Raw genomic sequence first — 57,671 nt, forward strand, 5'->3', positions numbered from 1 at the left:
TGTTTAGTGTTTAGTGTTTAGTGTTTAGTGAAATAACAAAGTTTTAATTTTTAATGATTAGTTTTGAGTTAAAAATTAAATATTAAAGAAAGTATAGTTCAAAAAAAGAGTTTTCAGTTTTCGTTAAAAGTAATTTCTCTATACAAAAAACTACAAAAAGAAAAAGAGTTTATAATTTCAAAACAAGTGTTAAGAAGTGGAACTTCTATAGGAGCAAATATTGAAGAAGCTCTTGCAGGACAGAGCAAGCGCGATTTTATAGCAAAGATGTCCATTTCTTCAAAAGAAGCACGAGAAACAAAATATTGGTTACGATTACTAAAAGAAAGTGATTTAACAAAAATTAATGTTACGAACTTACTTAATGATATACATGAACTCATAAAGTTATTAACGGCAATTGTAAAAACGTCGCAACAAAATCTAACTAAGAACTAAGAACTAAGAACTAAGAACTAAGAACTAAGAACTAAGAACTAAGAACTAAGAACTAAGAACTTAAAAATGAACAATTTTACCCACATAAACGAACAAAACCAACCTAAAATGGTCAATGTTTCTGATAAAAAAATCACGAAACGAGTTGCTATTGCCAAAGCCACCATGTTTTTAGGCTCTGAAATTATAGGTCATTTTAACAACGATGAACTGATTACCAAAAAAGGTCCAGTTTTTCAAACGGCTATCATTGCTGGAATCCAAGCAGTAAAGAAAACCTCAGATATCATTCCAATGTGTCATCCATTACTAATCAACGGAGTTGACATTGATATAGATATTACCGACAATGAACATATTGAAGTGTTTTGCAAAGTAACTATTGAAGGAAAAACAGGAGTAGAAATGGAAGCCTTAACTGGAGCTTCTGCTACTTGCCTAACTATTTATGATATGTGTAAGGCCATTAGTCAAAAAATGGTAATCAAAGAAGTACAATTAATTGAAAAAACAGGAGGGAAATCCGATATAAAAAATGGATAAAAAGCATCAAAAACACACCAACTTAGCAAGAAAACACAACGATACCAATGCTCCCAACGAAGTAGTTCTTTTAGGAGCTAAATGTGGAATTATTGCCGATATTGTTACTCAGGTTTCGAACAAATTATCCAACTATAATTTGGCTTATTTTGATGCATCCCATGCAAAAGATGTGGAGCCAAATAGCTTGTCTGAATACACCTTCCATCACGAAGGAAACCTACAACTCACCACCTCCTCTTATATTAACAAATACGAGCAACGGTTACAATTTTACAACTATGATTATGTATTTGTAAATGGAAATCACTATCCAGGAGCCAAGCAAATTTTGATTTTAGATCCAGAAAAAGAAGCTTCTATTAAAAAGAGGATAGATCAAATTACCAGCATTCAATTTACCATTAAGCTAGATACAAACACACCGTATTTTGATTGCTTAAAAGAGAAATTTCCAAATATTGAAAATATCACGAGTTACTCGATTAACGAAATTGATAAAATCACCAATCATATTCATAATCTAATTAAAGAAACTATTGCTCCAGTAAAAGGTTTGGTATTAACAGGAGGGAAAAGTACTCGAATGGGAACTGATAAGGCCCAATTAAACTATTTTGGCAAACCTCAAAAAGAATATGTAAAGGAATTATTAGAAGAGAACTCGTTAAAAACCTTTTATTCAGTTGCTCAAAACAACAACAACTCAGAAGAAATTCATGATACTTTCTTAAATTTAGGTCCGTTTGGTGGAATTTGTTCTGCATTACAGCAAGACCCAAATTCAGCTTGGTTTGTATTAGCCACAGATGTACCTTTTGTTAACTCTGAATTAATTCAATTGGTATTACAAAAAAGGAATCCGAGTAAAGTAGCAACCACGGTTAAAGGGAAAGGTAAAGAGTTTCCAGAACCTTTGATTACCATTTACGAACCAAAAGCTTACGGAAAACTATTGCAATATTTAGCACAAGGATATTCTTGTCCGCGTAAAATGTTAATTAATTCTGATGTTGAAATTGTAGAAATTGATGATGAATTTATTAGAAACATTAATACTCCAGAAGAATTCGAAGCGGCTAAAAAAGAAATTAACTAACAATGAAACATATGCTAAAGGATTTATATAAACACCGGTTTGAGATCTTCTTGTTATCTCAAGTGCTCATTTTATTCGGTTCTCTTATATTTCCCTTTGAGTTTTATGAAGAAGTTGTACTTCCTATTTTTTTCTTGTTTAATATTATTACAGGAATGCTAATGATTTCAAAACATAAAAAGCATTTATGGTTTTTTATGGGACTTTTTATTATTTCTGCCTTTGTTTTTGGAGGGAAAATGATTCAAAAAGGAAATGAATCTGAAGAACTAGGACAACTTCGACTTACCATTTACTTTGTGTTTTACATCATGGTTACTTGGAGCATTATCAAACAAGTATGGCATGAAAAAACGGTAGATAAAAAAGTAATTTTAGGTTTAATGAGTGGTTATATTTCTTTAGGATTCTTAGCTTTTTTCCTGTTTATGTCTATAGAAATATGGAACCCTGGGTCATTTCAAGGAGTATTAATTACAGAAGGGAGTGATATCAATGCCCTTACCGACTCCATTATGTACTATGCTTATATTACCTTACTCACCATAGGTTATGGAGAAATTATACCAGCAACTCCTATTGCCCAAAAAGCAGCGATTTTAGTAGGACTAGTAGGTCAGTTTTATATTGCTATAGTAACCGCTATCGTGGTAGAAAAATACATCCGGTATAGTACCCGTAAAAAGTAATTTATATATTATAACATCTGTAAAAAACTATGAAAATAAAATTGCTAATAAATTTAATTGCATTTTGTTTCCTTTCAATATTAGAAATCAATGCTCAAGATTCAGAAAACGAAACCAATCAGATAAATAAATCTATCTTTAAATTTTCTTATCAACCTGAATCTCATTTCAATTCAAAGGGAGCAAAAAAAGATATTGCAAATGACAATATCAAGATACTATTTGCAGGAGGGTTAATGGGAATACCTGATTTTAATAATGAGAAAGATACTTTCTTTCAAAAAAAATACTCAGTTAAATTTTATAGTCAAGGGTGCCTTCGAAATGGCAAAAATGAAAATGAAGAAGCATATAATCAAACTATATTCCTTTACCTTGACAAAAGGTATGGAAAGGTTTGGAGAAATGAAATTCGTGAAAATGTTATTGGCTTAAAATAGCTTATATAAGACATAAAAATATTGAAAAATTGAGCTATTGAAAACAACAAAAATCTACACCATCATTCTCCATTCATTTATAATTATTGGAGTCGGTCATGGAATTGGAATCATGGCTATGTTCGACATCGCCAGCATTCCTAATTTAATAAGTGGGTATGGTTTTGCATTGAATGGGAGTTTTAGTGATAAAATTATGTCTATTGGACTCATTTCTTTAATAGGAAAACTATTACTCATTACAAGTTTTTTTATAAAATCTGAAAACTACAAAAGAGTATCGGAAATCATTGGAGTTATAATGCTATGGATCTCTGTATATTTCTTAACCAATGGAGATTGGATTTACGATTCTGCGCATGAAATTGCTTTTTACACAAGTATTCCTTTTTTAATCTCTTCAATAGTTTTCAGTGTCCTTCTAGTTATAGAAATATAGTTAAATGAATTGTAAAAAAAATGTAACAATTTAATTACAAGAGCGTTTTACTCATAGTTATGAACTAAACTACAGTTAAAATGATAAAACTGCTTAAGAAAATGTTTAAAAGGAGCTTTCAGTTCATTGGAGCGCTTTTAGTATTATTAATCTTAGCTGGCTTGCTCTTTCGTTTGTTTGGTCCTAAGCCCTATGAAGCAAAGGGAAGATTGGTTAGTGTAAACGACACAAAATTTCACATTAATTCTTCTGGAAAGAAAAATAATAAACCCACATTAATAATCGAAGCAGGAGGTGGTTTACCAACAGAATACTACCACTGGTTAAATGAAGGTTTAAAAGATAGCATACGAGTTGTACGTTACGATAGAGCTGGCGTTGGATATAGTGAGTTAAATGACACCCCTAGAGATGCAAAAACAATTGCAAGAGAACTACATGACTTGCTAAAGGAATCTGGTGAATCACCACCTTATATTTTAGCCGGACATTCATTAGGAGGCCCATATATTAGAGTTTTTACACAACTATATCCTGATGAAGTTGTTGGTTTAGTCTTTATAGACGCTACCCACCCTGAACAGGTAGAAAGATTCAATGCTGCACCAGAATCTTCATTTAGATTTAAAACCGCCGTTTGGGGAATAAACGTTGCTACATTCTTTGCAGACACTGGTGTTTTAGGGTTGATTGAAAGTTTTACAGGACCTACATTTGCCGCTAAAGGGCTTCCTGATGAAATAAACAGTCGTATGCGAGATATGTTATTAGACGGAAAAGGTCTTAGAGCTTATAAAGGTGAATTAGAAAATTACCATACTAATTTAAAACTAGCGCAAAAAGCTAATCAACTTGGCCCCATACCAGTTAGAGTGTTTACTGCTGTTGAAATGAATAGAGCTTCTTACATTGAAAGAGGTATCGATCCTGATAAATACCTAAAAGAGTTGATTGCTGCTCAAAAAGAGTTTATAAACGTTTCGTCTATTGGAAAGCAAATTTTGATTGATGGTAACCACCAAACTATTTTTACACATAAAAACAATGCTGCTATTATTAATAATGAAATTATTGAGTTGCTAAAAGAAATAGAAAAAACTAATTTTAACGCTGGTAACAAACATTAAAATTGTTAACTATAAATAAAACTCAAAATACTCATGACCTCTTTTAAATCGATTTGTGTCTTTCTTTTTTTGGCTACAATTTCGCAAAATATTTTTTGTCAATCATCAGCACTTACCTCAGTGTTAATTGATAAAAGAGATAGGCAACAATATCCAATTGTTAAAATAGGTGGTACTTGGTGGATGGCTAAAAACTTAAACTTTGCAAAACCAAATTCTTTTTGCTTAAATAATGAAGAAAAAAGCTGTTCTGTATATGGAAGGTTATATACTTGGAAAGCATCTTTAAATGCTTGTCCGAAAGGTTGGCGTTTGCCTAACCAAGAAGAATGGACAAAAATGCTAGACGTAGTTCAAAAAGAAAATGACTCTCTAAATACGAACTATTACGAAGTAATAAGAATTAGATATGCCAAATTAATTAAAGGAGGTGAAAGTAAATTTGACGCTTTAATTGGAGGAAATAGAAATCCCCATGGCTATTTCTACCGAATGAATGGGTTTTACTGGACAAGCTCAGAAAAAACCGGTACAAAAGAAGCTGAAAAAAGGTTAAACGAAACTTTTGCTGGGAATTACGGTTCTAAATTTTCTGATTACGGAATGTCTATTTGGTTTAGACCTGAAGACAAAAGGATATATTCTAACAATGCACCTTTTGTTAAAAAAAATGCTTTTTCGTGTAGGTGTATTAAAAACGAAAGTAATTAAACTTCAAAACTTGAAAATAAAAAAGCTATTACTCCAAACAATTGCAGTTATTCTATTTTATTCTTGTCAACCAAGAATTAAAAATAATACAGAAACATTAGAAAAAGTTTTTAACATGACTAGTTTTCAAATTGAAATTAAAAACTGGGGATGCTTCCACAATAGTGAAGAACATTTTATTGTTACCTTAAAAAGTGATGAATATCTTTTGAAATCAAAGAAAACTGGAGAAAGTCATATGGTTTCAAAAGTAAACATGGATTCTTTAAAAAATTATTTAAAAGCAAAAATTGGTAAAGAAGATTATGGTGGGTGTAGTTCAAGTGAATATATAAGAATTGGTTCTTTATTCAACTCTATAGATTATGAACATAGCCATTGTAGTGGAATTGAAGCTACCATTATTAATGATTTACTAAACTATTCTGAATTGACTATTCAAAATAGAATAGACGAATAACTCGGAAGTATAATAATGAATTGACATGAAGAAAAGTGACTTACTCCAATCCGTAAGAAATAAGAAAAATAAAAGAATAATTGTTATAGTTATAAGCCTGCTTCTTTATATGTTTTCTTTTAGTCAAAATTCAATAGTGGTAAATGGACAGGGTGGTTACAAATACTTCTCTTCTGTATCAACTTTTCTGAGTGGTGCATTTGGAGTTTTGGGAGGTGCATTTCATGAATGGTTAATCTGGTTAACGAATCCTATATATTTTATAACAATTTATTTATTTACTAAAGAAAACAAAAAATCAAAAATACTAAGCCTATTAATCGTAATGATAAGTCTTGTTTTTACACAATGGAAACAAATACTAATTAATGAAGGGGGAACTAAAGCCTCTATTGCTTATCTTGATGTTGGATATTGGTTATGGGTTTCAAGCTTCTTTATTCTTTCAACTGGGATCTTTATGTATTTTCTAAAACGAAGAGTTAATTAAACCTTCCAACAAGCTCATAGTCTTATACATAACTATCTTAATACGCAACCGATGAAAAACTCTATGTATTTAATTGTCATTTCATTGCTAGTTTTAGTAGCTTGTAACACAGAAGAGAACATTTCTACAAGTCCTGAAACTAACATACCTACAGTTACAACCAATGCTACTTTTGGAGTTCATACCCAAGAAAACGTTACTTATGCCAAAGGGTTAAGCCATCAAAGTTTAAATAGTATAGTAAGTACTGAATTAGAACTAAAACTAGACGTTTATACCCCTAACAATGCGAATACGAATAGACCTGTTTATATGTTTATTCATGGTGGTGGATTCATAGGTGGCTCAAGAAAATCTGGACATATCACACAAATAGCCAACTATTTTGCCTCAAGAGGTTGGGTATTTATTTCTATTGACTACAGAGTAAGAGATGATATTGGAACAATACCTCAAGAATGGATAGATTTTTCTACAAATCTTCCTACTCAATCAGTTTCTCAATTCTTAGCAATGTATCCTGCTCATAGAGATGCTAAAGCAGCTTTACGTTGGATAGTTGCTAATGCTAGCACCTACAATATCAATACAAACTATATTACTGTTGGGGGAGGTTCAGCAGGAGCAATTACTTCTATTACAGTAGGGGTGTCTAATCAAGAAGATTATAGAGATGAGCTCAATATAAGTGAAGATTCAACATTATCAACCACAAACCTTAATCAATCTTATACCATACAATCGATTATTGATTTTTGGGGCACAAAGGTTGGTGTAGATGCTGTAGAAAATATATATAAACAAGAACGTTTTGATAGCAATGATCCTTCTTTATTAATTATTCATGGTACTGCAGATGCCAATGTAAACACTCCATATAGCAGCGCTTTAGAATTAAAAAACAAATATGATGCTTCTGGTGCTTATGCTGAATTAATACCGCTTGAAGGGGCTGGACATTCAGCATGGAGTGCCACTGTAAATGGTAAAAATTTATCTGAATTGTCCTTTGATTTCATTGTTCAACAACAGCGTTTAAATGTTCAATAAATTCATTCTAGGTATCAATTTTATAAAAACGTATTATATTAGTTGATGTGAAGGAGCAAAATTCATCAAAACACAGAGAAGTTGAAAAACTCAAACAACATTTTGAGCTTTATCACATAGTTATTTCTGCCCATAAAGAATTTGTAAGAAATGATCTCTTTTTTGTGGAAGTAGTAATCAACAGCCACACCTTTAAAATTCTAGTTGAAGATGAGTATCGTGATTTTTCAACCGATTCCCCTTTAATGAATTGGTACCTTGTTCTTATCTCTCTAGAACTCTTTAATGAAACTGAAGATATTCTTGAATGGAGCAATGAATTGAATATTCCTCCTACAATGTTTCTAGAATACTATAAATCTTTGGCTACAATCTATCAAAAAATTGAAAAACTCATTGGAAAAGTAGATCCCTGCATTTCTTCCTTTGATTATTTTAATAAAACCAGTACTGTACGTGCTTTGTTAAAGTAAAGATAACCGACTATATTAGCTTAAAAATGACCCTAAGACCAGAACTAACACCCAACATACAAAGAGCAGAAAAATTATTTCCTAAAGTTTTAGAGCTTATCTCTCAATATGATAGTGCTTTTGATCAAGAAGATAAACATACCAAGCAATTGGTACTTAAAGAACTCAATTCTCTAACCAAGAAAAACTTAGAAAACCATGATTTATTCGAGTATTGGAGCTATATCAGTAAAGAAGATTTAGCCTTTAAGTTTTCATTACCTGCTCCCAAAAAAGTTGATACTATTACTGAAGAAGAAATTAAAGAAATTCAAAACCGTATTACATCTCTTGAAAATGCAGACAAGGCCCTACATGAAAAACTCTCTACATTTTTATTTAGTCATGGTGTAATCATTTCATATATATTAGTAGATGCATATTATCATCCTTTGCTAGAATTGAACGATCCATCATCCTCTTCCGATGTGATCTGTTTGTAACTAAAACAATGATAATAGTTCTTACTCATAGTTTAACTATGTTTAAAAATTTATAGGTTAACTTTACCATCAAAAAAATTGATTCTTTTATGGAAAACATCAAAAAACCATATGTAATCGTACTACTAAACTTGGTTGTTATTTTTGGTTGGAACTGGTATATTAAAACCAGAATTGCAAGTGCTAAGGCACTTATAGAATCAGTAAAGCTAAACGCTAATGATTTTACCGAAAAAGAAAAGTTGATTGTTTCAATGAATCATATTAATGAAATTGGTTTGGCATCTAATTCCATTTTTATAGTTTCTTTAGTGTTGTTTGTGCTCAACATTCTTTTTCTAAAATTTATGATGAAAGCCAACCTTTGGTTTTTAAAAGCACTCTTTTTCTTAATTGTAACTGCTTTTTCATCATTTATATTTTTCCTTCATATGATAAAAAATTCATAAAACTCAACAGGATCGTATCACACACGAATATTCATCTAAACTATACAATAAGAGTTGCGTCGATTATAAACAAAAAAACACTTAAGAATTAACCAATAATTCATCAAGTGTTTTTTGTACCAAAGGTGGGACTCGAACCCACACGCCCTTGCGAGCATCGGATTTTGAATCCGACGTGTCTACCAATTCCACCACTTTGGCTAAAGTAGGCAGCAAAGCTAAAAAAATATTTTATTTAAATCATTTAAAAAATAACTTTTAAACTCTCAAAATAGTTTTATTTTTGCCCCAACAACAACACTAACTCATAATAACATCTTGGTCAATGGCTACAAATCAATTAAGCCCCAAATTTTTTGCTTGTTCACAAAGTACTGAACTAGCAGAAGAAATTGCTAAAATATACGGTGCCGAATTAGGTAATGTAAAAACTACTCATTTTAGCGATGGTGAATTTCAACCAGCATTTGAAGAATCTGTAAGAGGTCGCAGAGTATTTTTAATCGGATCTACCTTTCCTTCAGCAGACAACTTAATGGAAATGCTATTAATGTGCGACGCTGCTAAACGTGCTTCTGCTCGTCATATTACTGCAGTAATGCCTTATTTTGGTTGGGCTCGTCAAGACAGAAAAGACAAGCCACGTGTAGCAATCGGTGCTAAATTGGTAGCAAAATTATTAGAAGCTGCAGGTGCTACAAGAATTATGACCATGGATTTACACGCAGATCAAATCCAAGGTTTCTTTGAAAAGCCAGTAGACCACTTATATGCATCTACTATTTTCTTACCATATGTAAAAAGCCTACAGTTAACTAACCTAACGGTAGCCTCTCCAGATATGGGAGGTTCTAAAAGAGCTTATGCATACTCTAAATATTTAGAAAGTGAAGTTGTTATTTGTTATAAGCAACGTTTAAAGGCCAATGTTATTTCTCATATGGAGTTAATTGGTAATGTAGAAGGTAAAAACGTAATCCTTGTTGATGATATGATTGACACTGGAGGAACTTTAACCAAAGCAGCCGATTTAATGATGGAACGTGGTGCTAAAAGTGTAAGAGCTATATGTACACATCCAATCTTATCAGGTAATGCATATGAAAGAATTCAAAATTCTAAGCTAACAGAGCTAATTGTTTCAGATACAATTCCTTTAAAAAGGCAAGTTTCTAAAATAAAAGTTGTATCTTGCGCCGCTTTATTCGCTGATGTGATGAAAAAAGTTCAAGACAATACATCTATTAGCGATCAGTTTTTAATGTAAATTTTATAAATAAATAATTAAGTAATGCAATCAATTACAATCAAAGGATCTCAAAGAGAAAGCGTAGGTAAAAAAGCAACAAAAGCCTTACGTAATGCTGGAAAGGTTCCTTGCGTATTATACGGAGGAGACAAGCCTGTTCACTTTTCAGCTGAAGCAAAAGCGTTCAAACCGTTAGTTTTTACTCCAAATGTATATACTGCAACGATTGAGCTTGACGGACAAACTTATGCCGCTGTTTTACAAGACATTCAGTTCCACCCAGTAACTGATGCTATTTTACACATTGATTTCTTCCAGTTATTCGAAGACAAGCCAGTAACTATGGAAATTCCTGTAAAATTAGTAGGATCTGCTAAAGGTGTTATGGTAGGGGGTGCTTTACGTCACAACTTACGTAAATTAAAAGTTAAAGCTTTACCAGCTAACTTACCAGATTTTATCGAAGCTGATATTACTGAGTTAGAAATTGGTAACAAATTATATGTAACTAAATTAGCAAACGAAAAGTATACTTTCTTACACCCAGATAACACTGTGGTTGCTCAAGTACGTATGTCTCGTAACGCTGCTAAAGCTGCTGCTGAAACAGAAGAAGCTTAAGAATTAGCTACTAAAAATAAATAAAAGCGTTACTTTGTGTAGCGCTTTTTTTAGTTTAAAACATGAATATTTTCAACTTTTTAAAGAAGTTATTTAAAACTTCTCATAAAACAGTATCAGAAATAGAAACAGATCCAATGAAAAAGTTTTTAATTGTAGGTTTAGGTAATATTGGTGAAAAATATGACGAAACTCGCCATAATATAGGTTTTAAAATTGTAGATGCCTTTGTAAAAGAACACGAAGGAAGCTTTGAAACTGATAAGTTAGGCGATATATCCAAACTAAAAATTAAAGGGAAGACCGTCTTTGTATTAAAACCTAGCACTTATATGAACCTTAGTGGAAAGGCTGTAATGTATTGGATGAAAAAAGAAAATATTCAAGTAGAAAACTTATTGGTAATTACAGACGATTTAAATATCGACTTCGGAAAAGTGCGTATCAAAGGAAAAGGAAGTTCTGGCGGACACAACGGACTTAAAGATATACAAGATAAATTTAACACTGGTGCTTACCCTCGTTTTCGCTTTGGTGTAGGCTCAGAATACAGAAAAGGACGTCAAGTTGATTTTGTATTAGGAAAATGGAGCGCTGAAGAAGAAAGTGCTATGATAGAACGCATTCCTTTCTCTGTAAATGCAGTAACTTCTTTTATTACCGCAGGTTTATCAAATACCATGAATGAATTTAACGGGAAATAAATAACGCTTGTTTCCTATTTTAATAAAAAAAATCCTGCTTTTGCAGGATTTTTTTATTTATTGTCACTAGCATACCATTCGGCAAAACTAGTATCTGTTTCTTGTAGTTTAATAGAATGTAACAACAAACTTTCTGGTAAACGACTTTTTATCTTATCAGCAAAATCGATCACCATCATCTCACTTGTTGGCTGATAGTCTACTAATATTACATGATGTCCTCTATCTTTTAACTCTTTTGCCAATTCAACATGTGGCGTGTTTTGATTAAATACTGTGGCATGATCAAAAACATCTACAATTTCTTCTTTTACGATCTTTTTAAGATCTCCAAAATCAATCACCATTCCATACTTTACATTCGAAGTATCTGAAATAGGTGTTCCAATAACCGTTACCGAGAGCTTATAGCTATGCCCGTGTACATTTTTACACTTACCATCGTATCCATATAAAGCATGCCCTGTTTCAAAGCTAAATTGCTTGGTAATTCTAATCTTACTCATAATACATCATCTCTTTTTGAAAGAAAAAAGCAACGTTTATTTTCTTCTAAACTTTTTGTTTGCTCTGTACTTATTAAAAAAATATACTACTGCTACTAAAGCAGCTAAAACGGCAAATAAATAATCTCCACCCATAATCTTTGTTTTTTATAATCGTCGAAAGTACGAATTTACTTTTTAAATTTTGCCAATGCGTTTTTAGTAAAGTCAGATAAGACTAACTTTCCCGAGGTTTCCGCTCTTTCTATTAACAATTCTTGCCAATGTTCAGTTCCTATCCAAAGTGCCTTTTTCATTTCGTCTAAAGCCTCTGGATTGTAAGAACCCAATTTTTCAGTAAAAATTTCGACTTCTTTATCTAACTCATCAATATTTTCAAACACTCTAGCATACAACCCTTTATCTTTTGCCCAATAGGCATTTTTCCAACTAGTAGCATCTAACGTAAGTTCTGCCAATCCACTTACACCTACTTTGCGTTCTACTGCCGGTGCAATTACAAAAGGACCTATTCCAATAGTAAACTCCGATAATTTAATAGAAGCCGCTTCTGTTGCTAATACATAATCACAAGCCGCTGCTAAACCAACACCTCCTCCAACAGTCTTTCCTTGCACTCTTCCTACAATTAATTTAGAACAACGACGCATGGCATTGATTACATTGGCAAAACCAGAAAAGAAATATTTACCATCCTTCAAATTATCAATAGCTACCAACTCATCAAAAGAAGCTCCTGCACAAAACGCTCTTTCTCCTTCCGATTTTAACACAATAATAGCTACCTCATCATTGGTAGATAATGTATCGAACTCATTGGCCAAACGCTCTAATAATTCGCTAGGAAATGAATTACTCGCTGGATGCCCGAATTCAACCGTAGCAATTTTATTTTCTATACGTGTATATAAACTTCCGTTGGATCTTGTTGTTGTCATTTTTTATAGTTTGTTCAAAAATAATCTTAATTTTAGTTTTTAAGAAATTATGAAAGATCAAATGCAATATTCGGTTATAGAAGGTATTCCTAAGCAAGCACAGTTAGAAGAGCTATTGCATTTATATGCTACTATTTTTGAAGATGCACAACTCAAATTCTTTATAGAACGTATTAAAACTAAAGCTCAAATACTTTGCTTAATTGCATATAATCAAAAAACACCTGTTGGATTTAAAATTGGTTATCGATACGACGAAACTACCTTTTACAGCTGGGTGGGTGGTGTTTTAGAAGACTATAGAAAAAAAGGAATTGCTAAAACCTTGGCATCATTACAAGAAAAATGGGTTCGAGAACATGGATTTTCTAAATTAAAAACCAAATCTATGAATCAATACAAACCTATGTTGATTTTAAATCTTAAGAATGGTTTTGATATTGTACAGATATACACCAATGATAGTGGTCAAACAAAGATTGTTTTTGAAAAAGAATTTTAGTTTTGTTTGCTCAATGGTAAAAACTTAGCTCTAAACTTGAAAATCAACGGAATTCCTCTGGCAATTATCCATCCGTAAAAAGCAATCCAGATGGCATATAATTTATAGTCTAAATGATCAAAAATTAAAAGTACTGGAATAAATACCAATCCCGTAGAAAGTAATAATACATTTCTTAAAAATTTCATTTCTCCAAGACCTTTAAACATTCCATCATAAATAAATGCTATAGAACATACAGGTTGCATGAGTAAGATAATCCAAAACGTATTGTAAAATTGCTCCAGCACCAATGCTTCTTTGGTAAAAATGCTTCCTATAAAATTGTAAAACACAAACCCAACTGCTGCCAATACTCCTCCAAAAACAAACCCATACACAATCAATTTGTTTCCTAAGCTTATCAAGGTGTCATAAGCCTTTGCTCCGAGTAGTTTTCCTGATAATATATTTCCTGCACTAGAATACCCATCAATCATAAACGCCCCCATTAACCACAAGTTAAGTCCGATGGTATATGCTGCAATGTATTCTTTTCCGTAGTCTGTAGCATAAGCAGTCGCAAAATACAAGGCTGTATTTAAAGCAATAGTACGTACAAACAAGTTTAAAATCATGACTACAAATCGCGGAATTTCCTCGTTAAATGGAAATTCTACTTTTAAAGAAATAGGCGTTTTAGTAAGTAGTAAATAGGCTGACAGTATTGCCATTACTATTTGCGCAATAACGCTAGCATAAGCCGCTCCTTGAATATTCATTGGTTCGATGTATCCTTCAATACCATATACTAATGCTAGATCTAAAACAATATTCACCACGGTTCCTACAATAGCAATTAACATAGGGTAATAGGTGTTTTGCAAACCTCTAAACGTACCAAAAACGGCAATTACAAAAAGTGTAAACGGGAACCCGAATACTCGAATTTTATAATATTCAACACAGAATTCTAAAATAGTTCCTGAAGCATTATAAAACTGAAATATTTCTTTAGCAAACGGGTAGCTTAACCCTAAGACAATTAAACTAGTACTCACTACAATTATAATGGCCTGAGCGGGTAAATTTTTTACTTCTTCTAGTTTGTTGGCTCCTACATATTGTGATATAATAGAGGAAATTCCACTTCGGGTTTGTCCAAACACCCAAATAAGCATTGAAAGAAAGGCTCCTACAATACCAATAGCAGCAATACTCTCTGTTGCGTTATACTTAATATTTCCTACAATGGCCAAATCGGTTGTAGAAAGTAAAGGTTCTGCTACGCCAGCAATTAATGCTGGAATGGCCAATTTGTTAATATGTTTAAAGCTTATATCGTAGGTCATAACGTACAACAAAGGAACAGATATTCTTTTACTCATAGAAATAAATTGAGTAAAAAAAGGAGTAAAAAATAACTACCTTTGTAGCTCAAAAAATTTGAAATGAAACATATACTAGTTCCAATAGGTTCAACAGAAAACTCAATTAACACATTACAATACGCTGTAAATTTTGCAGATGCCGTAGGTGCAAAAGTATTTGTAATGCGTGCTTATAAAATTTTATCGAAAGCTGGAGCGTTTGTAAATGCAGATGATACCATGCAACGTGAAACAAATTTGTATTTACGTACTATGGTGAATGCTATTGATAGAAAAAATGTAGAAATTAAGTTGATTACTGCTAAAGGTGATGTATTAGAAAGTATTACTTCTATTGATAGAGAGTTAGGAGTAGATTTAATTATCATGGGACCTAAAAGTAACTCCATTAAAGAAGAGGTGTTTTTAGGAAATACATCAGGAAGTGTTTTAAAACAAACCAACATTCCTATGTTAGTGATTCCAGAAGGATATCAGTTTACTCCTGTAAAAAAGGTATTAACTGCGTTTAAATCGGGAATTATCAACCAAGAAAATGTATTAAGTCCATTACAATTAATCTTAGATAAATTTGATGCTAGTACTAATTTATTATTGGTAAAAACACCGAATTATACCGATGCTGATTTAGTATTAAATAAAGAATTAGAAGCTGTAAAATCTGAGTTAACTGTTACTGAAAATGCTACTACTTTTCAAGGTGTATTAGAGCATTTCCAATCGAATAATCCAGATATGTTATGCGTTTTTAGACGTAAACGAGGATTCTTTCAAAAACTTTGGGAAAAGAATACTATTTTAAAACAAGAGTTTCATTGTAGCGTTCCTTTATTAGTTTTAAGAGGAAAGTTGTAAGCATTATTACTGCAACGTTAAATCTTTTTAGATTTCTACGAAACAATAGAAAATATTGTATATTGATTATCAATTAATTTGATTTTATCAAATTTTTGAATACCTCAAAAAATCAATATTGTCTATGAAATTTGCACTTAAAATTATTATTGCTTTTGTAGTTCATTGTTCGTTTGCTCAAAACACAATAACTGTAGAAGTTATAGATACAGAAACCAACGACCCCGTTGCATTTCCTACCGTTAAATTTGTAGGAACTTCAAGAGGGGTCGTTGCTGATTATAACGGACAGTTTAGACTTCCAATGGATAAGCTAAAAAGCATTACATCCATAGAGATTTCTTCAATGGGTTTTCAACCTTTAGTCATTGCGATTAGCTCTTTGAGCACAAAAAAAATGAACACCTTACGAATGTTACCAAGTGAAGAAACTCTTGACCAGGTGATTGTAAACGCTTCAAAAAAGAAATTATCTGCATTTAAAATAGTCCAAAAAGCTGTTTATTCCATTCAGTCAAACTTAGCTTTAACACCCCATTCTTATATTGGTTATTATAGAGATTATCAAATATGTAATGATGGAGAGTATTATAACTTAAACGAAGCCATTGTTGAAGAGTTTGATAACGGAATTTTATCTAATAAGTTAGTAGACAATAAAAACAAAAGTGCCTTATATAAATTCAATACTAATCTCAACTATAAAACAGATAGCTTATTGGCTGTATCATATGATGATACCAGTAAAAACATTAAAAACGCAAAAATTATAAGTTATGGAGGAAATGAATTAAGTATACTCAATGCACATAATCCAATTCGTCTTTTTAACCAAAAGTCCTTTTCTTATGTATATAAATTAAAAGATGAATTTTTATCTAATCACGATTTCAAAAAATCAAAAAAAATCAAAAGTAATGGTGAAACTTTAGTTAGCATTACATTTACCAACAAACAAGATAAAACATCTATCAGTCATCTAGTTAAAGGAGAAGTTAACATATCTTTATCTGACTTTGCTATTCACAGTTTCAAATACACTGTTTATGATGTTGATACATCTCATATTCTCTTAAATGTAGATATTGAATACAGAAGAAGTAAACATAAAATGCACCTCAACTACATTAGTGTTAATAATTTATTTCATGGTGTTTTGGACAATGAAGTTTTTAGAGAACAAGAAATAACTTATACCCCAGAAACAAAGCGTTTTTCTATTCAATTCAATAAAAAAATTAATTTGAGAACCTTAAAACTGAAAAACTTTTCAGTTTTGTATGATAACAAAGAAATTCCACTTACCAATCTTTCCATTATAGATGATCAAAACATCGTTTTAGAGGTTGCAAAAAACGCTGATATCATAAACCCAGAGGTAAAGCAATTATTTAAAAAAGAAGCAGCAAATAACACGTTTAATATCAAAAAAATAAAATCAGAAAAAATAAAAGTTTTTATTAAGAAAGTAAAAGATATTGATAATCGACGCATTTATGAAAGAAATGAAAAACCTGTATATCAATTCAGAGAGTTTTTCGTTCAAGAAGTTTTTGAAAACAAGCATCTTAGTCCAAATATAAACTACGTAGACAAATTAAAACACCTTTCAAAATCTAAACTTAATACTTTTGAAAATGTAGATGATTACATTATTAATTCACCATTAATGAATAGAAAACTACCAAGTAAATAAAAGTAATTCCTTTTACTTTTTTGTAAGCATACGTTTAATTTCATTGAGCTTCATTAAAGCTTCTATAGGCGTAAGTGTATCTATATTGGTTGTAAGAATTTCTTCTCTTAAATCTTCTAACAAAGGGTCATCTAACTGGAAAAAGCTCAATTGTAATTCTTCCTCTTGCGCTTCTTTTAACGAGTCCTTTACTTCACTATGAGAATGATTTTCTTCTAATTTTTGTAGAATTTTGTTAGCACGTTTAATAACCAAATTAGGCATTCCAGCTAATTTTGCCACATGAATACCAAAACTGTGGTTGCTTCCTCCTGCTACCAGTTTTCTTAAGAAAATAATGCTGTCTTCTAACTCTTTTACTGATACATTAAAGTTTTTAATACGTTCAAATGAGGTAGTCATTTCATTTAACTCATGGTAGTGCGTAGCAAATAGGGTTTTTGCTTTGGATGGGTGCTCGTGTAAGTACTCTGTAATTGCCCAAGCAATAGAAATACCATCATAGGTAGAAGTACCACGACCAATTTCATCTAACAATACCAAACTACGGTCGGAAACATTGTTCAAAATAGAAGCGGTTTCATTCATTTCTACCATAAAGGTACTTTCTCCCATAGAAATATTATCACTTGCTCCTACTCTGGTAAAAATCTTATCTACAATACCAATTCGAGCCGCTTCAGCAGGTACATAACTTCCTATTTGAGCCAATAATACAACTAATGCTGTTTGACGTAAAATAGCCGATTTACCAGACATATTAGGACCAGTAATCATAATAATTTGTTGATTCTCTCTATTCAACAATACGCTATTGGCTACATACTCTTCACCTATAGGCAATTGCTTTTCTATTACAGGATGTCGACCGTTTTTAATGTCTAAATCGGTGGTTGTATCCATGGTTGGACGAACATATTCATTCTCTTTTGCTAAAGTTGCAAACGACAACAAACAGTCTATTTGTGCCACCAATTGTGCATTGCTTTGTACTTGCGGTACAAATTGAATTATGTATTGAATTAACTCAGCAAACAACTCAACTTCTAATTGCTGAATTTTTTCTTCAGCTCCTAAAATTTTAGTTTCGTATTCTTTTAATTCTTCGGTAATATAACGCTCTGCATTAACCAAAGTTTGCTTACGAATCCATTCTTCAGGCACTTTATCTTTATGTGTGTTTCTTACTTCAATATAGTAACCAAATACATTATTAAAGGCTATTTTTAAACTCGGAATTCCTGTTCTCTCGGTTTCGCGAGCCAACATATTGTCTAAATACTCTTTCCCTGAGTTGGCAATAGCTCTTAACTCATCTAATTCACTAGAAACCCCTGTTGCAATCGCATTTCCTTTGTTAATATTTACTGGAGCTTCGTCAAATAAAGAAGTGGTTATTTTAGCAACTAGTTCTTCACAGTTGTGCAACAACTTCCCTATCATTTTTACGGCAGCATTCTTACTTGCTTCCGCAGCATTTTTAATAGGATGAATGGCCTTTAAAGAGTTCTTCAACAACACCACTTCTCTTGGCGATACTTTTCCAGTAGCTACTTTAGAAATTAAACGCTCTATATCTGAAACTTGCTGTAATTGATAGGTAACCGTATCAAAAAACGATTCGTCTTCTAATAGAAAAGAAACTAGTTCATGGCGACTTTTAATTTGGTCAATGTCTTTTAATGGTAACGCCAACCAACGTTTTAACAAACGTCCTCCCATTGGAGAAATGGTTTTGTCAATTACGTCTAACAACGTAACCGAGTTTACCGAGTTTCCTCCATATAACTCTAAGTTCTTTACCGTAAAACGATCCATCCAAACATAATTATCTTCTAAAATTCTTCCAATAGATTGGATGTGCGATAATTTGTTATGTTGTGTTTCTGATAAATAATATAAAATAGCACCTGCCGAAACAATTCCATGATCTAACTCTTCTACCCCAAACCCTTTTAAGTTTTGTACCTTAAAATGACTGGTAAGATTTTCATATCCATAATCTTTTTGAAAAACCCAGTCTTCTAAATAAAAGCTATGGAATCGATCTGTAAATAATTCTAGAAAACGTTGTTTATGTTGCTTTTGAACTAAAACTTCACTTGGCGAAAAGTTCTGCAATAACTTATCTATATATTCTTCGTTTCCTTGGGCAATTAGAAATTCTCCTGTAGATACATCTAAAAACGAAACTCCTAATAATTTCTTTCCAAAATGTACAGAAGCTAAAAAGTTGTTGGTTTTGGTTTGTAAAACTTCGTCGTTTAAAGCAACTCCTGGAGTTACCAATTCGGTAACACCGCGTTTTACAATTTTCTTGGTCATTTTAGGGTCTTCTAACTGATCGCAAATAGCTACACGTAACCCTGCTTTTACTAATTTAGGCAAATAAGTATTTAAGGAATGATGCGGAAAACCAGCCAATGCTGTTTCACTTTCACTACCTGCTCCTCTCTTTGTTAGAATAATTCCAAGAACCTCAGCAGCTTTCTTAGCATCTTCTCCAAATGTTTCATAAAAATCTCCAACTCTAAAAAGTAACATTGCATCAGGGTATTTAGCTTTAATACCATTGTATTGTTGCATTAACGGAGTTACCTTTTTTGCCTTTGTTTTTGCCAAGTGTTTCGGAATTTTGAATTAGTTTTGCGAAGATAGAAAAACTTTCAAGTTTCTTGTATTTCAAGTTATTCACAATCAAAAAATAAAACATGCGAAAACTTAAAAACAATGAGTTAGGTAGAATTAGTGTAGATGAGTTTAAACAAGCATCTAAAACACCAATAATTGTAGTGTTAGATAATATTAGAAGTTTAAACAATATCGGTTCTGTTTTTAGAACTTCGGATGCTTTTTTAATTGAAAAAATTTATTTGTGTGGAATTACCGCTACTCCACCAAATAAAGAAATTCATAAAACTGCTTTAGGAGCAACAGAATCGGTTGCTTGGGAGTATGTTGAAGACACCTTAACTTTGATAGAAAAACTAAAAGCTGAAAATGTACAAGTATTTTCTATTGAACAAGCAGAAAATGCAACTATGTTAGACACATTTGAAATCACCCATAATCAAACCTATGCAGTTGTTTTTGGAAATGAGGTTAAAGGGGTACAGCAAGAAGTGGTTTCTTCGTCACATGGTTGTATTGAAATTCCGCAATTAGGAACCAAACATTCATTAAACATTTCAGTAAGTTGTGGTGTGGTACTATGGGATTTGTTTACAAAAATGAGAAGCTAATTCACCATTACGAACATACTTCAAGACGTGTGAAGTAATCTACCAAAATCTAAAACTCTCAATAATAAGATTGCTTCGTACCTCGCAATTACCAAACAAAAATCAAATCGTCCTTCAAAAGAAGCACGGTGAAATAACCCATTAATTTCTAACATTTGTTCTTAATTACTATTTTGGATGAAACTAACTAAATTGAAAAGAAATTTCACCTATTTTCAATGACTGTGAATACAAAAAAAATCTCTCCTATTTTTTTAAACTAACCTGAACTACAATCTAGTACCCAGTTAGCATTGGTTGGTAATATATTAGCTGTCTTATTAAAAAACCTATAAACCTTGCATCTTTGTAGAGAATACCATATTTTAGTGGGATAATCCCCCATGTAAATGGTCGAATTTTTAACTTAAAACTTTAATTATGAAAAATGTATTACTTACTGAAATGAAATTAGCTAAGAACATTATCCTTGGAGGTGGAAATACCGACAAAACTGGAGGAGGAAGCACAGATACTGGTGGTGGTGGTGGTAATGATGGTGGTGATGACGGTAAATTTTAGTATTGAATAAAATAAAAACAAGCACCTTTAAATATTTAAAGGTGTTTCTTTTATGAAAAAAATAGTACTATACATATCCCTTTTTTTCTCTTTAAACTTTTACTCTCAAAAAAAGGTACTTGACTCAGTTAATTTTTATTCCTCATTGGCTATAAAAAAAACAGGGAAAGAGGAACTCTTATTGCTTAAAAAAGCTGTTTTTTTTGCAAATCAAACTAAAAATGATTCTATAATTTATAAAACGAATGTAAAATTAGGAGTAAGAAGTTTTTATAATGGTTCAATAGAACATCTCTTATATTCTAACGAAAACATCCATAATCTATATTTATCAAATAAGGATTCTCTCTTCTTAGCTAGAAAACTACACTTTAATGCTTTAGAACACAGAATTAAATTAAACATTGACAGCGCCTTTTATTTTTACCATAAATCAAAAAATATTTCCATTAAAATTAAAGATTCATTAGCTGTAGGAAGAAGACTCTTAAGTATTGCTAATATACAACGAGAAGTTAAAGACTTCTTGGGTAGCGAGATTAGTTCAATTGAAGCTTTAAAATATCTAGAACCCATTAAGTCATATAAATATTTGGTCAATGTTTATAACAATTTAGGTTTTGTTTCATCCGAACTTAACAATGTTAAAGACGCAGAAAAATATTACAACAAAGCCTTAGATATCAACAAACTAAACAGTGATCAAACAAGAAAAGAAAGAGCGAATTTATTTGTTTTAAATAATATTGGTTATTTATACCAAAATCAAGGTGAACATAAAAAGGCGATAAATTATTTCAAACAAGGTCTTGCTTTTAAAGATATAAAGAACAAATATCCTGTACACTATACCTTGTTATTAGAAAATTTGGCCGCCAGTAATTTTTTATTAGGTAATAAGGAAAATGTTTTAGAGCAGTATATTGAAGTTTTAAATATTAGAAAAAGCCAAAAGTATCTTAGTGATATCGGAATGACTCATATCAATATTTCTGATTATTATAGAGATAATAAGAATGTTTCTAAAGCCATATTTCATTTAAACCAATCATTGAAATATTCTAAACAAACTCAAAATAATAAAAAATGGTTAGAAGCTCTAAAAAAATTGTCTGAATTAACAACAGGAAAAAAATCCAAAAAATATTTAGAAGAGTATGTAGAACTTAATGATAGCCTATTTCAAAAAGAAAGGACTCAAAAAAATCAATTTGCAAAGATTACGTACGAAACTGAAAAAAAGGAAAAAGAAAATGTTCAGTTAAAAATTGATAACGAAAGACAGTTCACAGAAATCAAATATCATAAACAACAAAAAACAATAGGTTGGTTAGTCGCTGCGAGTGTTTTATTATTATTTGGCTTTAGTATTTCGTTCTTTACCTTTAGAAGAAAACGAATGCTATTTGAATCACAACTGCAAAAAGCCGCTGCTCGTGAGCAAGAGCGTAAACAAATTGCTAAATCTTTACACGATGAAGTTGCAGGTGATTTACGTATGCTTCATCAAAAATTAGAAAAGTCACAACTTTTTGATGAGGCTTCTAAACTAAATGATGTCAAGGAAAATGTACGCAACTTATCGCATCAATTAAGTAGTGTAAGTTTTAAAAAGGTTCCTTTTAGAGATCAAATTATCAATTTGGTCAGTGACTATTTTTCTCTAGACTTTAGAATTAAGGTAAATGGGCTACAAGAACACGATTGGACACAGGTAAATAGTGCTATTAAAAGGTTACTGTATTTAAGTGTTCGCGAAAGCATACAAAACTGTCAAAAATATGCGCAAGCAAACTTAATAACAATCGATTTTTCGGTACACAAAAAATATGTATTTTTGAATATTACTGATAATGGTATAGGCTTTGATACCAATATGAGTAAAAAAGGAATAGGTTTACGTAACATACAAGAACGTGTAGAAGAGTTAAGCGGAACGCTAACTATTGACAGCGAAGTAGGTAACGGAACCAAAATTCATATTCAAATACCATTAAATGCCTGAAAAAACTAGAATACTAATTGTAGACGATCATCAATTAATAATTGAAGGAATTTTATCTTATTTGAAAGAAATTGACGGTTTAGACATTGAAACCGCTTCTTCTTGTGACGAGGCTTTCTCTAAAATAAAAGCCAATCAAGCTATCAATCCCTTTCATATTTTATTTACCGATTTAAGTTTTGACAACACCACAGAAAACTCTGTTTTAGATGGAGGTGAAGCATTGATTAATGCAATTCAGCAAGCTGAAATTCCAGTTAAAACTGGTGTAATTACCGGACATTTTGAAACCAACAGAGTGTATAATGTAATTCACAACTTAAACCCTTCTGCTTATATATTAAAAGGAAACTGTAATACCAATGAATTGCGATTTGCCATTCAAAAAATGTTGGCAAATGAGGTGTATTACACCCACGAAATTCACCAAAAACTTTTAAAAAGAGCCCTCATAGAAATTCAAATGGATGAAGTGGCTATTCAAATTTTAAAAGAACTTCCTAAACATGCTAAAATTAGCAATATGGAAGGAGTAATTACCAAAGCAGATGGTACACCTATTAAAGGAAGATCTATAGAAAGTAAATTAGCTAAATTAAGAACCGATTTAAATGCTGTAAACAATACCGACCTGGTATTAAAAGCAAAAGAACTGGGTATTTTAGACTAAATTGCGGAAAACCACATTTTAAGATTCGGACATCCCTTTTCTTAACCATATAAAAGCCCATACATTTGTATCAGAATTATTTGTCACTTGGGAAAAGTTCTGAAAAAAAAAGGGAAAAAAAAGACTAAAAGCCTTTTGAGTTAAACTCAAAAGGCTTTTTTAATACCTAAAATTACTCCTTGCGGAAAACTGCAATTCATTCTTCGGACATCCCTTTTCTTAAAAAACAGATCCCTTATATATTTGTAACCATCCAGCCAATAGTAATGTTGGTTTAGGGTAATTTAAGGGGAAAAAACAAACTTCTAGGAGACTAGAAGTTTTGTTGTTTTATACACCTCCCTTTTTATAAATTTATTTCTTGCGGATTTTTACTTTTTAAGTTGCGGAAATCCCCTTTATAAAACTCAAAAACGCTCATACATTTGCAGTGTTCAATTGAACAAAAGGGGAAAACATACATTATAAAAATTAGTAAAAATGGGGAAAACTTTACTTACAAAAACAACAGGAGCTTTTAATACTTTATTATCAACTTTAGCAGAATTTGGTAAAGGTGCTAGTTACGCTTTAAGACACTAAAAAAACACCGAAGTTAGATTTACGGAAAACCACATTTTAATCTTCGGTTATCCCGTTTTTTAAACTTTAATACCCAACTATATTTGTAACGGAATTATTTGTTATTCGGGAAAGATTCTAACAAGAAGAAAAAAAGACTTTGAAGCCTTTTGAGTTAAACTCAAAAGGTTTTTTTTATGACTAAAATGTATTTTACGGAAAACCACATTTTAACCTTCGGACATCCCTTTTTCAAAAGAAAATAACTCTTATATATTTGCCACTCACAAACCAACCATAATTTTGGTTTAGGGGAATTTTTTAAGGGGAAAACAAACTTCTAGGAAACTAGAAGTTTTGTTGTTTTATACACCTAGTAATCAATTATTTAATTTGCGGATTTTTCCTATTTAATTTGCGGAAATCCCCTTGTACAAACCTTAAAAGCTGCCGTATCTTTGTAATGTTCAATCGAACGAAAGGGGAATTATTAATTTTAAATTTTATGTAAAAATGGGGAAAATTTTACTTAAAAAAACTGCAAGTGTATTAAACGATTTATTATCAACTTTAGCAGAATTTGGTAAAGGCGCTAGTTACGCTTTAAGACACTAGTAAGAACTATTAAAGGGGTAAAAACCGTCTTGATAAATTTATCAAGACGGTTTTTTTATTTCCAACAGTTTAAATCGTAAATTGCTGTTTTTATAATATAAATTAACTAGTATAATCAATGGCAAAATACATCGTTGCGTTAGATCAAGGTACTACCAGTTCTCGTTCTGTAATTATTAACGAATCGGGAGCAATTGTAGCAATGCATCAACAAGAATTTCAACAAATATTTCCGCAATCTGGCTGGGTAGAGCACAATGCTGAAGAAATTTTAGAAACGCAACTGAATACTTTAAAAAAAGCCATACAAAAAGCCAATATTCATCCTTCAGAAATTAAAGGAATTGGTATTACCAATCAACGAGAAACCACGGTGGTGTGGAACAAACATACAGGAAAGCCTGTATACAATGCCATTGTTTGGCAAGACAAACGTACTGCACCAATTTGCGAAAACCTTAAAGAAAAGGGGTTAGAAGCACATGTTCGAAAAACTACAGGATTGGTAATTGATAGTTATTTCTCTGCTACAAAAATTAATTGGATTCTTCAAAATGTAGCTGGAGCTAAAAAGGAAGCTAATGCTGGTAATTTATTATTTGGAACCATTGACACTTGGTTATTGTGGAATTTAACCAAAGGTACTATACATGCTACCGATTATAGCAATGCCTCTAGAACTATGCTATATGACATTAAAGAATTACAGTGGGATACCACACTTCTTTCAGAACTAGACATTCCTAAAAGTATGCTCCCTCAAGTACAACCTTCTTCTTTCCATTTTGGAGATTATGAGCTAGACGGGATACAAATTCCAATTGCTGGGATTGCTGGCGATCAGCAATCTGCGTTGTTTGGACAAGCTTGTTTTCAAAAAGGAGAAGCAAAAAACACTTATGGAACAGGATGTTTTATGCTAATGAATACAGGAGAACAATTAGAGTATTCTAAAAATGGTTTGTTAACTACTATTGCTTGGGGAATTGACAACAAAGTATATTATGCATTAGAAGGAAGTGTTTTTGTTGCTGGTTCGGCAATTCAATGGTTACGTGATGGACTACAAATAATAAAAGATGCAAAAGAAAGCGAAGCTTTTGCAAAAGAAGTAACAGGAGAAAACCCTGTATATGTAGTTCCTGCTTTTGCAGGTTTAGGTGCTCCCTATTGGGACATGTATGCTCGAGGAGCTGTTTTTGGATTAACAAGAGATACCGGGAAAAACCACCTTATAAAAGCTACATTAGATGCATTAGCATATCAAACCAAAGATATTTTAGATGTAATGCAAAAAGACAGTGAAGTAAAATTGACTTCTTTAAAAGTAGATGGTGGAGCTTGTGCTAACAACTATTTAATGCAATTTCAGGCAGATATTTTAAACACAGCAGTCGAACGTCCAGAAATTATTGAAACTACGGTTATGGGGGCTGCTTACCTTGCAGGAATTTGTGTAGGCTTATGGAAACAAGAAGATATCGTTACACGTAGAAAAATACATCAACGTTTTGCTCCTACATTCTCTTCAGAAAAAAGAGAACAGCTTTATAAAAAATGGCAAAAAGCAGTAGAACGTACCAAAGATTGGATTGATTAACTTAATAAATAAAACACTATGGCTAAATTCTATGAAAAGATTCCAGCTAGAATGCAATCATTTATCAAAAAACAAAAAGTGTTTTTTGTAGCAACAGCTCCTAAAGATGGACGTATTAATCTATCTCCTAAAGGAATGGATTCTTTTAGAATACTCAATGAAAATAGAATCGCTTGGTTAAGTGTTACCGGTAGTGGTAACGAAACCTCAGCGCATTTACTTGAAGATAATAGAATAACCATCATGTTTTGTGCTTTTGAAGGAGCTCCTAATATTTTACGCTTATACGGAAAAGCGCAAGAAATTCTTCCAACCGATTCTGAATGGAATGATTTGATTGATTTGTTTCCTCAATTAGAAGGAACTCGTCAAATATTTGATGTAACCATTGAAAGTGTACAAACTTCTTGCGGCATGTCTATTCCTTTTTATGAATATAAAGAAGAACGAAATCAATTGTTAGACTGGGCAAAAGACAAAGGTGAAGATGGGATTGAGCAATATTGGGAAGATCGAAACAAAGTAAGTATTGACGGATTAAAAACAAAGTTTAACGAGGAATAACCCCAAACAAACTCCACATAGAAAAAACCAACTGTAACAAGAATATGTCCTAATCGTTTTTCAAGTAATTACATTAGGATATTCTATGAGTTTAGATACAGCATTAAAATTAAAACCAAACACTTTTCTAGGTACAACTAATAAAAAATTTCATTTAGATTTTTGTGATGTTTCTATTGTGAATTATACGAAACCTGTATCAGAAGAATGGCATTCTCATGAAGACATTCATTTATCTTTAATCTTACAAGGAGGAAATTTAGAGTCTAGAAAAAAGGAAGATCGACAAGTAACTCCTGGAAAAATTATGGCCTATAATCGAGGTGAAATTCACAGAAACAGATTTACCGCTTTTCCTTCTAAAAATCTGAATTTAGAATTAAAAGAGGATTTTTTCACCAAAAATGAGCTAAGTTTTCATCATTTAAATACTTCAAGCACTTATCAAACAGAAGCATATCTTGAATTGATAAAAATTTATAATGAACTACTCATTACTGATATATATACCACAGATACCATTCAAGCTTCTTTAACATCACTATTTACACCAACTCCCATTTCATCTCACAAACCTGTTTGGGTTGACCAACTCAAAGAAATAATAGAAGATAGATATAGTGAATTTGTGTCGTTAGAAGAGTTATCTCAAATTTTAAATGTACACCCTGTTACCATTTCTAAATACTTCAAAAAATACTTCCAGGAGTCTTTAGGAGGGTACATGAGAAAGGTTAAAGTGCAAAGGGCGTTGCATTATTTATTCCATACACAAATGCCAATTACAGAAATTGCCTATGCTAGTGGGTTCTCAGATCATAGTCATATGACCCGAGTTTTTAGATTATATCTAGGGTCTAACCCTAAAAACATTAGAAAATTTTAAGTTTTTTTCGCTTGGCTAATTTCATTCTATTTTAAAACATTTATCCTCAATAACTTTCGCTCAAATTATTCGTTAAAAAAAATCTTATATGCGTAAAGTTATTTTCAATTCTATTAACAAGGTGCGTCCTATATGGCGTTTATTCCTTTTTATAGCCATCACTTTTTCAATTAACATTCCTCTACAAGTACTCTTGCAAAAAATAATGCCACAGGGGCTTTTAAGAGGGTATATCTCTGCATCTATTTACTTGTTATCTGTTCTTACCAGTTTATACATACAAGTTAAATATCTCGATAAATCATCTTTTAAAAAGTATGGGTTAAGAATAAATAAGATTTGGATGAAAGAGTTCTCTTTTGGTTTTTTAATTCCTATCATACAACTCTCACTTTTCTTTATGTTCTTATATCTTACAGGTAATCTTACCATTGTAAATTTCTTTACCACAAGTTCTCCTGATTATTCTTTTATTGGGGCTTTTATATCTGAGTTTTTCGGATTAATTATTGGAAGTAGTGTAGAGGAAATTTTCTTTAGAGCTTTTCTATTTTACATTGTTTATGAAGCGTTAAGAACATTTAAAAAAGATCCTGTAAAACGTGCGCTGATCATTCTTTTCTTAATTGCTCCATTATTTGGTATTGCTCATATAGACAATACTGGAGCCTCTGTTATGTCTACCATTAATTTAGGTTTAGATGCTATTATAATGTGCCTACCTTTTCTAATTACAAGTCGTTTAGGAATGTCGATTGGTATGCATTTATCATGGAACTTATTTCAAGGAGCTGTATTTGGCTTTCCAGTTAGTGGTAATATTACTAAAGCAAGTATTATGACCGTACACACAACTGACAACATAATTTCGGGAGGTGCTTTTGGCGTGGAAGGAAGTATTTTATTTGTGCTACTAGATGTAATTGCTATTGCTCTTATTTTATATTGGAAAAAACACTACAATTTTAAAAATATTGTAAATCCAGCTATTGATAAAAACTATAAAGCGTATATTGTTTGAGGTTTCTCTATATTTTTATGGTGCAACTGTGTGGTTTAATCTACTCTTAAAAAAATGAAAAAGATATTATTAATTCTGATGACTCTTATGTTTTTAAGCTGTTATCAAAAGAAACATAAAGTAAAGCAAGAGTTTACAGAAAAAGATGCTTATGAAGTTATCAATAAACATCTATCTACGATATCGTATAACTATGACTCTATAGTTTATGTTAACCCTCGTCAACTAAAACCAATAAAGTTAAAATTTACCAAACTTGAACCTGATACTTACTTTAGCTATATGGATTCTGTTCCTCTACGTCCAATTTTCACAAAAAACTATTGGAAGAAAGAAAACTTGAAAGGAATTGATTTTATAGACTGGGACGAATACTGCACTTTCTTTTGCGAAGGCAATTCCAAGAATAGAAAAAGAGTATGGAAGGCAAAATTTAATAATAAATATATTCATAATTTGGCTTATCCTATATACAGTTCAAAGAAAAAAACAGCTGTTATACGAGATTATCGTTATCAACCCTATCTATTGTGTGGTACAGGACTAGACAATATGTTTTATTATAAGAAAACCAAAACTGGTTGGGAACAAATAGATCCTTCATATTAAGTATTTTCTTCTTTTTCATGTTTAATTTTTTAACCTGACAAAAGTCATGTTTTTAGAAGAGAACCTACTGTACTTTTGAGGTAAATATATTTGATAATGGTACAGTTGATTAATATTCCATTAGTTTCATGGACAAATGGAACTATTATGATAGCAATTTTCGGTTTAGTATGTGTTGGTTTGGTTACCGCATTATTACTTTTAATTAATAGCGGTAAGAAAAAGCAATAGTTTTTTGGTTAAAAAAAGGATGTGTTAAAACACATCCTTTTTTATTTATAGTATAATTCTATTCTTTATTGACTTACCAGCTCTTTACCATGAAATGGACAATAAGCCCATTTACCATTGTATAGTTTATCATCTTCTTCGCATTTCTTTTCTAAAAGTAAGCTGCCTAGAGGTAATTCTAATTCAGGTTTAAAATCGAACAATTCAAAAGATAAAGAACCTTCTTTATAAGCATCTATTGCATTTTTTTTGTCATTTTTAAAAATAACAAACTCCATATTTTCTCCTAAAGGCCCGATCATATTTTTCATAACAGGTTTCATTAAACCAATCATGTTTTGTAAATCGGCTGGAACCTCATCTTGGTCAAGTTTTTTAAGCATATTTCCATTGTAAAAAACGCGAACCTTTTCTCTAAGCACTTCCTTGTCTTCAAAAGTTACCCCTCCAAAAACTCCTATTTTTCCTTTAATAAATACCACAAGAACATAATCGTTCATCATATCTACAATCATGTTTCTTTCTGAATCACTTACGGATGTATCTTGCGAAAATGCAACTTGCCAATATTCTGTTGGAATCCACCATATAAGTTCCATGTAATCATCAGAATCACTTGAAAACTGTGTTTCTTCAATAAGCTTTTCCATACTTATTTCAGAAAAAGTCTTCTTTTGAGCAAAAACACTTAAAGAAAGCATTAAAAGGGCTATTAAACTATATCTTCTTTTCATAACAATTAATTAATTTATTTTTATTTAAAAGCATTTAATCCTGTAACATCTAAACCTGTAATTAACAAGTGTATATCATGAGTTCCTTCATAGGTAATTACACTTTCTAAATTCATAGAATGACGCATAATAGAATATTCTCCTGAAATACCCATTCCTCCTAGCATTTGACGTGCCTCACGTGCTATATTAATTGCCATTTCTACATTATTACGTTTTGCCATAGAAATTTGTGCAGAAGTAGCTCTTCCTTCATTACGCAATACTCCTAACCTCCATGCTAATAATTGTGCTTTGGTAATTTCTGTAATCATTTCAGCCAATTTCTTTTGCTGTAATTGAAATTGCCCAATTGGTTTACCAAACTGCGTACGTTCTTTAGAATAACGTAATGCGGTATCATAACAGTCCATTGCTGCACCAATAGCTCCCCAAGCAATTCCGTAACGCGCAGAATCTAAACATCCTAAAGGTGCTCCTAAACCACTTTTATTTGGTAATAAGTTTTCTTTAGGTACCTTAACGTTATCAAAAATTAACTCTCCAGTTGAAGAAGCACGTAACGACCATTTGTTATGTGTTTCTGGAGTAGAAAAACCTTCCATTCCACGCTCTACTATTAAACCATGAATACGACCTTCTTCATTCTTAGCCCAAACCACAGCTACTTGAGCAAAAGGAGCGTTTGAAATCCACATTTTAGCTCCATTTAATAAGTAATGGTCACCCATATCTTTAAACTTGGTTTCCATTCCTCCTGGGTTTGATCCGTGATTTGGCTCAGTTAAACCAAAGCATCCCATCCATTCTCCAGAAGCTAATTTTGGTAAATATTTCTTACGTTGTTCTTCTGTTCCATATTTATAAATTGGATACATCACCAAAGATGATTGAACCGATGCAGTAGAACGCACCCCTGAATCTCCTCTTTCAATTTCTTGCATGATTAAACCATATGAAATTTGGTCTAAGCCTGCTCCTCCATACTCTTCAGGAATATACGGACCAAAAGCTCCAATTTCTGCCAATCCTCCAATAATTTGTGTTGGAAATTCGGCGCGTTGTGCATAATCTTCAATAATCGGTGATACTTCTCTCTTTACCCATTCTCTAGAAGCATCTCTAACAAGCTTATGCTCTTCAGTTAATAAATCATCTATATTATAATAATCTGGAGCTTGAAATAAATCCATAGTTGTTTGAGTTTTAGAATTCTTCCAAATGTAATTAAAAAAATGATTTTTAGCTATGGTTTCCGTATGTTTGTACTTTATGAGATTTACGTTAGGGAAAGACGAACGATTAAAGAGCAGAAAGCTAATTGGTAAATTATACGAAGAAGGAATATCTATAAAAGTTTTTCCACTTCGCATGGTCTATATACAAGCAGAGCATACTTCAAAATATCCAGCTCAAGTAGGAGTTTCTGTTCCTAAAAGAAATTTTAAAAAGGCGGTTGATAGAAACCGAATAAAAAGACTGCTTAGAGAAGCTTACAGAAAAGAAAAATTAACAGTTTATAACAATATTGATAAACCATATGTGTTTATGATTTCCTATCTTGCAAAGGAAGAGTGGGAATATGCCAATATTGAGCATAAAATGAAGAAGTTACTCACCCTTTTCGTACAAGATATTTCTAAAGAAGAAAAAAGCTAAACTCTTTTTCTTCCTAAATTAATTTCAACTCCAATAGATATGAAAAAAAAGAATTTATTTTTTCTCGGGGCTTTAGTTGTCATTTCATTTTTGTTTTCATTCCAAAATCGATTTTTTGAAATTGCCAAACAAATAGAGATTTACAACAATTTGTTTAAAGAATTAAACATCAATTACATTGATGAGATTAACCCTGGTGATTTAACCGATAAATCCATTAAAAACACCTTAAAAAACATTGATCCTTATACTAATTTCTTCAATGAACAAGATGTTGAAGATGCACGTATTCGAAGAGAAGGAGAATACGGAGGTATTGGAATTGCGAGTTACTATACTAAAAAGGGAATTATTGTTGCCAATGTTTATAAAGGGTTTTCAGCTGATAAAGCAGGGATTAAACCAGGTGATTTAATTACCAATGTAAACGGACAAGACTTAAAAAACTTAGAACGTAATCAACTTTCGCAAGTGTTAAAGGGAGTTCCAAATAAGGATATTATAATCAAAGCAACAAGAAATGGAGTGCCTAAAAATTTTAATTTAAAACTTGATAAGGTTGTTGTAAATCCAGTTCCTTTTTATGAAATGATTAATGAAGATACAGGTTATATAGTATTAACTCGATTTATTGCTTCGAAAGCTTCCGAAGAGGTAACCAGAGCTTTTACGGAGTTAAAGGGGAAAGGGATGAAAAAGCTTGTTTTTGATTTAAGAAGTAATCCTGGAGGTTCCTTATTTGATGCTATTAATATTGTTAATCTATTTATTGAAAAAGGAAAAAAAATAGTGGATACACGTGGTAAAATAGCCGCTAATTCTAGAACTTACAAAGGAAATAGAGAACCTCTAGATACTGAAATACCTGTGGTTGTTTTAATTAACGGACGTTCTGCTTCTGCTTCTGAAATAGTTTCTGGTGCTCTTCAAGATTATGATCGAGGGGTTATTATGGGAGAACGTTCTTTTGGAAAAGGGTTAGTGCAACGCTATTTTAATTTGAGTTATGGAACACAAATGAAAATTACCGTTTCTAAATACTATACTCCTAGTGGTCGATGTATTCAAGAGTTAGATTATGCCAATCGTGATCCGAAAACAGGTAAGGTTCCAAAATTCTCAGAAGGTACTGTGAATGCCTTTAAAACAGAAAATGGAAGAACAGTATACGATGGTGGAGGTGTAATGCCTGATGTTGAAATTGAATATTCTGAAAAAACAGAAGACACTAAAAACTTATTAAAATCGAGAGCAATTTTTAATTATGCCATCGATTTTATTAGAAAACAACCTAATTTAAACGCGGATTCTTTTACATACTCAGATGCTAACTTTAATCAGTTTAAAAATTACCTAATTGCTTCTGATACATCTTTCGTTTCAAAACAAGAAAATTTGTTTAAAAAAGCATACAAGGCTACAAAAAACAGTAATTCTATAAAAAACAATTACAATGCTATTGCGAAAACTTTAAAAGAAGAAAAAGTTGCCAGTATTGCCAAGAATAAGGATCTTCTTATGGATAAAATTCAGAATGAAATTGTAGAACAAGCCTTTTATAAAGAAGGATTGTATTTGTATCAATTTAAAAATGACAATACTATTAAAAAAGCAGTAGCACTTTTAAATAATCCTAAGAAATACAATCAAATTTTAAACAAAAACTAGCAAATTAACTTTTTTGTATATTTGCCCATCAAAAAACATATGTCAAAATCTATAAATAAAGAGCGTACAAGAGCCCAAGAATCAACCAATGCCATAGAACGTTTATATATTTCAATGCGACATTTATTTAGTCGTGGTTTTTATAAGCCTATGGGGGTTTCGGGTGAAACTTTACGCAAATCTCTTCTTTCTCTTCGTCCAGAAATTTATGGTTCAATTGCTGAAAACAAAACTGAGTTAAACGGTTTAGTGTATGTTATAGAACGTTTACCAGAAGGAATTGAAGAATGCCAGTTTATCAATTTAACTGCAGATGAGGGTTATAGAAACTCTAAGTTTAAAGCTATTATTCCTCCAAAGAGAAGAAGAAACTGTTACCGAATTGATAAAGACCAAATGAATATTGAGATTACCCGAGGACGTTCGGAAATTTATGATATTCTAACACACTTGACTTTTTTATTTATTGAATCTCACAAAATAAAGGATAGAGTAATTATTGGTAATGGAGAGAAATTTATTAGAGAATGGCAACATTTAGAAGATATTGTATTACACAATAAATCAGTTACAGATGAAGAAAAGGATGTGCTAGTTGTACATTTAGGAGGTATTTTAGGTAGAACTTATGATGAAGTGTATGATGCTTATAATACTTTTTCTTCTGAAGAAAATCCTAACAGATTTTTCCATTTAATTTATTGGTTAGGTAAATTAGCAATTAACGAAGTTTTATTTGATCAAAAACGTTCTATAAAGTTTAGTTCTGTATTAAATGAAGAAATAGGACATCATATATACGGAGAAATTTGGGCTAATAATATTAAAAAAACCATGGCAGAGCATGGTTTATTAGAAAGACCAATTCATATTATTAGTGCCAATATGCATAGTGTTTTAAATACTATTTATGCACCAAATGCTCTTGAAAAAGAGGCTAAAAAACATCAAAACTTTGAATTATTTGAGTTGTTAAGTAATTCTAATAGTCAACCTTTACAAAAAGCGGTTAAGAACTATGCTTCTGAAAATGGGTTGATTTATTTAAAAGATACTTCAGGAACCAATATCAATGTTCAAATTATTGATACTGAAAAAATCAATTTTGATACTACTGCTTTTAACAAAGTACATTCTGTAGGAGAAAACCCAGTAATTATTGTAATGGATTATGCTTTTGGTGAGCAAGCCTATGAAACTATGGACGAGTTGTTGAAACCTTATAAAACAGGAGGAAATACAATTCATTTAGATGTACGATCGGTTTCAATTATGGGTAAAGCAGGTATTTTAGAAGGTGGTAAAGGAGATATCATGATTCCTTCTTCACATATTTTTGAAGGAACAGCAGATAACTATCCTTTTAAAAATGAACTAGCAAAAGAAGATTTAGAAGGATTTGGTGTGCAAGTTTTTGACGGGGCTATGGTAACCGTATTAGGAACTTCATTACAAAACAAAGACTTATTAAAGTTCTTCCACGATTCTACTTGGAATGTAATTGGTTTAGAAATGGAAGGAGCCCACTATCAAAAAGCTATTCAGTCTGCTTCAAGAATTAGAGGGAATGTTTCTGAAAATGTAAAAGTGCGTTATGCATATTACGCATCAGATAATCCATTAGAAACAGGTGCAACACTTGCTTCTGGAGGATTAGGAATGAGTGGAGTAACTCCGACCTATGCCATTACACAAAAAATATTAGAACAGATATTTTAATCGCCCAGCGAGTATAAGAATATAAAAAAGACCTCTTTTATGTAAAAGAGGTCTTTTTGTTTAAGTAAGAATTGGTATTATTCTATATTTGCAAGCACAACACAACAACACAACATAATGAATATTCTCATTTTAGGATCAGGCGGTAGAGAACACGCTTTTACTAAAAAACTTTCTGAAAGTAACAAAATCAATTCTTTATTTGTAGCACCTGGAAATGCAGGTACCTCAAAAATTGCTACGAATATCAACATTAACCCAACCAATTTTAATCAGGTAAAAGAAACCGTTTTACAACACGCTATTGATATGGTTGTTGTGGGACCTGAAGCTCCCTTAGTAGCTGGAGTTCATGATTTCTTTTTAGCTGATGAGGAATTAAAAAATATTCCAGTAATTGGACCTAAAAAAGATGGTGCAGAATTAGAAGGAAGTAAAGACTTTTCTAAGCAGTTTATGGAAAAACACAACATCCCAACTGCCCGATACCAATCTTTTACTAAAGATACTTTAGAAGCAGGTAAGTCTTTTTTAGAAACCTTAGAAGCTCCTTACGTTTTAAAAGCAGATGGATTGGCTGCCGGAAAAGGGGTATTGATCTTAAATTCTTTAGATGAAGCAAAAGCTGAACTTACAGAAATGCTAAGCAATCAAAAGTTTGGAGAAGCTTCTTCTACAGTAGTTATTGAAGAGTTTTTAGACGGAATTGAACTTTCTGTTTTTGTTTTAACAGATGGTAAAAATTATAAAGTATTACCATCTGCTAAAGACTATAAAAGAATTGGAGAGGGAGATACTGGTTTAAATACTGGTGGTATGGGTGCTATTTCTCCAGTACCATTTGCAGATGACGCTTTTTTAAACAAAGTTGAAGAACGCATTATAAAGCCAACAGTTGACGGTTTACAAAAAGATGGAATCGATTATCGTGGATTCATTTTTATTGGTTTAATGAACGTTCAAGGAGATCCTTTTGTAATTGAATACAATGTTCGAATGGGAGATCCAGAAACAGAAGTAGTATTGCCTCGTATACAATCTGACTTAGTAGATTTATTTGAAGGTGTTGCATCTCAAACATTAGATAGTAAATCTTACGAAGTAACTTCACAAACAGCAACAACTGTTATGTTAGTTTCAGGTGGTTACCCTGAAGCATATGAAAAAGGTAAAGAAATTACTGGTTTTGATACTGTAGAAAATTCAATTGTATTCCATGCAGGTACTACTGAAAAAGATGGTAACGTAATAACTAGTGGTGGTAGAGTAATGGCAATTACTTCTTTTGGAGACACCATTAAAGATGCTTTAGAAAAATCTTATACGAATATTGATAAAATCTCTTTTGAAAAGATGAATTATCGAAAAGACATCGGTTTTGATTTAATATAACAATACATAAACAAAAAAAAAGGAAGCTCTTGCTTCCTTTTTTTGTCTTTTAGTAATACTTGTTAAGTTTACATAGCATAATTAATTCATATCATAGCAATTTATACCCTTTTCTTTTTCAATTTTTATTTATTTCTTTTTCACGTTGTAAAATTATACATTATCAATAAGACTCAGGTAGTTGTTTCATGTAAAAAAAGTAATCGAATCACCTACTTCTTGATTTAAATGAATATTTAAATCAAGTTATTTTACAATGCTTTTTCTATAGTAAAAGAAAATTCAGAGCCTTTACCATAATCACTTTTAAGCAATATGGTTTCATTATGTGCTTCAATAATATGTTTTACAATTGAAAGTCCAAGACCAGAGCCTCCTTGCTCTCTCGATCTACTTTGATCAACTCTATAAAAACGCTCAAATAAACGTGAATGATGTTCTGGTCTAATTCCTTCACCATCATCATTTACTTTAATAACATATTTATTAGCATTGTAGTTCTCAATACTCACTGTAGTAGCTCCACCAACTTTTCCGTATTTAATTGAGTTTACAATTAGGTTTATTAACACTTGTTCTATACGTTCTACGTCTCCTTTTACATGATGTGGAAACTCATATACTTTATCAAATTTTAAAGCGATATTGCGTTTCTTAGCCTTCATTTCAAACAGGTCAAAAACGTTTTGTATCAGTTCTAAAATATTAAAGCTCTCTACATTCATTTTCATTCCTTCCATTTCCAGTTTGGCAATCATATCCAAATCTTTTACAATAGAAGTTAATCTTTCCACTCCTTTATTAGCTCTTTCTAAATACTTCGTTCGAATTACCTCATCTTCTGCCGCGCCTTCAATCAGCGTTAAAATATAACCCTGAACGGTAAATAATGGTGTTTTTAACTCATGGGCTACATTTCCTAAAAAGTCTCTTCTAAAAGAGTCTCTTTGCGTTAAATTAGCAATCTCCTCACTCTTTTCTTCTACGTACTCTTGTACACTTTTAGTTAATGCCTCTACATCAGTAGTTACTTTTTTTCTTTCTAAATCATTTACATCTAAAATAGAAATATCTTCATATAGCTTTTTAACACGTAAATAAATAAAGTTTTCTGCTCTGTATTGGATGACAAAAAAAGAGACAATAAACATAGCTATTGCAAATACAATCAAAGAACCGATTCCTAGTGAGTTAATTAAAAGTAAATACGATAAAATTGCTATGATTACAGATAATATTGTAGAATATAACGCCGACCATAGGGCATAACTGTATGTTTTTTTTATTTTTTTCATCTTATATAAAACAAAAGTAGATTGCTTTTAGGCAATCTACATATTTTTATTGAGTTTGTTCTTTATTTGTCTGAACCTTCAAGTACAAATTTATACCCTACTCCTTTTACGGTTTTAAAAAACTCGTCACCTATTTTTTCACGAAGTTTTCTAATATGTACATCAATAGTTCTTCCTCCTACTACTACTTCATTTCCCCAAACAGTATCTAAAATAACTTCTCTTTTAAATACCTTTCCTGGTTTAGAAGTTAATAACGAAAACAGTTCAAATTCTTTTCTTGGTAAAGAGATTCTTTTATCTCCTTTAAATACTACATACTCGTCTCTATTAATAATAATATCCCCAATTTTAGTAGTACTATCAGCTTTTTCTTCTGTTTTTAATCTACGTAATAACGATTTTATTTTACTCACCAATACTTTTGGTTTAATTGGTTTGGTAATATAATCATCTGCACCAGCGTCAAAACCAGCTACCTGAGAATAGTCTTCTCCTCTTGCCGTTAAAAAAGATATGATAACATCTTCTAACGGTTTTATATTTCTAATTTTTTCACAAGCTTCAATTCCATCCATTTCTGGCATCATAATGTCTAACAAGATTAAATGCGGAGTAACCTTCTTAGCCATTTTAACACCTTCGGCACCATTATTTGCTGTAAAAACTTGATATCCTTCTGTTTTTAAATTGTATTCAACAATTTCTAAAATATCTGGTTCATCATCTACTAGTAAAATCTTAATATCGCTAGTATCCATAGTATTTTTTAATATTATATGTTGTTCAAAAATAACGATAAAATAATAAACCTAAACCGTCATATTCTAACTTAACGTTGATTTAATGTTATAGAAACATTGCTATTCTTTTGTTATCTCTTTTTATGCCAATAGTTACTTTATTTCAAAATTCTTCCGTTTTTTGTATCTTTCATCGTACTTAAAATTGCTATACAAATCATGACACAAACTATTGACATTCAAAATGTGTTGTTCTTGGACATTGAAACAGTGCCTTTATATGAGCATTGGGAACAAGTTCCTTCACTTGCTCAAGAGTTATTTGAACACAAAACCAGCTATCAAAGAAAAAATGAGTTTACTCCAGAAGAGTTTTACCACAGAGCAGGTATTTGGGCCGAGTTTGGTAAAATTATTTGTATTTCTGTAGGATATTTTATTGAAAGAAACAAGGCATTAGAGTTCCGTGTTACTTCTTTTTCTTCTGATTCAGAAAAGCAACTTTTACAAGATTTTAAATCTTTATTAGATGCACATTTCAATCAAAAGAAACATCTTTTATGTGCTCACAACGGGAAAGAATTTGACTTTCCTTTTATTGCTAGAAGAATGATTGTTCATCAAATTGAACTTCCTGAAAAACTTAATCTATTTGGAAAAAAACCTTGGGAAGTTGCACATTTAGACACCATGGAATTGTGGAAATTTGGAGATTATAAACATTATACTTCATTAAAACTACTCACCTATATTTTAAATATTCCTTCACCTAAAGAAGATATTGATGGTAGTGAAGTTGCGAATGTTTATTATAAAGAAAAAAATCTTCCTCGAATTGTAGCATATTGTGAACGCGATACGATTGCCGTTGCTCAGCTTTTACTTCGTTTTTTAAACAAACCTTTAATTAAAGAAGCACAAATAGTGAGTGTTTAAGTCTACTATTTTTGTTTTGTTGGGCATAATTGTTACATTTAACTCAGAAATTTGCGAAAGAAATAATTCATTTATTCCTTTTATTTTTTAACTAGTTGATGACATTTTCTTTACGCAGGTATCCGCAAAGAAATATCAGGTACTAAAATTAATTTAGTGCTCAATTAAGCATTAAGTAAACAACATAAAATGTGCGTTTATACTACCCAAAACAGAGGTATAGCAACACTTTTTATGCACATATAAATAAGTTGTACGCAATTTAAAACAACCGAAATCTATCAATGAAAATTCACGATTTTGACATAAAAAAAGGGATTTATAGCTTCGAATTTGATGAACTGAATACAGAACTTCATTCACATCCTGTTGTCGAAATCATAAGTGCAACAAATGGAACTTTTTCATTACTATCGAATGGACAGATTATTGAGAATTTGGAGTTTGCCATTATCGACTCGAACACTGAACATAAAGTGTCTTCAAAAAACTGTTCCATCAGAGTTTTAATGGTAGAAAGTCATAATTTAAGATTAACCGATTTTTTTGTAAATAATGGAATAAATTTTCAAAATGGAGTTTTTGTAAAGACCAAATTTGAGAAGAAAAACGAACTGTTTTCAGAAGTTAAAAATCTCGCAAGGACAATCGACTTAAAAACACCAACGGACAAGCGAATTGACGAAAGCATTAAATTCATTGAGGAAAATGAACTTGAGTACAAAAACCTTATTTCGGAATTGACCTCAAAAGTATTTTTATCAAACAGCAGACTTTCCCACCTTTTCAAAGAACATATCGGAATTTCAATCAAAAAATATCTTGTTTGGAATAGATTACGTCAGGCTATAAATCTGTATTTAAGCGAGAACACTAACTTGACAGACGTTTCAATACAGAGTGGATTTTTTGACCAAGCTCATTTGACCAATTCCTTTAAAACTGTTTTAGGCGTAAGTCCTTCAAAAGCATATAATAGCAGAATCTTACAATTATAGCTGTTTGTTGAACTTTAAATTTGCTCTCAAAACATAGAAAATGAACGAACAAATTAGAAAAGTAGAAAAAGCAGATATTCCTGAATTAAAGAAAGTACTTGATTCTAGTGAGTTGTTTCCTTCATACTTACTTGATGACATGATAAGTGATTATTTGAATAACGAAAAATCAACAGACATTTGGTTTACCACAATAGATAACGGGAAACCCATTTCAATTGGCTACTGTGCACCAGAAAGGCTAACCGAAGGAACTTACAACCTTTATGCAATAGCTGTGAATAAGGAAGAACAAGGAAATGGTATTGGTAAAAAAATGATGGAATACATTGAAAACGAGTTGAAAGCAAAAGGCAACCGTATTTTGATTGTAGAAACATCTGGAAAACCTGAATTTGAATTAACACGGGAATTTTACATTAAATGTAATTACACTAAACAAGCTGTAATCCCTGAGTTTTATGAAAAGGGAGATGACAAAATCGTCTTTTGGAAGAAATTGGCAGAATAAAAACTGCGTACAACAACGTATAAAAATAATAGCGGTTTCGGTACTTAATCGAAATCGCTTTTTTTATATTTATGGTCATGTCTAATCCGAAAAGTTAGTGTTTATAAATCCGCTACTATTCTTATACTAGACCGTTGGCAACAATAGCCCTAAGAAAGGTTAGTGGTAATTTCCCCCACCGCACAAGAGATTTTTATTTGATTTTGCCAACGCACGGACAAGCACATTGCGCCTGCCCTTCGGGACAGCCACAAAGAGCTTGCTTCCCCACCCGCAGATTTAAGAATTTGAATTTCGTTTTCTAGTTGGATACAACTTCTGCTTAAAATCTGTGATTTCATCTTTCAATTTCTTGTTAGCACTATTCAATAATTCATTTTGATGCTTCATGATACTCAAAAGGTCATGCATAGCATTTAGGTTTTCCAGTTGAACGGAAACGATTTGTTCTAAATCGGCTTTGGTATATCTTCTGCTCATAATAATTGCTTTATGACAAAAATTAATTTTTACGAAAATACAATAAATTATTGTATTGTGAAATTTTTATTCGATTAAAAGGAAAGAAATTTGCATGAGACTACAATTTTGATGAAAAATGAAAAATTATAGACTTACTATATTTACACCAAACAGCAATTAAATTGCACAATGGACAAAATAAATTACAATCGGATAAAAGCAGTTTTGGCTGAAAAGAATATATCGTCTAAGGAGCTTGCAAAGCATCTTGATAAAACAGAATCTACCGTTTCAAGATGGTGTACTAATGATGTACAACCTTCAGTGGAAGTGTTTTATCAGATTTCTCAATTTTTAGGTGTTGACATTCGAGACTTGTTTGTCTCAACGAAAGATTAGTTATGAGCTTAGAAGCCAAATCACAAGAATTAAAAGATTTAGTGTCAACTTATGATACTCAATGGTTTCTTGGTGATCTTTCAGGGTTGATGAAGAGCATAGCTTCGGGAAGAGCACAAGATCAACTTGGCCAACTCTCTTCACCTATGCGTCAGCTATATTTCCTTGGTGGTCTTGTCGTTTCATCTGATAATAGCAATGGGATAGATATTCAATACACGCCTGAGAAATGGAATAAGATTGTTGAACTCTTGAATCAAATAGAACGAGAGTATGATAAGCTTTTCTTCCCAAAACCAGACGAAGAAATTGATGAAGAATGGAAAAAAATTAGACAAGTGGCTATGCCATCATTCCTATCTTACTTCAATCAGGGTCCATTAAACTATGAAGAGCAAACCATAAATTGGGTAAGCGACTTGTATTCTCAATTAGATGATACGATTGAAGTTGAATCCGGTGTAAAAACTGAAGACTTCATTCAATTCTACAATAATTTAGATGATTTAGTCCAACGAAAGTTTCAAGGGTTTGGGACAAGAAAAGATCTTTTTCAAGAAGAATGGTTAACCTACACCAAAATCCAAATGGGTGTTGTTGATGAAGCTCCTGATTTTATCAAAGAGATGGGAGAGCAAAATCGCCCCATATATACGTTCGTTGCTGATCATGGTATTATTAACCGCTTCAAATCAGAAGACTTGGTTTCTAATGAATTATCAATTGAAAAGATAAATATCATTTTATCGCTTCTTACCTGCAAAAGAAAACAAAGTGATTTTCTATACTACACTTCAACAAGACCAAGCAATCCGTTATATGAGTTTCCTATCGTAGATATTGGAGAAGAAATATTTCAGGTGTTCGAAGTTAAACAGGTAATTCATGCAATTGATGATTTACTTGAAAGGATATGTTCGAAAAATAGTAGAGCAAAAGACAAGCTCATTGACAAAAAAGGAAAACTGCTTGAAAATAGAATTGTAAACCTGTTCAAGAAATTCTTCAAAAAAGATTATAAATGCTTTGAAGGTTATTATGTTGATGGTTGTGAACAAGACATACTGTTTCTATGGAAAAATTATGCTTTTATCATTGAGGCAAAAGGATACAATTTGCGTGAACCAATGCGTGATCCTAACAAAGCATTTGTGAAAATAAAGGATGACTTCAAAGCTTGTATTGGTTATGGACATACTCAAACTAAAAGAGTTGAACAGAAATTTATTGATCAAGTTCCATTAAAAATTGAGGATAAGAATGGAAATCTGATTGAAGAAATTGATACAACTCAATATGAAGAAAATGATTTTTCAATTATTGTTAATATCAATTCATTTGGGCAAATACAAAACGATCTGTCGACTCTTTTAGAAATTGAAGAAGACGGAATATATCCTTGGGTTATTAAACTTGATGACTTAGAGACATTTTTTCTGACAATGATTGCAAAGAAGAAAAGACCGCAAGATTTCATAAACTACCTTTATCTAAGAGAAGAATTACATGGTAAGCTGATTTGTTCAGATGAACTTGAAGTTTGTGGCGGGTATTTGAACGGAGTTTTAACAGAAAAGAAAATTGAGAAAGCAGACAGGATTGTAACTACTCCAGATTTACCTGAAATTTTTGATAAACAATATAATAAGGGAATGGGGTTTGACAACGAGAAACTATTAGCAGAAAAGAAAAGTGGAAAGTATATGTTTTGGTAATGCCAACGCTGTTTGCACATTGCCATCCTCGTTCCTGCGGTGGCAAAGAGCAAAGCCAACGCATAGATTAAAAAGAATATAAAACAAATAAAAATCTCTTCTCCTCTCGCACGGGAAAAGGATACAGAGAAAAGAAAATAGATAGTAAAAAGAAACGGCAGTGCTAATCGGGCTACAGTAGCTAACAAGGTGTATAGGTCATAGCCTCCCTTCGGTCAGCCACGCCCCATACACAGAACGTTACCTATAATTTGAAAAAACTGCTATTCATAAAATTCTTAAGTTTACTTTTAAGTTCTTGTGGAAATTTAGAAGAAGAAAAACTGATTGCTGAATTTAAAGCAAAAGAAAAGTATCGAGTTTGGACAACCGAAAAAAAAATAAATAAACACGATTCTATAACCTTCATTAGAAAATCATTTAAAAGTTATGATTCAAAAAACCGTTTAATTAATATAAGTAATGTTGAATTTTACTTTTACGATGAAAATAACCGAATAGAAAAAACCAAATCAATTTATAAAAGAGAAGGAAAAGGATTAGCGAAAATTGACACGCAAAATTATGTGTATGATGAAAGTGGATTATTGAAACTCATCACAGAAAACGATGAAAAGATTGATACTATTAAGTCTTTTAAATATGATTCAGAGAAAAATCTAATTGAAACAAAAACTAACCTCAGAACCATAACACAAGAATTCGAAAATGGAGTTATAAAAAAGAAAATTATTAAAGAGCATAACACAGAACCTAAAATTTATGAATTTCATTATGATTCTATAAACCGACCAATAATCGAAGATTGTACTTTTAGTGGAGGCCTTAGAATGAAAACAAAATTTGAGTTTAATCAAAAAGGTAAACTAATAAGAGAAATTGACAGTTCATTTAACCAAGGAACAAACCCAAACGAATTTGTGGAATTTATGACAGAGTATAAATACGACAAAAACGACTCGATTGTTGAAATAATAAAATTAGGAAGAGTAGTAAGTGAAACTGATTTTAAAATTCGAGGAAAAACGATATTTGAAAGAAAAAAAGAATAAAACTGTGGGCAACACCGTGTATAAATCATAGTTAATAAATGCTAAACCGAAAGGTTGTTGTGCTTCATTAAAAAAACAATCGAACTGAAAAAAAACATTCTCATATTATTTTTATTTCTACTTTTAATTAGCTGCAATGACGGAGTGAAATACATTTCTCAAAATGATGGAAAAAGTCACTTAATAGACTTTGAGTTATTCAGTATTATTCTACCAACCGACTTTAAATATTAAAGGATTGACGGAATTGACTCTTTTGTCGGAGAAATTAAAAACAAAAAATCGACTTTCTTTTTTGATTATGGATGGTATTCTCCAAAACCACCTTTAGATGAAAGAAGTTACGTTGAGGAAAGTCGAAAAGGAATGGACTTTGAATCGATTCAAAAATTCTTCAACAAAATTGACTTGAAACCTTATGAAGACGAAAATGGGGCTATAAATCCAAATGAAGTCATTAAAAAAGTAAAGAATTTGACTTTACATATAATGACTGATAGTATTGCTACTCAAAATGGTTTTGAAAATAATTGTAATTATTACTACACTCTTAAATATAAAGAAGTTGAATTTAAAATTCCTTTCTGTATACCAGATGAGGAACGAAAAAAATTCGAGAATTATGAATTGACTATTGATACAATTGGAAATTATAAAAGGACAATCGCACTGTGGAAAAACAAAGAAACACCTAATATTTCAAGTGTCCATTTTGAACCCATACTTGATAGTTCAAAAAATAAATTATCAATCGGAATTAAATCAAATATGGAATTCGACAAAAACGATTTGCTGAAAATATTTAAAACAGTAGAATTAAAACAACGAAAGCGCAACATGATGTATAATTAATTGCGGCTGAATTTCCTCAACATCGAAAAACGACTCGCATCCTTTTCCCGCAAAAAATCATAACCGAAACCGTTACTCCCCTTCTAATTTCATAGACAACTCGAACCAACGTTCTTCCTTTTCTTCTAAGCTCTCAATGATTTGTTGTAATTCAATAGATTTATCATTGATTTCTTCCATTGGAATTTCTCCATTGGTAAATTTACCTTCTAATTGTACTTTCTTTTTCTGTAGTTTTTCAATATCAATTTCTAAAACACCAAACTCACGCTTTTCATTATAACTTAACTTTCCTTTTTGAGGTGCTTTTTCCTTCTTTTCCTCTACTTTCTTTTCTGTTTTGGGTTCTGATACTCTAGAATCTTCATACGCTCTAAAATCAGTGTAATTTCCAGGGAAATTCTCAACAACTCCTTCTCCTCTAAACACAAATAAAGAATCTACTATCTTATCCATAAAATAACGATCGTGAGAAACCACTATTAAATTTCCTGGATAGTCTAATAAAAAGCTTTCTAATACATTTAAAGTAACCACGTCTAAGTCGTTTGTAGGCTCATCTAAAATTAAAAAATTCGGATTTTGAATTAATACCGCACATAAGTACAAACGTTTTTGTTCTCCTCCACTTAGTTTTTCAACAAAGTCATATTGTTTTTTTCTATCAAACAAAAAGCGTTCTAATAACTGCGCTGCAGATATTTTTCTTCCTTTGGTTAACGGAATATACTCTCCAAATTCTTTAATTACTTCAATTACTTTTTGTCCTTCTTTAACACGTATTCCTTTCTGGGTATAATATCCGAACTTTACGGTATCTCCTACTACCACTTTTCCTCCATCTACAGGTGTATTACCAGTAAGGATATTTAAAAATGATGATTTTCCTGTTCCATTTTTTCCAATGATCCCAATACGTTCTCCTTTTTTAAAAACATAGTCAAAACCATCAAGAATCTTTTTATCATCAAAATCTTTTTTCAATTTATGAAGCTCAACAATTTTACTTCCCAAACGTTCCATATTAATTTCTAATTGAACTTGGTGTTCGTGTCTTCGTTGTTTTGCTTTCTTTTTAATTTCAAAAAAGTCATCAATACGCGACTTTGATTTGGTGGTACGTGCTTTTGGTTGGCGACGCATCCAATCCAATTCTTTTTTAAACAAACTTTTGGCTTTACTTAAGTTGGTAGCCTCTAGCGCTAATCTCTCTTCTTTATTTTGTAGATAGTATGAGTAGTTTCCTTTGTATTTATAAAGCTTACCGTTATCTAATTCTATAATTTCATTACACACACGTTCTAAGAAGTATCGATCGTGCGTTACCATGAACAAGGTTATTTTTTCTTTTGTAAAAAACGCTTCTAGCCACTCAATCATTTCTAAATCTAAATGATTCGTTGGCTCATCTAAAATTAACAAATCTGGTTTGTTGATTAAGATAACCGCTAAAGCTAAGCGTTTCTTTTGCCCTCCAGACAAACTTGCTACTTTCTGCGTTAGATCGTGTAGTTTAAGTTTGGATAGTATTTGTTTGTATTGTGTTTCAAAATCCCATGCATTGTGCTGTTCCATTAACTCAAATGCTTTTTGATACTCATCTGTATCATCAGGATTTTTTAATGCCTTTTCATACTGTTGTATAATAGGTAGAATCTTATTTTCTGTAGAGAAAATTGTTTCTTCAATGGTTAGCTCGGCATTTAATTTATTGTCTTGAGCTAAATAGGCAATATTGATTCCTTTTCTGCTTACTACTTGTCCAGAATCTGGAGTATCATTTCCAGCAATAATGTTTAAAATAGATGTTTTTCCACTACCATTTTTTGCTACAAAAGCAATCTTTTGATCTTTATTTATTCCGAAAGAAATATCCTCAAATAGCACTCTTTCTCCGTAGGCTTTTGCAATGTTTTCAACTGATAGGTAATTCATCTATTAATCTTTTTTGCAAAGAAACAAAAAACCCGAGCAATTGCTCGGGTTATAACTGATTAATATTAATATAATGAAGGGTTTTGTATTATTTCTTAATCAGCTTAGTAGTTAATAATTTCTGTCCATCATTAACTTCTAAAATGTACGCTCCTGTATTTAAATCAGAAACGCTGATGTTATTTCCATTGATACGTCCAGTTTTCACTACAGCACCAACAATGTTTACAATTCTATAGCTCATTTCTCCTTTTGCAGCTAATTTAACTTGTACAAAGTCACTTGCTGGATTAGGGAATGCTACTAAATCTAAAGAAGCTTCATTTCCTAATGGATCACCAGTAGCTCTTGGTCCACCAAATGTAGTAAAGCTAGCAGTTGAAGCTGTAATATTTACTGTATAATCTTCTACCTCTCCATCTGCAAATGTTTCACAAGCAGTTTGAGCTGAGTTATACTTCATAGATACACGCATTCTTGTATTACCTAAGGTTGCGTTTGCTGGTACAGCAACAGTAGCCGTTAAGTTATTTGCGCTTGAAGAAGAACCAGAAACAACTTTTTCAGAAGCATCAAATGTTCCGTTTTGGTTGAAGTCAATCCATACCGCCCAATGTTCTGTATAAGCAGTACTTCTAAATCCAGCGCTTACAATCATTTGGTTTGAACTTCCTTGTGCTAAGGTTGCTACTTTAGATGTGAAATCTCCATATCCACCGTTAGCACCAGTTGCATTTGTCATTCCTCCTAATTCTACATTATCAATCCACTCATAAGTTACTCTGTTTCCTTTAGAATCACAATAGTTTAATGCAGTAGATAATGTAGTAACATTAACTGTATTACTTGAAGCTGACACATTTCCAGCAGCATCTTTAGCTCTTACAGAGAATGTATATGCTGTTGCAGCGGTTAAACCAGTAACATTTGTAGATGTTCCTGTAACTGTTCCTAGGTTTGTAGACCCTTGATATACATCATATCCTGTTACTGCAACATTATCTGAAGAAGCAGTCCAGTTTAATGTTAATGATGTTTGAGCTACATTAGAAGCAGCTAAACTAGTTGGAGCTGTTGGAGCTTCTGTATCTGGACCATCATTAACTGCTGTTACTGATAAATCATCTACAGCAATATCACTTGACCATCCATTTCCAGTTGTTCCTACTAATCTCAATTTGATTGTACTTCCAACATAAGAACTAAGGTTTACAGAAACAGTATTCCATTGGTTTCCTTTGTTTCCAGAATCAGACCATACATCTGTCCAGTTTGTTCCATCAGATGAAGCCTGAACTTTTAATGATCCAACGTTGTTACCATACATATGGTTTTTAAATGCAAATGTTGCCGATGATTTTCCTGATAGATTGAAACAAGCACTTTCTAAAATCGCTGTTGCGTTATTTCCAATTTGTCCTGTACTTCCGTTAGTAGAAGCTTCTAAGAACATATAGTATGATCCTTGTGTTGCAGAACTTGGTCCTGTTCCTGAAGATGGAGTGCTTCCAGTTCTTCTTACCCAATTTCCGTCATCTCCTGTAACTTGTGTCCAACCGTCACCAGATTCAAATCCTTCACTATAAGGATACGAAGTAACTGTTGAAGAACAGCTAATTGATGGTGGAGCTGAAGTTGTAAAGTTTACAGATGAACTATAACTAGAGTTTCCAGAAGAACACTTACTACGAACTTGTACTTCGTATTGAGTAGAAGCTGATAATCCACTTAAAGAAGTTGATGTTGTAGAGACAGCATTTGTAGTCCAAGATGAAGTTCCTGTTTGACGATATCTTACATCATAAGTAGCATTTGGAACGGCTGTCCAAGCAACATCTGCACCAGAAGAAGTTACGTTACTAGTCCCTACTCCTGTTGGAACAGTTGCGTTACATACTGGAGGTGTTCCTGTAATACCTGTTACTATTAATGAATAGTTTTGGCTACCTCCTGTTAAAGATCCTTTATGAGTAACTGTAATTGTATAAGTACCTGAAGCATTTGCAATGTCTACTCTTTCAAAAGGGTCAACATTATTGTCTTGCTTAGCACTTGTAGTTGGTCCTGTTAATTTATAAGGAAGGTATGTTGTTCCTCCTTTAGAAACACGGATATCTAAGTCATTTACTAAAACTGGTGTAGTAGAGTTTACTGTAGTATTAGCTGTACCTGGTCTATCTGTCCAAGAAATAGAAGCTAATAATGGGCTACTTCCATCAGAATCAACTGTAATAGTATATGTTTGACCAGAAGTTAAAGTTAACTCTTCCATTTTTGCTTGATTACCTTTTTTAGTAATCGTTTCAGCTGCTCTTTTCGCATTTAAAAGTCCCCAACCAAATACTGCGTCTGGTCCAGAAGCTCCAGCATCATCAGCTGTATGTAAAGCTAATCCTTTTAAAGTAGCAGCTCTCATGAAACTACCACTATTTAAATTTTTGTGATGCTCTTGTAATAATAGTAAAGATCCTGTTACATTTGGAGAAGCCATAGAGGTACCAGAGATTGTATTATATGCTGTATCACTATTTTGATATGTTGAATATACTCCCGTTCCATTACCAGTGATATCTGGCTTAATACGGAAATCATCTGTTGGTCCTTCACTACTAGAACTATTGATAGATACAGAAACTAAATTTCCACTTGCATCAACATTTGCATCTTGAGCATTTGCAACTACTAAATTATTTTTAGAAGTTGAATGACCCGTTAATTTATCCCATCCAGATCCACCAGTTGGGTTATTGTTAGCTGTATTATCATTACCATCGTTACCAGCAGCCACTACCATTAAGTAGTTTGGTGCATTAAACATGATTTGATCCCAATCACGAGAAGTCGTAATATATCCTCCAAAATAATGTTGTGGTAATTGTACTTGTCCAAACTGGTTTCTTGTAGCAAATCCATATGAGTGATTTGACACTAACATTCCGTTTGAAGCTGCATTTGTTGCTTCTGAAGTATCACTATTCCAGTCACTACCTCTTACTTTAGAATGTGGTGCCATTCCCTTTGCATTGGCTTGAACCCCAGATGCCATAATAGTACCTGTTACGTGTGCCGCATGGAAGTTTAATGATGAACTACCATCGAATACAGAGAAACGGTTGTTTCCTCCTGCTCCATCATATTCTTGGTGAGAAGCTCTTGCAATACCACCATCCCATACATAAGCGGTCATTCCTTGTCCCATTAAGTTTAACCCTAATGATCCTCCAGAATTTAAGTGGTTTGTTCTTGTAGATCTTGCTGCATCTACATTGTACGTAGTATAGTAAATAGGTTTACCATCTACTACTCTTTGAAGTTCCATCATGCGGCCATCTGCGGTGGTAATTTTTGTTTTCCATCCACGTTGTTGTGCAATCTGAATAGCTTGTTGTTTTTCTTCTGAAGCTTTTTTTTGGAAGTTTTGCTTCATTGATTCTAACTTGGTCAAATTGTATTTACTACGAATTTGATCTACCTCTCGCTTGTTTTGTGCTTGAGCTTGGAAACTAAATCCAACGACAGCTCCTGCCAAAACAAGACTTTTGAAGTACTTGTTTTTCATTTTTTGAAGGGTTTATTTGGTTAATTGATTATTAACTTGAAACAAGTTTTTTTAAAATAATTCTTAAAAAAATCTTATTTTTTTGTTAAAAACGAACCAAATATATAAATTTTTTACAAAGTTAGAAACAAACAATCAAAGTTAATCGATGGAAATTCAGTTAAATACATAAAAAACCCCAGTAAAACACTGGGGTTCTCTAAATGTTAATTTTTTGTAATTTATTTTTTAAGAAGTTTTGTAGTCATTGTTTTTTGACCGTCATTCACCTGTAAAATATAAATTCCTGTATTTAAATCGGAAACATCAATAGCTGATGAGTTTAACTCTCCTCTCTTAATAACAGCTCCAAGACTATTAATCATATTGTATGATAAGTTGTCTACTTTAGAACCTAATTTAACCGTTACAAAATCTTTTGCTGGATTTGGGAAAGCTAGTAATTCAATACTTCTTTCATTTCCTAATTGTTCTGTTGTTCCAGAAGTAATACTAGAAACGTTAAAAATAGAACTTGCAGAAGCCACGATATTAACCGTATAATCTTCAACTTCTCCATCAGCAAATGTTTCACAAGCAGTTTGAGCTGAGTTATACTTCATAGATACACGCATTCTTGTATTTCCTAATACTGCATCTGCTGGTACTGCAACTGTAGATGTTAAATTGTTTGCACTTGAAGAAGAACCAGAAACAACTTTTTCTGATGCATCAAAAGTTCCGTTTTTATTAAAATCAATCCAAACAGCCCAATGCTCTGTATAAGATGAACTTCTAAATCCTGCACTAACTACCATTTGGTTTGAACTTCCTTGTACAAGTGTTGCTACCTTAGAAGTAAAGTCAGCATAACCTCCATTATCTCCTGTAGCATTTGTCATTCCTCCTAGCTCTACATTGTCAATCCATTCATAAGTTGAACGATTTCCTTTTGAATCACAATATGTAACCGTTGTATTTGCTTGAGTAGTAACGTTTATTGTACTTGAAGCAGATTCATTTCCAGCAGCATCTTTTGCTTTTACTGAGAATGTATATGCTGTTGCAGCTGTTAAACCAGTAACATTATACGTTGTGGTTGTTACAGTAGCCAATTTAGTTGATCCTTGGAAAACATCGTATCCAGTTACTCCAACATTGTCAGTTGAAGCAGACCAGTTTAATGTTAACGAAGTTTGAGCCACATTGGTAGCAGCAAAACTTGTAGGTGCTGTTGGTGCTTGCGTATCTGCTCCTTCATTAACAGCTGTAACCGCTAAATCGTCAACAGCAATGTCACTAGACCATCCATTTCCTGTAGTACCTACAATTCTTAACTTAACATTAGCTCCTAAATAAGCACTTAAGTTTACTGAAACTGAATTCCATTGGTTTCCTTTGTTTCCTGAATCGGACCATACATCAGTCCATGCAGCTCCATCTGAAGATGCTTGTACTTTTAAAGATCCAACATTGTTTCCATACATATGGTTTTTAAAAGTAAACGCCGCAGATGATTTTCCTGTTAAATCAAAACATGCACTTTCTAAAATTGCTGTAGCATTAGATCCAATTTGTCCAGGACTACTGTTAGAAGAAGCTTCTAAGAACATATAATTTGATCCTTCTGTTGCTGAACTTGGTCCGGTTCCAGAAGAAGGAGTACTTCCACTCTTTCTTACCCAGTTTCCAGCATCACCGGTAACTTGCGTCCATCCATCTCCAGATTCAAACCCTTCTGCATATGGGAAAGAAGTGATTGTTGATGAACATGAAATAGTAATTGCAGTTGTCGTAACATTTACCGCATTACTTGCTGTAGATTCGTTTCCTGCTGCATCTTTAGCTCTTACTGTAAATGTATAAGCAGTGCTTGCTGATAAACCAGTAACATTGTATGAAGTAGTTGTCGATGTTCCTAGTTTTGTTGTTCCACTATAAATATCATATCCACTTACCCCTACATTATCTGTTGAAGCATTCCAGTTTAAAGTTAATGAAGTTGCCGCAATATTAGACGCTGCTAAACTGCTTGGTGCAGTTGGTGCTTGCGTATCAGCAACAGTATTTGCTGTAAATGTTCCTGTAAACACTCCTCTACCATAGGTAGAAGCAATAATTTTATTTTGAGTATTTGTTCCGTTTACATTCCAATAATCAAGTGATGTAACACTTACATCGCTCATTCCGTTGTAAGATTGTGACCAATTAGGACTCGCTGCATTAAAGTTAGACGTTGCCCAAACTCCTAATTGAGTAGCTACAATTGCTTCATTTCTATCTAATGGGTTTTGTAAGAAATCTCTTACTGGAATATTTGGTAAGTTTCCTTCTTTATTTACCCAGTTAGCACCTCCATCTGAAGTTGCCCATACACTCGTAACTCCGTAGTTATGAATCGTTACAAAAATATCATTCTCAGTAGCTCCAAACCTAACCGAAGAAACTGACCCAACAAAAGGAGTTGTAACACTCGCAAATGTTGCACTAGAATTACCAACACTAGAAAGTTTTAAAAGTTTACCGTTTGCTAATCCTACAAACCAACGGTTTGCTGTAAAAGGAGAAGCTCTAAATGCTGTAGGCTTTGCATCTAATAAACTATTTGATAATGTTCCTTTACTATTTGAAGCAACATTTACACTTAAAATAGCATTTGCAGAAGAAGTTGAGTTATTAGATAACAACCTGTTTGCATCACTATCATATCCCATTTGATTTACGAAATCTCCAGTACTTTGATCACTAGATAAGGTAGTCGCTCCACCTTGTCTTCTTCCTAAACCATTCCATGGTAAATTAAAACGATAAATAACGTTGTGTACATAAGTAGCAATCATGTATTGCCCGTCTTTATCTACAAATGTGTAAAAACCATCTCCATCACTTAATTCAGTAGAACTATTGATTCCAGCAGAAGCATTTCTAAAAGCTTGCGTTCCGTTATCTTGAGCACCTGCACTAAAAATACCGTTAGTATCTCCTGAGCCATCTGGTCCAATACCAGCTTTTACAAATTGTGTAACGTTGTATCCGTTGTTTCTTACACCTATAGAACTTCCTGCATTTCCTGAATAGTAAATACCTCCATCATTACCAAATAACATTTTTGTAGATGAATTGTTTCCAAAGGCAATAGAGTGTTGATCTGCATGTACATTGTTTGAAATACCAAATCCACCATACCAGTGAGATAACTGACTCCATGAGTTACCTCCATTGGTAGATTTAAATAAATCGATCCCTCCTACATACAATGTATTATCGTTACTTGGATCTGCTTCAATAACTAAATCGTAGAACGCCTGTCCACGACAAAAGTCGTTTGCCGCAATGTTTGTATCTGCATCGTTTGGTAAGCTTACTGTTGATACTGAAGAAAATCCGTTAGTTGTTTTGAAAATACGCACCGGAGCTGCTGAAGTGGTTCCTTGTGCTAAAACATACAATTTGTTTGCATTTGAAGCCGATGGTTCTATTTCTACTCTGTTAGATTCTGTTAACGGAGAAGCAGCTGCTTCTGTCCATGCCGAACCATTTGCAGAACTAAATACTCTACCTCCGCCTTGACCTAATGCAGAGTTTATTGTACCCATCCATATTTTGTTATCTGCTCCTACTTCTAAATCATTTGGTATGTAGTAGTAATTGTTTCCATTGAAATCATAGCGCATTCCTGCTGTTTCAATTCTATTCCAATTTGCACCACCATCTGTAGAGCGATATAAACCAGCAGATTGTAATCCTAACCAGTTTCTAGGAGAAGAAGAAGCTCCATATACATGTGCTCCTACCGCTACAAATAATTCTGTAGAAGTACCATTATCCCAAGCTAAAACATCATTTACATAGTGAATTCCTGATAAGAAAACATTGGTTGCATTGTGGTTAATTGTACCACCTCCAGCTGCTGGAATATTTACAGCAGTCCATGTAGTACCACCATCAGTAGTTTTATAAACTCCATTACCTACTACATCTCCTGCAGTATACTGTTCTCCTGTTCCTACATACCAAGTATTAGAGTTTCTTGGGTCTACTGTGATAGATGTAACAGATAAGTTTCCAGGTACATTTTGAACTCTTTGCCATTGTGAACTAGCACTTGAAATATTATTGTTTACCCATAAACCTCCACTAACACCTCCGGCATATACCTTGTTGTTAGTAGCATCGTTTGGATCAAACATAATAACTCTTGTTCTACCCCCTACGTTATTAGGCCCTCTTTCTACCCAAGCATTGGTGTTATCTCCTGGGTTTTTAAGAGATTGTCTCATGTTAACTAATTCTTGACGAAGTTTTGTAACATTTCCCTGTTCCAATTCTCCTGTTGCAGGGTTCATTGTTAACTCTGCCATTTGTTCGAAATACCTATTAGGCGGAAGCCCATTCAGCTTTCTTGTTTTTTTGTCCCACTTTAAAGTTTCTTTGTAAGGACTGTTTTCTAAAAATGCTTCGTGTATTTGTCTTTTATTTTCAATCTCTTTTTGTGCCTCATAAGATTGAAATTCTTTGTAGCCTATTGTAGAAGCTACTGCTAAAGACAAACCACCAACCAATAACTTGAAATTATTTTTCATTTTTGAAGGGTTTTGGTTAATAATTCGAGTAAAAAAATCCGAGCTATAAATTATAACTCGGATTTAAAATTATTCTAATCAGTGTTGATTATCTTTTCATTAGCTTAGTTGATAATGATTTTTGACCATCATTAACTTCTAAGATATACATTCCTGTATTTAAGTCAGAAACGTTGATACTATTTCCATTTAAACGTCCAGCTTTTACTACACGTCCAATAGTGTTTACAATTCTATAGCTAGTTGCAGTTGACTTCGCTCCAATTTTAACTTGAACAAAATCACTTGCTGGGTTAGGGAATGCTACTAAATCTAAAGAAGCTTCATTTCCTAATCTTTCAGCGCTAACCGGATTTGGTTGTCTTGCACTAGAAACGATATTTACCGTATAATCTTCTACTTCTCCATCGTCAAAAGTTTCACAAGCAGTTTGAGCAGCATTATACTTCATAGATACACGCATTCTTGTGCTTCCTAAAGTAGCTCCTGCTGGTACAGCAACTGTAGCCGTTAAATTGTTTGCACTTGAAGAAGAACCAGATACAACCTTTTCTGACGCATCAAATGTTCCATTTTGGTTGAAGTCAATCCATACAGCCCAGTGTTCTGTATAAGCAGTACTTCTAAATCCAGCACTTACAACCATTTGGTTTGAACTTCCTTGTGCTAAAGTAGCAACCTTAGCTGTAAAGTCTTCGTAACCTCCGTTGTCACCAGTAGCATTTGTCATTCCTCCTAATTCTACGTTATCAATCCACTCGTAAGTTGAACGATTACCTTGAGAACCACAATAAGTTAATGTATTTGATAATGTAGTAGCATTTACTGAGCTTGCAGAAGATTGGTTACCTGCAGCATCTTTAGCTCTTACAGAGAACGTATATGCTGTAGCAGCAGTTAATCCTGTTACATTTACACTTGTATTTGTAGTAGATCCAATATTAGTAGATCCTTGATATACATCATATCCAGTTACTCCTACGTTATCTGAAGAAGCATTCCAGTTTAATGTTAATGAAGTTTGCGCAATATTTGAAGCAGCTAAACTTCCTGGAGCAGTAGGTGCTTGTGTATCTGCAGTAGACCCTCCACCAGTAGTAACTGATAAATCATCAACAGCAATATCACTAGACCATCCGTTACCAGTAGTACCAACTAGTCTTAATTTAACTTTTCCACCTAAGTATGCACTTAAGTTAACAGAAACCGAGTTCCATTGGTTTCCTTTATTTCCTGAATCAGACCAAATATCTGACCAAGAAGACTCTCCGTCCTTTAATGCTTGAACCTTTAATGATCCAACATTGTTTCCATACATATGATTTTTGAATGCGAAAGTAGCTGAAGACTTACCTGCTAAATCGAAACAAGCACTTTCTAAAATAGCTGTTGCATTAGATCCGATTTGTCCTGTACTATTATTAGAAGAAGCTTCTAAGAACATATAGTAAGATCCTTGAGTTGCAGAACTAGGTCCTGTTCCAGAAGATGGAGTACTTCCTGTTCTTCTTACCCAGTTTCCAGCATCTCCAGTAACTTGAGTCCAAGCATCTCCAGATTCAAATCCTTCAGCATATGGGAAAG

54 protein-coding genes and 1 tRNA gene (1 of these 55 running past the window's edge) are annotated in these 57,671 nt (G+C 32.5%); 41 read left to right on the forward strand and 14 right to left on the reverse strand.

The genetic code is table 11. The annotated features are described in order from the left end of the window. Positions 1-93: 93 nt before the first annotated feature. The 14 genes from ABNT22_RS00005 (at position 94) to ABNT22_RS00070 (ending at position 8,890) form a co-directional block, all read left to right on the forward strand. Complete coding sequence (locus tag ABNT22_RS00005) at positions 94-438, forward strand: four helix bundle protein (RefSeq protein ID WP_348718309.1); 345 nt, start codon at positions 94-96, stop codon at positions 436-438. 66 nt (positions 439-504) lie between these two features. Beyond that, positions 505-981, forward strand: coding sequence for a cyclic pyranopterin monophosphate synthase MoaC (gene moaC, locus ABNT22_RS00010; protein WP_348718200.1), 477 nt, complete (start codon positions 505-507; stop codon positions 979-981). Further along, complete coding sequence (locus ABNT22_RS00015) at positions 974-2,080, forward strand: molybdenum cofactor guanylyltransferase (protein ID WP_348718201.1); 1,107 nt, start codon at positions 974-976, stop codon at positions 2,078-2,080. The genes moaC and ABNT22_RS00015 overlap by 8 nt, the downstream gene beginning before the upstream one ends. 11 nt (positions 2,081-2,091) lie before the next feature. Continuing rightward, positions 2,092-2,769 (forward strand): potassium channel family protein, encoded by a 678-nt coding sequence (locus ABNT22_RS00020; RefSeq protein WP_348721679.1) that lies wholly within the window; start codon positions 2,092-2,094, stop codon positions 2,767-2,769. 29 nt (positions 2,770-2,798) lie between these two features. Further along, entirely contained in the window at positions 2,799-3,209 is a 411-nt protein-coding gene (locus ABNT22_RS00025; protein WP_348718205.1) for a hypothetical protein, read from the forward strand. A 37-nt stretch (positions 3,210-3,246) separates the two neighbouring features. After that, positions 3,247-3,648 (forward strand): hypothetical protein, encoded by a 402-nt coding sequence (locus tag ABNT22_RS00030; protein ID WP_348718206.1) that lies wholly within the window; start codon positions 3,247-3,249, stop codon positions 3,646-3,648. An 80-nt stretch (positions 3,649-3,728) separates the two neighbouring features. Further along, positions 3,729-4,775: an alpha/beta hydrolase gene (locus ABNT22_RS00035; protein WP_348718207.1), complete on the forward strand. Its 1,047-nt coding sequence runs from the start codon at positions 3,729-3,731 to the stop codon at positions 4,773-4,775. Positions 4,776-4,895: 120 nt separating this feature from the next. Further along, positions 4,896-5,486 (forward strand): FISUMP domain-containing protein, encoded by a 591-nt coding sequence (locus ABNT22_RS00040; RefSeq protein ID WP_348727191.1) that lies wholly within the window; start codon positions 4,896-4,898, stop codon positions 5,484-5,486. Between the two features lie 10 nt (positions 5,487-5,496). Further along, positions 5,497-5,946 (forward strand): hypothetical protein, encoded by a 450-nt coding sequence (locus ABNT22_RS00045; RefSeq protein ID WP_348718209.1) that lies wholly within the window; start codon positions 5,497-5,499, stop codon positions 5,944-5,946. 25 nt (positions 5,947-5,971) lie between these two features. Further along, positions 5,972-6,436: a hypothetical protein gene (locus ABNT22_RS00050; RefSeq protein ID WP_348718211.1), complete on the forward strand. Its 465-nt coding sequence runs from the start codon at positions 5,972-5,974 to the stop codon at positions 6,434-6,436. 51 nt (positions 6,437-6,487) lie between these two features. Continuing rightward, positions 6,488-7,486, forward strand: coding sequence for an alpha/beta hydrolase (locus tag ABNT22_RS00055; RefSeq protein ID WP_348718212.1), 999 nt, complete (start codon positions 6,488-6,490; stop codon positions 7,484-7,486). Positions 7,487-7,533: 47 nt separating this feature from the next. Then, entirely contained in the window at positions 7,534-7,959 is a 426-nt protein-coding gene (locus ABNT22_RS00060; RefSeq protein ID WP_348718213.1) for a hypothetical protein, read from the forward strand. A gap of 26 nt (positions 7,960-7,985) precedes the next feature. Continuing rightward, positions 7,986-8,441, forward strand: a complete 456-nt coding sequence (locus tag ABNT22_RS00065; RefSeq protein WP_348718214.1) for a hypothetical protein — start codon at positions 7,986-7,988, stop codon at positions 8,439-8,441. A gap of 89 nt (positions 8,442-8,530) precedes the next feature. Continuing rightward, on the forward strand, positions 8,531-8,890 hold the full coding sequence (locus tag ABNT22_RS00070; protein ID WP_348718215.1) for a hypothetical protein: 360 nt from the start codon (positions 8,531-8,533) through the stop codon (positions 8,888-8,890). A gap of 117 nt (positions 8,891-9,007) precedes the next feature. On the opposite strand, the gene ABNT22_RS00075 is transcribed toward ABNT22_RS00070, so the two are convergent. Beyond that, a tRNA-Leu gene (locus ABNT22_RS00075) sits at positions 9,008-9,091 on the reverse strand. A 124-nt stretch (positions 9,092-9,215) separates the two neighbouring features. On the opposite strand from ABNT22_RS00075, the gene ABNT22_RS00080 reads away from it, so the two are divergent. The 3 genes from ABNT22_RS00080 (at position 9,216) to pth (ending at position 11,464) form a co-directional block, all read left to right on the forward strand. Beyond that, positions 9,216-10,157: a ribose-phosphate pyrophosphokinase gene (locus tag ABNT22_RS00080; RefSeq protein WP_348718217.1), complete on the forward strand. Its 942-nt coding sequence runs from the start codon at positions 9,216-9,218 to the stop codon at positions 10,155-10,157. A gap of 24 nt (positions 10,158-10,181) precedes the next feature. Then, positions 10,182-10,760: a 50S ribosomal protein L25/general stress protein Ctc gene (locus ABNT22_RS00085; RefSeq protein ID WP_348718219.1), complete on the forward strand. Its 579-nt coding sequence runs from the start codon at positions 10,182-10,184 to the stop codon at positions 10,758-10,760. Between the two features lie 68 nt (positions 10,761-10,828). Next, a complete protein-coding gene (gene pth / locus ABNT22_RS00090; RefSeq protein WP_348718310.1) occupies positions 10,829-11,464 on the forward strand; it encodes an aminoacyl-tRNA hydrolase in 636 nt (211 codons plus the stop codon). Between the two features lie 53 nt (positions 11,465-11,517). Here pth and ABNT22_RS00095 read toward each other — a convergent pair whose 3' ends face one another. Both ABNT22_RS00095 and ABNT22_RS00100 read right to left on the reverse strand, forming a co-directional pair. Then, positions 11,518-11,970: a 6-carboxytetrahydropterin synthase gene (locus ABNT22_RS00095; RefSeq protein ID WP_348718220.1), complete on the reverse strand. Its 453-nt coding sequence runs from the start codon at positions 11,968-11,970 to the stop codon at positions 11,518-11,520. 170 nt (positions 11,971-12,140) lie between these two features. After that, entirely contained in the window at positions 12,141-12,908 is a 768-nt protein-coding gene (locus tag ABNT22_RS00100) for an enoyl-CoA hydratase/isomerase family protein (RefSeq protein WP_348718221.1), read from the reverse strand. 49 nt (positions 12,909-12,957) lie between these two features. On the opposite strand from ABNT22_RS00100, the gene ABNT22_RS00105 reads away from it, so the two are divergent. After that, entirely contained in the window at positions 12,958-13,410 is a 453-nt protein-coding gene (locus ABNT22_RS00105; protein WP_348718222.1) for a GNAT family N-acetyltransferase, read from the forward strand. Here ABNT22_RS00105 and ABNT22_RS00110 read toward each other — a convergent pair. Next, complete coding sequence (locus ABNT22_RS00110) at positions 13,407-14,741, reverse strand: MATE family efflux transporter (RefSeq protein WP_348718311.1); 1,335 nt, start codon at positions 14,739-14,741, stop codon at positions 13,407-13,409. The genes ABNT22_RS00105 and ABNT22_RS00110 overlap by 4 nt on opposite strands. Positions 14,742-14,840: 99 nt before the next feature. Here ABNT22_RS00110 and ABNT22_RS00115 point away from each other — a divergent pair, with 99 nt between their 5' ends. Continuing rightward, positions 14,841-15,635, forward strand: a complete 795-nt coding sequence (locus tag ABNT22_RS00115) for a universal stress protein (protein WP_348718224.1) — start codon at positions 14,841-14,843, stop codon at positions 15,633-15,635. Between the two features lie 124 nt (positions 15,636-15,759). Then, positions 15,760-17,331: a carboxypeptidase-like regulatory domain-containing protein gene (locus ABNT22_RS00120; RefSeq protein ID WP_348718225.1), complete on the forward strand. Its 1,572-nt coding sequence runs from the start codon at positions 15,760-15,762 to the stop codon at positions 17,329-17,331. Between the two features lie 12 nt (positions 17,332-17,343). Here the strand turns inward: ABNT22_RS00120 and mutS are convergent, their stop codons facing one another. Next, the gene (gene mutS / locus ABNT22_RS00125) at positions 17,344-19,953 is read right to left on the reverse strand and encodes a DNA mismatch repair protein MutS (RefSeq protein ID WP_348718226.1); all 2,610 of its coding nucleotides are present in this window, start codon (positions 19,951-19,953) and stop codon (positions 17,344-17,346) included. Positions 19,954-20,042: 89 nt separating this feature from the next. Here mutS and ABNT22_RS00130 point away from each other — a divergent pair, with 89 nt between their 5' ends. The 10 genes from ABNT22_RS00130 to ABNT22_RS00175 all read left to right on the forward strand — a co-directional run bounded on the left by ABNT22_RS00130 (position 20,043) and on the right by ABNT22_RS00175 (position 29,896). Next, positions 20,043-20,573, forward strand: a complete 531-nt coding sequence (locus ABNT22_RS00130) for an RNA methyltransferase (protein WP_348718227.1) — start codon at positions 20,043-20,045, stop codon at positions 20,571-20,573. A 420-nt stretch (positions 20,574-20,993) separates the two neighbouring features. Further along, complete coding sequence (locus tag ABNT22_RS00135) at positions 20,994-21,134, forward strand: hypothetical protein (protein WP_348718228.1); 141 nt, start codon at positions 20,994-20,996, stop codon at positions 21,132-21,134. 145 nt (positions 21,135-21,279) lie between these two features. Next, the gene (locus tag ABNT22_RS00140) at positions 21,280-23,139 is read left to right on the forward strand and encodes a tetratricopeptide repeat protein (RefSeq protein WP_348718229.1); all 1,860 of its coding nucleotides are present in this window, start codon (positions 21,280-21,282) and stop codon (positions 23,137-23,139) included. Further along, entirely contained in the window at positions 23,132-23,809 is a 678-nt protein-coding gene (locus tag ABNT22_RS00145) for a response regulator transcription factor (protein WP_348718231.1), read from the forward strand. The genes ABNT22_RS00140 and ABNT22_RS00145 overlap by 8 nt, the downstream gene beginning before the upstream one ends. A gap of 1,294 nt (positions 23,810-25,103) precedes the next feature. After that, on the forward strand, positions 25,104-26,585 hold the full coding sequence (glpK, locus tag ABNT22_RS00150; RefSeq protein WP_348718232.1) for a glycerol kinase GlpK: 1,482 nt from the start codon (positions 25,104-25,106) through the stop codon (positions 26,583-26,585). Between the two features lie 18 nt (positions 26,586-26,603). Next, positions 26,604-27,149 (forward strand): pyridoxamine 5'-phosphate oxidase family protein, encoded by a 546-nt coding sequence (locus tag ABNT22_RS00155; protein ID WP_348718233.1) that lies wholly within the window; start codon positions 26,604-26,606, stop codon positions 27,147-27,149. Between the two features lie 85 nt (positions 27,150-27,234). Then, positions 27,235-28,035, forward strand: a complete 801-nt coding sequence (locus ABNT22_RS00160) for an AraC family transcriptional regulator (protein WP_348718234.1) — start codon at positions 27,235-27,237, stop codon at positions 28,033-28,035. A gap of 88 nt (positions 28,036-28,123) precedes the next feature. Then, a complete protein-coding gene (locus ABNT22_RS00165; protein WP_348718236.1) occupies positions 28,124-29,056 on the forward strand; it encodes a CPBP family intramembrane glutamic endopeptidase in 933 nt (310 codons plus the stop codon). A 54-nt stretch (positions 29,057-29,110) separates the two neighbouring features. Next, entirely contained in the window at positions 29,111-29,665 is a 555-nt protein-coding gene (locus ABNT22_RS00170) for a hypothetical protein (protein ID WP_348718237.1), read from the forward strand. Positions 29,666-29,761: 96 nt separating this feature from the next. Continuing rightward, positions 29,762-29,896: a hypothetical protein gene (locus ABNT22_RS00175; protein ID WP_348718238.1), complete on the forward strand. Its 135-nt coding sequence runs from the start codon at positions 29,762-29,764 to the stop codon at positions 29,894-29,896. Between the two features lie 65 nt (positions 29,897-29,961). Here ABNT22_RS00175 and ABNT22_RS00180 read toward each other — a convergent pair whose 3' ends face one another. Both ABNT22_RS00180 and ABNT22_RS00185 read right to left on the reverse strand, forming a co-directional pair. Next, positions 29,962-30,630, reverse strand: coding sequence for a hypothetical protein (locus ABNT22_RS00180; RefSeq protein WP_348718239.1), 669 nt, complete (start codon positions 30,628-30,630; stop codon positions 29,962-29,964). A gap of 20 nt (positions 30,631-30,650) precedes the next feature. Beyond that, complete coding sequence (locus ABNT22_RS00185; protein ID WP_348718240.1) at positions 30,651-31,823, reverse strand: acyl-CoA dehydrogenase family protein; 1,173 nt, start codon at positions 31,821-31,823, stop codon at positions 30,651-30,653. 79 nt (positions 31,824-31,902) lie between these two features. Between ABNT22_RS00185 and rnpA the strand changes: the two genes are divergently transcribed. The 4 genes from rnpA to purD all read left to right on the forward strand — a co-directional run bounded on the left by rnpA (position 31,903) and on the right by purD (position 37,068). Further along, positions 31,903-32,289: a ribonuclease P protein component gene (gene rnpA, locus ABNT22_RS00190; RefSeq protein WP_348718242.1), complete on the forward strand. Its 387-nt coding sequence runs from the start codon at positions 31,903-31,905 to the stop codon at positions 32,287-32,289. Positions 32,290-32,328: 39 nt separating this feature from the next. Continuing rightward, positions 32,329-33,957 carry a S41 family peptidase gene (locus tag ABNT22_RS00195; protein WP_348718243.1) on the forward strand — a complete coding sequence of 543 codons (1,629 nt, stop codon included), beginning with the start codon at positions 32,329-32,331 and terminating at the stop codon, positions 33,955-33,957. A gap of 39 nt (positions 33,958-33,996) precedes the next feature. Beyond that, positions 33,997-35,676: a DUF6909 family protein gene (locus ABNT22_RS00200; protein WP_348718244.1), complete on the forward strand. Its 1,680-nt coding sequence runs from the start codon at positions 33,997-33,999 to the stop codon at positions 35,674-35,676. A gap of 117 nt (positions 35,677-35,793) precedes the next feature. Then, entirely contained in the window at positions 35,794-37,068 is a 1,275-nt protein-coding gene (gene purD / locus ABNT22_RS00205) for a phosphoribosylamine--glycine ligase (RefSeq protein ID WP_348718245.1), read from the forward strand. Between the two features lie 251 nt (positions 37,069-37,319). Here the strand turns inward: purD and ABNT22_RS00210 are convergent, their stop codons facing one another. Both ABNT22_RS00210 and ABNT22_RS00215 read right to left on the reverse strand, forming a co-directional pair. Then, the gene (locus ABNT22_RS00210; protein WP_348718247.1) at positions 37,320-38,363 is read right to left on the reverse strand and encodes a sensor histidine kinase; all 1,044 of its coding nucleotides are present in this window, start codon (positions 38,361-38,363) and stop codon (positions 37,320-37,322) included. 62 nt (positions 38,364-38,425) lie between these two features. Continuing rightward, positions 38,426-39,124: a response regulator transcription factor gene (locus tag ABNT22_RS00215; RefSeq protein ID WP_348718248.1), complete on the reverse strand. Its 699-nt coding sequence runs from the start codon at positions 39,122-39,124 to the stop codon at positions 38,426-38,428. Between the two features lie 201 nt (positions 39,125-39,325). Between ABNT22_RS00215 and ABNT22_RS00220 the strand changes: the two genes are divergently transcribed. The 3 genes from ABNT22_RS00220 (at position 39,326) to ABNT22_RS00230 (ending at position 41,551) form a co-directional block, all read left to right on the forward strand. Continuing rightward, positions 39,326-40,042 (forward strand): 3'-5' exonuclease, encoded by a 717-nt coding sequence (locus ABNT22_RS00220; RefSeq protein WP_348718249.1) that lies wholly within the window; start codon positions 39,326-39,328, stop codon positions 40,040-40,042. Positions 40,043-40,326: 284 nt separating this feature from the next. Then, on the forward strand, positions 40,327-41,040 hold the full coding sequence (locus ABNT22_RS00225; RefSeq protein WP_348718250.1) for a helix-turn-helix transcriptional regulator: 714 nt from the start codon (positions 40,327-40,329) through the stop codon (positions 41,038-41,040). Between the two features lie 40 nt (positions 41,041-41,080). Then, on the forward strand, positions 41,081-41,551 hold the full coding sequence (locus ABNT22_RS00230; RefSeq protein WP_348718251.1) for a GNAT family N-acetyltransferase: 471 nt from the start codon (positions 41,081-41,083) through the stop codon (positions 41,549-41,551). 279 nt (positions 41,552-41,830) lie between these two features. Here the strand turns inward: ABNT22_RS00230 and ABNT22_RS00235 are convergent, their stop codons facing one another. Beyond that, positions 41,831-42,031 (reverse strand): hypothetical protein, encoded by a 201-nt coding sequence (locus ABNT22_RS00235; RefSeq protein ID WP_348718252.1) that lies wholly within the window; start codon positions 42,029-42,031, stop codon positions 41,831-41,833. Positions 42,032-42,202: 171 nt separating this feature from the next. Between ABNT22_RS00235 and ABNT22_RS00240 the strand changes: the two genes are divergently transcribed. The 4 genes from ABNT22_RS00240 (at position 42,203) to ABNT22_RS00255 (ending at position 46,031) form a co-directional block, all read left to right on the forward strand. After that, a complete protein-coding gene (locus ABNT22_RS00240; protein ID WP_348718253.1) occupies positions 42,203-42,412 on the forward strand; it encodes a helix-turn-helix transcriptional regulator in 210 nt (69 codons plus the stop codon). 2 nt (positions 42,413-42,414) lie between these two features. Next, the gene (locus ABNT22_RS00245) at positions 42,415-44,127 is read left to right on the forward strand and encodes a hypothetical protein (RefSeq protein WP_348718255.1); all 1,713 of its coding nucleotides are present in this window, start codon (positions 42,415-42,417) and stop codon (positions 44,125-44,127) included. A gap of 251 nt (positions 44,128-44,378) precedes the next feature. After that, positions 44,379-45,179 (forward strand): hypothetical protein, encoded by an 801-nt coding sequence (locus ABNT22_RS00250; protein ID WP_348718256.1) that lies wholly within the window; start codon positions 44,379-44,381, stop codon positions 45,177-45,179. A 366-nt stretch (positions 45,180-45,545) separates the two neighbouring features. Beyond that, positions 45,546-46,031 (forward strand): hypothetical protein, encoded by a 486-nt coding sequence (locus ABNT22_RS00255; protein ID WP_348718257.1) that lies wholly within the window; start codon positions 45,546-45,548, stop codon positions 46,029-46,031. A gap of 72 nt (positions 46,032-46,103) precedes the next feature. Here ABNT22_RS00255 and ABNT22_RS00260 read toward each other — a convergent pair whose 3' ends face one another. The 4 genes from ABNT22_RS00260 to ABNT22_RS00275 all read right to left on the reverse strand — a co-directional run. After that, positions 46,104-47,966: an ABC-F family ATP-binding cassette domain-containing protein gene (locus ABNT22_RS00260; RefSeq protein WP_348718258.1), complete on the reverse strand. Its 1,863-nt coding sequence runs from the start codon at positions 47,964-47,966 to the stop codon at positions 46,104-46,106. Between the two features lie 88 nt (positions 47,967-48,054). Further along, complete coding sequence (locus ABNT22_RS00265; RefSeq protein WP_348718259.1) at positions 48,055-51,525, reverse strand: S8 family serine peptidase; 3,471 nt, start codon at positions 51,523-51,525, stop codon at positions 48,055-48,057. Positions 51,526-51,746: 221 nt separating this feature from the next. Continuing rightward, on the reverse strand, positions 51,747-56,087 hold the full coding sequence (locus tag ABNT22_RS00270; protein WP_348718260.1) for a GEVED domain-containing protein: 4,341 nt from the start codon (positions 56,085-56,087) through the stop codon (positions 51,747-51,749). 88 nt (positions 56,088-56,175) lie between these two features. Next, positions 56,176-57,671 carry the 3' portion of a GEVED domain-containing protein gene (locus tag ABNT22_RS00275; protein ID WP_348718261.1) on the reverse strand. It continues 1,036 nt past the right edge of the window, so only the last 1,496 of its 2,532 coding nucleotides appear in the window; its start codon lies off the right edge, out of view; it ends in the stop codon at positions 56,176-56,178.

The sequence above is a fragment of the Tenacibaculum sp. 190130A14a genome (genome assembly GCF_964048965.1).
In the GTDB taxonomy this organism is placed as follows: domain Bacteria; phylum Bacteroidota; class Bacteroidia; order Flavobacteriales; family Flavobacteriaceae; genus Polaribacter; species Polaribacter polynesiense.

Bases quoted from the DNA above. Each gene is read 5' to 3' on its own strand.
- moaC (WP_348718200.1), top strand. From the start codon at position 505: ATGAACAATTTTACCCACATAAACGAACAAAACCAACCTAAAATGGTC.
- ABNT22_RS00015 (WP_348718201.1), top strand. From the start codon at position 974: ATGGATAAAAAGCATCAAAAACACACCAACTTAGCAAGAAAACACAAC.
- ABNT22_RS00020 (WP_348721679.1), top strand. From the start codon at position 2,092: ATGCTAAAGGATTTATATAAACACCGGTTTGAGATCTTCTTGTTATCT.
- ABNT22_RS00025 (WP_348718205.1), top strand. From the start codon at position 2,799: ATGAAAATAAAATTGCTAATAAATTTAATTGCATTTTGTTTCCTTTCA.
- ABNT22_RS00035 (WP_348718207.1), top strand. From the start codon at position 3,729: ATGATAAAACTGCTTAAGAAAATGTTTAAAAGGAGCTTTCAGTTCATT.
- ABNT22_RS00050 (WP_348718211.1), top strand. From the start codon at position 5,972: ATGAAGAAAAGTGACTTACTCCAATCCGTAAGAAATAAGAAAAATAAA.
- ABNT22_RS00055 (WP_348718212.1), top strand. From the start codon at position 6,488: ATGAAAAACTCTATGTATTTAATTGTCATTTCATTGCTAGTTTTAGTA.
- ABNT22_RS00065 (WP_348718214.1), top strand. From the start codon at position 7,986: ATGACCCTAAGACCAGAACTAACACCCAACATACAAAGAGCAGAAAAA.
- ABNT22_RS00070 (WP_348718215.1), top strand. From the start codon at position 8,531: ATGGAAAACATCAAAAAACCATATGTAATCGTACTACTAAACTTGGTT.
- ABNT22_RS00080 (WP_348718217.1), top strand. From the start codon at position 9,216: ATGGCTACAAATCAATTAAGCCCCAAATTTTTTGCTTGTTCACAAAGT.
- ABNT22_RS00085 (WP_348718219.1), top strand. From the start codon at position 10,182: ATGCAATCAATTACAATCAAAGGATCTCAAAGAGAAAGCGTAGGTAAA.
- ABNT22_RS00095 (WP_348718220.1), bottom strand. From the start codon at position 11,970: ATGAGTAAGATTAGAATTACCAAGCAATTTAGCTTTGAAACAGGGCAT.
- ABNT22_RS00100 (WP_348718221.1), bottom strand. From the start codon at position 12,908: ATGACAACAACAAGATCCAACGGAAGTTTATATACACGTATAGAAAAT.
- ABNT22_RS00105 (WP_348718222.1), top strand. From the start codon at position 12,958: ATGAAAGATCAAATGCAATATTCGGTTATAGAAGGTATTCCTAAGCAA.
- ABNT22_RS00110 (WP_348718311.1), bottom strand. From the start codon at position 14,741: ATGACCTACGATATAAGCTTTAAACATATTAACAAATTGGCCATTCCA.
- ABNT22_RS00115 (WP_348718224.1), top strand. From the start codon at position 14,841: ATGAAACATATACTAGTTCCAATAGGTTCAACAGAAAACTCAATTAAC.
- ABNT22_RS00120 (WP_348718225.1), top strand. From the start codon at position 15,760: ATGAAATTTGCACTTAAAATTATTATTGCTTTTGTAGTTCATTGTTCG.
- ABNT22_RS00130 (WP_348718227.1), top strand. From the start codon at position 20,043: ATGCGAAAACTTAAAAACAATGAGTTAGGTAGAATTAGTGTAGATGAG.
- ABNT22_RS00135 (WP_348718228.1), top strand. From the start codon at position 20,994: ATGAAAAATGTATTACTTACTGAAATGAAATTAGCTAAGAACATTATC.
- ABNT22_RS00145 (WP_348718231.1), top strand. From the start codon at position 23,132: ATGCCTGAAAAAACTAGAATACTAATTGTAGACGATCATCAATTAATA.
- glpK (WP_348718232.1), top strand. From the start codon at position 25,104: ATGGCAAAATACATCGTTGCGTTAGATCAAGGTACTACCAGTTCTCGT.
- ABNT22_RS00155 (WP_348718233.1), top strand. From the start codon at position 26,604: ATGGCTAAATTCTATGAAAAGATTCCAGCTAGAATGCAATCATTTATC.
- ABNT22_RS00160 (WP_348718234.1), top strand. From the start codon at position 27,235: ATGAGTTTAGATACAGCATTAAAATTAAAACCAAACACTTTTCTAGGT.
- ABNT22_RS00165 (WP_348718236.1), top strand. From the start codon at position 28,124: ATGCGTAAAGTTATTTTCAATTCTATTAACAAGGTGCGTCCTATATGG.
- ABNT22_RS00170 (WP_348718237.1), top strand. From the start codon at position 29,111: ATGAAAAAGATATTATTAATTCTGATGACTCTTATGTTTTTAAGCTGT.
- ABNT22_RS00175 (WP_348718238.1), top strand. From the start codon at position 29,762: ATGGTACAGTTGATTAATATTCCATTAGTTTCATGGACAAATGGAACT.
- ABNT22_RS00180 (WP_348718239.1), bottom strand. From the start codon at position 30,630: ATGAAAAGAAGATATAGTTTAATAGCCCTTTTAATGCTTTCTTTAAGT.
- ABNT22_RS00185 (WP_348718240.1), bottom strand. From the start codon at position 31,823: ATGGATTTATTTCAAGCTCCAGATTATTATAATATAGATGATTTATTA.
- rnpA (WP_348718242.1), top strand. From the start codon at position 31,903: ATGAGATTTACGTTAGGGAAAGACGAACGATTAAAGAGCAGAAAGCTA.
- ABNT22_RS00195 (WP_348718243.1), top strand. From the start codon at position 32,329: ATGAAAAAAAAGAATTTATTTTTTCTCGGGGCTTTAGTTGTCATTTCA.
- ABNT22_RS00200 (WP_348718244.1), top strand. From the start codon at position 33,997: ATGTCAAAATCTATAAATAAAGAGCGTACAAGAGCCCAAGAATCAACC.
- purD (WP_348718245.1), top strand. From the start codon at position 35,794: ATGAATATTCTCATTTTAGGATCAGGCGGTAGAGAACACGCTTTTACT.
- ABNT22_RS00210 (WP_348718247.1), bottom strand. From the start codon at position 38,363: ATGAAAAAAATAAAAAAAACATACAGTTATGCCCTATGGTCGGCGTTA.
- ABNT22_RS00215 (WP_348718248.1), bottom strand. From the start codon at position 39,124: ATGGATACTAGCGATATTAAGATTTTACTAGTAGATGATGAACCAGAT.
- ABNT22_RS00220 (WP_348718249.1), top strand. From the start codon at position 39,326: ATGACACAAACTATTGACATTCAAAATGTGTTGTTCTTGGACATTGAA.
- ABNT22_RS00225 (WP_348718250.1), top strand. From the start codon at position 40,327: ATGAAAATTCACGATTTTGACATAAAAAAAGGGATTTATAGCTTCGAA.
- ABNT22_RS00230 (WP_348718251.1), top strand. From the start codon at position 41,081: ATGAACGAACAAATTAGAAAAGTAGAAAAAGCAGATATTCCTGAATTA.
- ABNT22_RS00235 (WP_348718252.1), bottom strand. From the start codon at position 42,031: ATGAGCAGAAGATATACCAAAGCCGATTTAGAACAAATCGTTTCCGTT.
- ABNT22_RS00240 (WP_348718253.1), top strand. From the start codon at position 42,203: ATGGACAAAATAAATTACAATCGGATAAAAGCAGTTTTGGCTGAAAAG.
- ABNT22_RS00245 (WP_348718255.1), top strand. From the start codon at position 42,415: ATGAGCTTAGAAGCCAAATCACAAGAATTAAAAGATTTAGTGTCAACT.
- ABNT22_RS00255 (WP_348718257.1), top strand. From the start codon at position 45,546: ATGGACTTTGAATCGATTCAAAAATTCTTCAACAAAATTGACTTGAAA.
- ABNT22_RS00260 (WP_348718258.1), bottom strand. From the start codon at position 47,966: ATGAATTACCTATCAGTTGAAAACATTGCAAAAGCCTACGGAGAAAGA.
- ABNT22_RS00265 (WP_348718259.1), bottom strand. From the start codon at position 51,525: ATGAAAAACAAGTACTTCAAAAGTCTTGTTTTGGCAGGAGCTGTCGTT.
- ABNT22_RS00270 (WP_348718260.1), bottom strand. From the start codon at position 56,087: ATGAAAAATAATTTCAAGTTATTGGTTGGTGGTTTGTCTTTAGCAGTA.